The sequence below is a fragment of the Bacillus sp. 103mf genome, from assembly GCF_900116295.1.
GTDB lineage: Bacteria > Bacillota > Bacilli > Bacillales > Bacillaceae_G > Bacillus_A > Bacillus_A bruguierae.
In genome coordinates this window covers 173,015-230,685 of sequence record NZ_FPAF01000005.1, presented here as the reverse complement: position 1 = coordinate 230,685, position 57,671 = coordinate 173,015, and the positions used below count along the sequence as shown (strand labels likewise).

The following is a 57,671-nucleotide window of genomic DNA, read 5'->3' as shown; positions in this document are numbered from 1 at the left end:
AGGCACTCCTTTTTAGATATCGGTTTTATCACATAGATAATTATAATATAGGGATCACCATACATCTTCATCAAGTTAAGATAAATATATATCCATATTACTATAACGAAAAAACGCTATTCTTTTTGTAGAAATATACAGAAAGGATGGCGTTTTTTACACTTGGGGGTCATGGGTATTCTTAAGTTGATGGGCATGCATGTATGGTGACCCCTTTAAAATCTCTTTCATGGACTCAGCGATCTTAATTAACTCTTCTTTAGATATTCGGGAACTAAACAGTGTAATTAAAGTACCACCCATTAACATCTTTTATTCTTTTAGTAGATGTTAATGGGTGGAACACAGCTATCTTATCTTTTATTTTTACATTTATTCTATAATCCTCTAATTCAGCGAAATCTTCTTTTGCTTTTTTCCATTATTGCAAGTTTCAATTATGTTCTTGTTTCGTCAAAATAATGTATCTGTATTGTGTCCATATGTTGATGAAAACTCCCGGCACGGTTCTCCTTCTATCCCTAATAAGAATCACCAACTTCTGGTGATTTTTATTTAAATGGTACCTTACCATACAATTTTCTTGTTCTGTTCGTATCAAGACTATATTTTTAATTATTCTACTGTTTGAAATGGCTTTGTTTGAGTTACTTTCATTATTTTCATACGAGCAATTTGATTTTTCACATGATTATCAGTCTTAAGATCGGTTACCAATCGTACCACCAATTGGCGTAATTGTATTTAAATATGCTAGTTCTTCTTCTGTTAAAGTGATTTCAAGAGCTGCTACATTTTGTTCCAAATATTTCACTCGCTTTGTACCCGGAATTGGTACGATTCCTTCACCTTGCACAACACCCCAAACAAGTGCTAATTGTGCAGGCGCGCATTCTTTCTTTAGCGTAAGCTGCTTAATGCCTTCAACAATTTTCATATTAGAAGCAAATGCTTCTTCTGAAAAACGCGGATTATAGTATCTCCAATCATCAGGTGTTAATTGATCACGACTTGTTAAATTCCCCGTTAAAAAGCCACGACCAAGTGGACTATACGTAACAAATCCAACGCCTAATTCACGATAAGCCTGTAAAATATCTTTCTCTGGATCGCAAGACCAAAGGGAATATTCTGTTTGAACAGCTGAAATTGGATGAATTGCATGAGCTGTTTTTAATTGTTTACCCGTTATGAACAGATGATATTGCTCGTTATATGGATATTAGCAAAGCAACTATGTACAAATATTTCTCATCAAAAGATGAGATTATCCCATACATCGTCAAGATTTATGCCGAATATATTACTAGTATTGACCAAACCATTTTCGAAGAAACAGTCCCGTTCGGGGAGCAATTTCAAAAAACATTTGAGCAGTCATTACTCATTGCCTTTTATATATCTGATACCTTTATATTAGATTTAAAACATAATGCTCCTGTGCTATATGAGCAAACCATACAAGCTCAAAACGAACGAAATAATAAATTAAAAAAATTCTATGAAGAACATATAAAAAAAGAAGTGTTCAACGCTATAAACCCTGCACTCATCCTTATCCAAGATAATGTACTACTGCGGAAGCTCTTTGAACCTACAATTTTAATTCAAAACAATATGATTTTATATCAAGCACTTTTTGATTATTATATTCTTAAAAGCAACAAGTCATTCATCATAAATATAAGGACGAGACAGATGATTCGAAAATGGAATCCACAATACAGTATATTGTTCAAAAAGTATCGAATTATATATAAACAGGATACCAACTAACACTTTTTTCACATCCATTTCTTTCAACATTTAAAGACCTTATAGGAGTACTATCAAGCTAATACAACAAAATATCCCCTAAAATGAAAAATGAGCTATTCTTTCTATAGAATCATAAGAAAGGATAGCGTTTTTGTATGTCAGTTTCTATATCTGATGAATTACAATTATTTATAACAATTCAGCTCATTTTTTAGTTTTGGGTAACAATAAATTTCTATAAAAGATTATTTCAATATACCATAAAATGATCTTTTATTTACCTTAACTATTTGCTAAATATTTCTCTAAATTTTAGTTTGCGAGGATCTACATTATTTTCTATCTGTAATCTTGAGTCGAATCCTTTTGCAATCCTTTTCCAATCTACCATTTTAAAATTCTGATTTACTATTTTCCTGTGATCTATATTCTCTCCATCCTGTGCTAGAAAAATGCCGTTTGAATATTTTTCTCCTAATCCAAAACCCATTACATCAATACCGTCTGTATCACTCGTTCCATCAGTATTTTTACCATCAACAATAGCAAAATTACCAATATACTCATTGTTGCCTTTACGGTCATACACTACATAAGTATTATTCCCCTGACTAGAAGCAATTAAATATCCTGTCCCATTTTTCCCATAATATATCGTCAAACCCTCAATATCTGCTGTTAAATGGTTTCCATCAGCACTATCTACTTTTGCAATCGGTTGGTTTCCTCCGTCTGGTTCCGCATTGAATTTCCAAATTGCCACATCTTCTTCACCGATATATATTGTTCCATACTCATCATCTACTACAATTCCTTCTGATTGAGAACTTAGCTTTAATTCACGTACTTTCTTTCCTTCTATTTTTCCTTTTCCATTGTCAAATAACTCATATTGTTCAAAAGTTCCATCCTTCCCTACAACTAATGCATAAAAAATACCCGTTTTTTGACTATGATAGAGACTAAACCCATATACTTCTTTCATGCTAGATTGAATGGGCGATCCCGTAATATTTTCTAATTCTCCTGTTTTAGGGTTTATCGCAAAAATATCGATTGTATTTGTAGAACGATTTGAAGCTGCCGCAATATCAATTTTTTTACCTCCAATGGGAAATCCATATCGTACATCAACATTATTTAGTTTCCCAAAGTTATATGAATATAGTTGTTTTCCTTTTAAATTGTAGACAGATATCCCCTCCTCCTTATTCGTTCCAATAATTTTACTTTTTTCAGAATCATGAGGATGAACCCAAATTGCTGGATCATCAGCTGCATCACCCGCACTAGCAACTGCATCTGTTTCCTCTTTTGCTTCCACTTTTACAAGTTTTGAATGTTTTTGTTTCTCTTGTACACTTGGATTTAGAAATTTTCCCACCAAATCTGGTGTAGAATTTACTGTTGAAAATAATACACTCGTCATTAAAGCAACTGTTGATATTTCCTTTAACATTTGTAGTTCCCCCTTGAAAAAAATAATTTTCTTCATCCTGTTAACTAGAACAGATACACTTTTCTTGTATTATCTTATCTACTAATCTTTAATTATTTATGTATTTATTGTAAATTTTTGGAGAAAAATTACAGGTTCTATCGTAAGCAGAATGTTACGTGTATTGTTAAAATTATCTATCAGAAATAAAGTTGCACTATCCATAAAAAGTCTAACTGTTTTTGAAAATGATAAAGTGAAGTGCCTCAATCTACAAAGAATTTTCAACTTAGCTTGATGGTGATGTGGGGTCATCTTATCAAAAAAGAAGATTGTACGTTTAGACAAAATTTGAACACATTCTAACCGGTTATTATTTTATTACTTTTTTATGGACTTTTCCTTATAAAAGACTCGAAATATTCAGTTTTTTTGATTTAAGTTCCAAACATCATTAAAAATCTATACATATTAATTATCTTTGTTGAGAAATAAATTCATCACTTACTAATAAAAGGAAATTAATTGTACAATGGACTTGTACGTATTCTATTATAGGAGTGATGAAATAGGACATAGTATTTTGAAAGGTGAGTGCAAACAAGGAGGAAATCTGTATGCCCAAAACCATTGGCCTTATTTGTGGAAGTTTACGAGAAAATTCTTATAATCGAATCATTGCCCAATCATTGACAGATATGAGTAATGCCGCTCAATTTCGCTGGATCGAAATAAACGATCTTCCCTTGTTTAACGAAGATTTAGAAATTGGCGGTGCTCTAGAAACAATAACATCTTTTAAATCCGCTATTCAGGGCGTTGACGGTATCATTATCGTAAGTCCAGAGTACAATTCTGGAATTCCAGGCGCACTAAAAAATGCACTGGACTGGGCATCAAGACCTCGGGAGTCCTCCGTTCTTAGTGGAAAACCGGTTGGCTTAATCGGATCAACTCCTGGGGGATTAGGGACTGTCTTTGCTCAGATGCAAATCAGACAAATACTAGAAGCCATGCAAGCTCATGTTCTTCCATTTCAAAAAGTACTGATTTCGCAAGTACATGAAAAGATTGACTCCGATCAAAAAGTGCTTACTGACGAAAAAACAAAACAATATCTTCAGCGTTATTTACAACAATTTATTCATTGGATCGATCATACTCCTGTTCTAGATTAACTAAAGAATACCGCATTAAGTACTTTTTTATGATGATTTTTTATTGTTAAAAATACTATTGACACTTTATAGATAAACCAATGTCAACAATCCATTTAATCATAAACGAATTGTAACGAATAAAGGAGTTTAACGTAAATCTCCCGCTATATGAACTTTCTTCTATTACATGAATTAAAGGAGGATTATAAAATGTCTGATCTCTATTCTCGTCTTTCCAAAAATGATGCCGCCGTTCTTCTAGTGGATCATCAAACTGGTCTTATTTCCGGCCTAGTGCGTGACTATGGTGTTGATGAATTCAAGAACAATGTTTTGGCTCTTGCTAATACCGCTAAGTTTTTTGACTTACCAGTTATTTTAACAACAAGCTTTGAAGACGGACCTAACGGACCACTAATGCAAGAATTGCTTGAGCTCTTTCCTGGTGCACCAAAAATAGCTCGGTCTGGACAAATTAACGCATGGGACAATGAAGAATTTGTTAAAGCCATTGAAGCAACAGGTAAAAAACAACTAATTATCGCAGGAGTTGTTACTGATGTTTGTGTTGCATTCCCAGCACTATCTGCTGTAAACGCGGGGTATGAGGTGTTCGTTGTAACCGATGCATCAGGAACTTTTAGTAAACAAGTTGCAGATGCTGCCCTTATGCGTATGGCTCATGGAGGGGTCCAATTAATGAACTGGTTTAGCGTTGCAGCAGAATTACAGCGTGACTGGCGAAATGACGTTGAAGGCTTTGGAGCCTTACTTGCTAAATATCTTCCTAGTTATCAAAATATCATCGGAAGCTATAGGGGAGCTCAAAGAGAGCTTAGCAAGTAAAATAACTTAATATAAATTTATCAGACCCGATTTCTGGAAAACACTTTAAAATCAAATCTCCACCATACTTATATATATAGTATGGTGGAGATTTCCTCATTATATAAATTTGTTCTGTTTCAAAAAAATAGGGGTCCTGCCGTATACCCATCAAGCTAATATTTTGATACATCCCCCATAATGAAATTTTACCTTTTTACAGCTATTCATGAGAATTCTGCTCATTTTTTCGTTTTAAGAAACAATTAATTTCTTAAGTTGATAGATGTGTGGCGAGACCTCTTAATTGTCTTTTCCACTACTAAGATATTCATATTGTCTGGAAAATGATTAGACTATTTACTGATTACCAATAACAATTATATAAACAACAAAACTACCTTTCAGGGGAACGGGTCATCCATTGACTCATTCTCTTAATGCTTACTTCATTCCGCTTACCGTTGATAGCTATTTAGCTTTAAAATTTAAAAAGGAATTTGCTTATACATTAGAAGATTAATTATAACAAGTTAGTACCGTCTATTGTATAAGGAACAGCGGTCCATAAAGTTCCACCATTTGTTGTTTTAAAAATTCCTGTATGATTACATGCCCAACCATTTTGTGGATCAAAAAAATGTAGACAAAATATGTCTTTTAAAATAGGGCTATTAGATAGGCCTGTCCAATCTAACCCTTTATTTTTTATTCCATATGTTGTTCCTGTTTGACTATCAATAACCCAACCAAACTCTGAATTAAAAAATGAAACAGCTGTTTTTCCTGTATCTAATATTTTATTTGAAATTGTCCAAGTTTTTCCTTGATCGTATGAGATATTCAAATAGAATATGCTTGTATTATTAAAAATTTTAGTAGGGATAATTAATATATCGCCTTTATAAATCGGTTTATAAGAAATAACAAACCCTTGGTTGGTATTTGGAGGATATAGAATGTTGTCTATGGGAATCCAAGTTTTTCCTCCATCTTGAGTCTTATATACAGTTGGATTTTTATAAGATTTTTGAATAGATATAAAACCATTTAAAGAATCAATAAATGTTAGACCTGTAATAAAATCAACAATGGTTAAATCTTTCTTTATCATCCAACCTTGACCTCTATTTTTAGTGTAGTAGAGATTATTCTCAAACGTATTGATGCCAGATTGTCTAGATAGAATAATCCATATGTTATTTGCATCTACAGCATGTAAGGTAACTTTAACGTTCGCAGTTTTTTCCCAATCATTAATAACTGGCACTTTAATTTCATACCATGTATTCCCTTTATCAGTTGTATAAAACACAGTTGGAATTAGTTGATCATTTGTGTTTGTTAATCCGTAAACCCAAGAACTGTTGCTATCTACTACGCATATAGATAAAACAATTGTGTTAAGAGGATTCACAACAGTCCAATTCGCTCCTGAGTTTTTGGTATATAAAATAGCTTGTCTATTATTAGAAGAATATTGAACACCAGCCCATCCAAATTGATTCGTTTTCATTTGAATAGAATTAAAATTAATATTATTCACTATATCACCTCATGTTAATATTATGCAAAAACAAATAATATGTGAGGATTGGTGACATGCCATCGCACCTATTTTACTTTGGTGCTCTCTTTTTTTCAGCTAGTGGGATAGATAGCGCATGTGTCAACAGTACCAGGCCCGATACTAGCGTAACTGCACTTAGGAGCAAAGCGATTTGTTTTGTAACAAAAACGAACGTTTAAGCTAGTCTTTTATGATCAAAGAGGCTGTGGGAAATCGGACCTATCAGAAAATAATCAATACTCCATGAAAAATGAAGTAGAAAACCTAGAAGCACTACGAATACAATTAGGGTTTGAGAAAATGAACTTATTTGGTGAATCATGGCGTTCGATGCTTGCTTTACTTTATACAACTACATATCCAGAAAGAGTCAATAAAATACTTTTAACAGCTGCGATAGGAGTCACAAATAACTTTTGGAAAACAAGCAATACCTAAGATAAAAAGAACGAATTACCCCAAGCAAAATGCACAAAATTTTCGCTCTGGGGTATTAAAATCTTAACTCGATAGCAATGCAAGGTGCCCCCTCTGATAACGTTATTTTTATTATTTATTGATTTTACTTTTTTGATTCTTTATAAGCTAAAATCGAAGTTGTCTATTTATCCTTCACTTTTAACAGGTATTAGGCTGTACGCATCACTAAATGATTAAATTAAGAGGGATGAACTAAACTCCCCTTCTAGGCATAAGTTAACAGAGAAGACCTTGAGAGGAGAAGAAAAATGAAACAACAACAATACGTAATAAGAACAGAAAAGATACCTGTTCAATTCCCTCCTCAACATCAGCCATTTCATCCAGGGTTTGAATACTTAATGGTACCAAGACCTATTTCAGAAAGCAGCACCTATAAAGCAGCAGGCAAATTGCAGGGAAAAGTAGCAATTATTTCAGGTGGAGATAGTGGGATTGGAAGAGCAGTTGCATATGCATTTGCTAAGGAAGGGGCAAATATTGTTATTGCATATTTAAATGAGCATATGGATGCATTAGAAACGAAACAGCGTGTTGAGCAACTAGGACAACGTTGCCTTGTCATTGCTGGAGATTTAGGTCAAGAAAAAACAAGCCATCAAGTGGTCCAGCAAACTTTATATGCGTTTGGTAAAGTAGATATTATTGTAAATAACTGTGCGGAATCTTTCCCGAAAGAACGAATAACGGAAATTACCGGTGAGCAACTTCTACGAATTTTTCAATCCAATGTTTTTTCTTTTTTTTATTTAACGAAGGCCGCTTTACCTTATTTAAAACAAGGGGGTTCGATTATAAATACGGGATCAGCATCCGCATATGAAGGACAGCAGGGAAATCTTGATTACGCTACATCAAAGGGAGCCATTATTACATTTACCCGCTCATTAGCCCTCGACTTAATTAATGATGGAATTCGTGTAAATGGTGTTTCGCCAGGGCCAATTTGGACACCAATCATACCTTCCAGTTTTCCTGCTGAACAAATGATGAGTTTTGGGTATGGGACACCAATGAAGCGAGCCGGTCAGCCATATGAACTTGCCCCAGCGTATGTGTACTTAGCCAGTGATGATTCGAGTTATGTCACTGGTCAAATAATCCATGTCAATGGAGGGATGAGAACAAGCAGTTAAAGACACAAAAAAAGGATGATAAAAGCCGTTTCCTAATTGAACAAACCCTCCACCCTCTTAAATACCTCAAAGGGAAATTTCACCTTACGTGGCACACTTCTGTGTAGTTTACCAAAGAGGGTCTCCCTTTTCAATGAGACTACGCTTTCGAACTGTAATTATTCCAACTCTTCTGCTTGACATTAAGATCTTTCATCATTCTTTATAGCTTACATATCTCCTTAATAATGTAATATCTTCTCTACTCCTACATTCTTAGTCAATAAATCATTAATTGATGGTGCTACAAATACAGTCTCGTCAACATCTAAATCATTAAAGTCAACTATATATAATCCAAACTCATTTTTCCCATTAAAATATATTAACGTTCTACCACCTTCATCATCACCAATTGCAAGAGAGTTCGGAATATACTTTTGAATAAAATAAGCTTCATTCAATTCTACACAACCCGAAGCTCCCCAAATACGAATATACATTTCATTACCTATATTAATTTCTATGTCTGAACCTAAACGGATTATATCTATATATTCCATAGGTATATCTATTGTTGAAAATTCTTGAAGTGCTTTCATTTCTTCTTCTGTAGATGGAGCTCTACTAGCATCAATCCTATACATGCTACTCATATTAGCTAATACATTCATTAAAAATCAAATTCCCCCTTTTGCTTCAATTATCTTACTAGCCTCGCGATCTCACTTACCTGAACCACTATTCCCTTTTAGCACCGTAAGTGAAACCTTAAGCTCCTTGATCTCATCATTTATTTTTCATCGTAATAATAATTTAACCACATATCCCCATATCCCTTTTTCTCTATTGGAGCTAATTCTTCAGGACCCATTTTCTTCTTGCTGGAACCTTGTCTTGATTTTGTGTATCAACAACCCTATTTGCAATTTCATCAATTAAGGTGCCTTGTATTTCATTTCCTATTATCCTCTTGTAACCGGCTAAAATCTACATGATGCTTACGGTTTCTTTTACAGCTATTCATAAGCTCATGTCATTTGCCATACTTAGCTGTTTTCCATGCTCGGTCATTTTGTTAGTATTCATAAAAAGCACGTCACTCCCTCTTATTAATATAAGAGAATAGTAACGTGCTTTTAACTTTAAAAATAGCCTAAAAGCTTAAGTTGATGGATGTGTGGTGCTACCCCATCTAGATGTGTAAACAGAATTTGCTGCAGCGTTCCTGCAATTAGGCCTGTGCCTCTCAATCAGTTGAATAGAATTACAGCTTTTACTCGCGTCAGCGGCTGATTCGAACAGAACGCTCTATCCGCATATCCTTTCATGTATTTCTTCTCGCTCACAGTTGTGCTTCTTCCTTCTGCTCAATGCTCAACCGCAGCAGAGAAACGAGCTGATTACAACGTGTTACTAAGATTTTTCCATTTGACAATTATGGTCATCATTTCGGAGCGGGTTATTTTCGCGCTAGGGTGAAACCGCCCATTTTTGTCCATTTCCTTAAGGGGTTTATTCTATACTTTTTAATGATTCGATCATATTTATTTTGGTAACTTTTCTCTTAAGTAGTAAATTAGATACAATGGTAAGTAAGAACGCAAGAATAATAGAAACTAACATGATAAAAATATTTAATTTATCTGGTATTTGTTGATGGGTACTAGACAGAGCCTTTACAACAATTGTATAAACATAGCCACTTATCGGTAAAGCTACAATTACCGCAAATGTGGTTAGTATAATGTTTTCAAAAAATATTAATCTGTTTATTTTATTTTTTTGATAGCCTAATACCTTAAGTGTTGCAAGCTCACGATTCCTTTCATAAATGTTTATGGAAGATATCGTATATATGGCGCCAAAGGAGAGTATGACGGCACAAGTGATAAACAGGATGAATACAAAACTGTTTTGTTTCAAAATATATTGAGCTGATTTCTTTAGATCATTCTTATCTGCAATTGTATTTACATGATGATCTTGTTCAAAGAAGTTACGAACGTTTGTAAGATCTGTAGAGTTATTAGCTTCAACTAAAAGTGAGTTTGGGATGTAGTCTATGCCAAAGTTCTTTAAATAAGCTGGTGTGCTATAAAACGACGGATTCGAATACTGTGTAGATATATTTAAAACCTTCATATCTACAGATTTATTTTTAAGCTCTGGTGCTGTGAACTTTATTTTGATTATATACCCTTCTGAAATATGATATTTGTCAGCATAAGATTTTGGTACCAGCACACCATTATTTTCTAAAGATATCTTATTGTTATGTTCGTCAAAGAAATGTATGAGATTGTTTTCTTTTTCAGTAATAACTAAAGTGGCATTTTCTTTTTCATCATCTTTTATGAATTCAACAGGAAAAGTGGATAAAAAATAACTATTTTTAATACCGGAGGGTAGTTTTATCGTATCAGAAGATGTCCCCATCGTATAATCGACTCTTAAATCATAGGTATAAACATCTTCAATTTGGTTAGCTACTTTTAGCAAGGCTGCTTGAGTGCCGAAAGCAGTTATCAATAAAACAGTGCTTACAACAACACCAATTGAGCTCGCCAAAGCTTTTTGTTTATTTAAAAATATATTTCTCAAAATAAGTTTATAGCTGTAGGAAATACGACTCCATAGACCCGGAACTCTTTCTATAAATAGCTTTTTCATCTTCTTTGGCGGTTTAGGACGCATAGCCTGAGCCGCACGTTCTTTTAATATGGTTCTACCACTTAAATAACATGATAGGAGTCCGAAAGCACTAGAGAAAATAATGGGAGGAATGATGGAATAAAGAGAAAGTGGGTATTTAATGTTAGGAAGAGAGTAGGCCCTTGCACTAGACTCAGTTATTAATGGAACAAATACGACAGCAGCAATAACACATCCTATAATTGAGCCTATTATGGCTACCAGCACAGGATACCCCATATAATGAAGCATGATATTTCTGTTTTTTATACCTAAAGCCTTCATAATTCCTACTTGATTTCTTTGAGAATCTATAATTCTCGACATTGTAAGAAATAATATAGTGGCTTCAATCAAAAAAAGAACTAAAGGTATAACTTTACTCATTAAATCATTATTATATATCGTTTGACTTATTTTAGAATAATTGAAAGTCCGTTCTTTACTTACTTGATCCAAATAAGTTAGTTGTTTGGATTGTATTTCAATTGATTTACCTAATTTGTCAATGTCGTACCCTTCTTTAGCATCAATAATGATTTCATTATAGTAAAAGCCGTCTACAATTTCAGGTATTGTCTCTTCAGCAATATAAGCTACTCCATAGGTTTTATGATCTTGTATTTCGTTCTTTTTTGTATATTCAACATTCTCACCCAATCCGCTAATTGTAAACTCAAAATTTCTTTCATTCGTACTTATACTGATTTGATCACCGACACGATAATGATGTTCTTTTGCATAACGAGAATCTAATAAGATTTCATCTTTCTTTGACGGGATACTCCCCTCAATCATAGTAGGTGTATTTATTCCATTCTTTACAGGGATCGAATGAATTTTTAAGGAAGTTTTGTAATTTTCAAAGGCTTGCTTGGCATCAAAGGTATAACGTCCTTCTATTTTATTTATGCCTTCAATTCCGCTTAAACTAGCTACATCATATTTGGAAAGTTGACTGTAATACACATTTAAGTCACTTAAATTATGTTCTTTAAAGTAAGCCTTAGTATACGCACTCAAATTATTGCTATAAGTTACTAGACCCGCATAGAAAAAAGAACCTACTGCGATAACCAAAACTAAGGTTATAAATTGCCCTATAGATTGTTTAATATCCCTTAATAATTTTAAAAATAATTTCATGTTTACCACTCAATCCCTTCAACACTTTGTTTTTCATCATTAATCGTAACGCCTTCTATCATTCCGCTTTTAACCTTAATAATTTTATCAGCCATAGGAGCAATTGCAGAATTATGTGTGACCAAAACGACACATTTTTTCGTTTCCTTGTTCAAATCTTGAAGAAGTTTTAATACGGACTTACCTGTAACATAATCCAATGCTCCGGTTGGTTCATCACAAAGTAAAAGTAAAGGATTTTTTGCAACAGCTCTAGCTATAGCAACTCTTTGTTGTTCTCCCCCAGAGAGTTGGGAAGGGAAGTTCTTGATACGATTCTTTAATCCGACTTTATGTAAAATATCTTTAGCATCCAGATGGTTTTTACATACTTCAGTGGCAAACTCAACATTTTCTAGAGCGTTTAAATTGGGAATTAAGTTATAGAATTGAAATACAAAGCCAACTTTCTCACCACGATATTCTGTTAACTTTTTTTCGCTGAATCTTGTTATTTCTTGATCACCAACAAACACTTGACCTGAGGTAGCCGTATCCATTCCGCCAAGTATATTCAAAATCGTACTTTTACCGGCACCGCTTGCACCCAAGATAACGACGAATTCTCCCTCAAATATGGAAAAATCAACACCATCAAGGGCCTTGATTGACACTTCTCCTATTTTGTATTCTTTCGTTACTTTTTTGAATTCGATTAACTTTTTCACGTATTACATCTCCTCGTATAGTATTTTTGTAAACGTAAAACAATTCCAAAACAAATAACTTTTTCCATATATTTTAGAGTTATTATTTGTTTGCTTCATTTTTTTCGGTATTCTGCATCTAGACAGTAAAGCCTTCAAGGCTTCATCAAGTTTACGTCTGGCATGCGCCTAACTTTGAATGTGAGAATGTTGTTTTCATAGATAAATCCATTCGACAAAATTATCCAAACCCCTTTTACAATAGCCGCTAGTCCATCAATTGATTTACGTAAATCTGTTGCCCATTGTGCAAGATATACTTTTTCAATCACGATCTCTGATATCATTGTTGCTTTACCACCTGCATCACTTGTAGGAGCACTTACGGAGTAAAAATTACCTTTTTCTATACTAAGTAACTATTCTGGAAATACTGGATGGAAATGAGTAATGTTACCTCCTTCATCAAGGTAACTGATAAGCTGTAGTCCTATCAACTGTTCTGTTGACAATAGTTCCATTCTTCATTATTTCTTTACCCAGCTTAATGATCTCATGATTTAAAATTTCCTTAAGTTATGAACTATGTTACAAATAGGCTCAGTACCAGCATTGCTGTAACCAGGGGCAAAGTAACAAACGTTTTCATTTTGTATTAATTTTCTCAATCTGGATATTGTTATTATTCTGGTTTTAATGTTAATAGTTTACAGTTAATATAATATGATACAAATATGATGGTTATCATCTTATTGTTTCTCCTTGTGTGAAAAATAGAATTGAATTCTTTGGTCTATTTTGGACTATAGAGCATGTATGTTAAAGTATAAAAACTATTAATTCTTGTACCTCGTAAGAGTTCTTCCCTAATGCATACCAAGCAATCTATAACATCATTATAAACATGAGGAGATTTTCTGTAGGCATTACAAATTTATTAATAGGAGGAGACATATGTTTAAAAAAGTGTTATTTTCTGTTTTCTCACTTGCAATATCTGGATCTATTTTATTTTCTAATCAAACAGTAACATATGCAGATTTTTATCAAGTAAAAAAGGATTTGAATATGTATTCTATACCAGCAATAAGCAGTAAAAAAGAAATAATTCCAGCTGGAAATACCATTTCCCTATACTGCTACGTAAATAGTGAGAATTACATGGGAAGTAAGGTTTGGGCCTATGCTGATGATCATGGTTATGGTGGTCATCAAGATTATGGTTATATTCCTGATTATTTTCTTAGAATAGGTTCATCAAGTCCACTCATCGGGTATTGCAATTTTTAACGTATTTCCGAAAGAAGTCCCCATCTTCAAGTGCGTGACAGGCAAGAGCCCAGTGATAAGGTGGGGATGAATTTCGGTTAGGTATAGCCTAACTGATTTGTAAGAACTTCCAATTGTTCGTATGGTGTATACGTTCTATATCTGATACCTTCACTTGTTTATAAGATTTAGCCGGATTTTGTATATATTGTCCATGTATATCTTGTACGTATACCATTTTCCCTGTAAACCCTGCCACAAATCCTACTTGTCCAAATACTTTCACTTTATCACCTAAATAGATTCCATCTACATATGGTGTGTTTTTCTTGTTCCGTTTTACATTTGTATTCTTTGTTTCCCTCCCTTTTCTTGCGGTTGCTTCATGCAGGGAACGTTTTTTCTTTCTAAATTGCTTGATGCAAAATTCACCGCTTTGATCATATTCTTGTATGTGTGTTGGATTGGTAATCGCAATTGCGTCATTTACATGTGTTTTGGATAAATCTAACCCTCTTCGTTTTAGCGTGGTGTAACTGCCATACGTAATGTCACAATCTAAATGATTCATGATTTGTAACCGCAATATATTCATAAAAGCAGTCTCTTTATATTGTTTTGGTTTCTTGAAAGTGTGTTTGAGTTTCCCTTGATGAAATTTTTGATGGCATTCATCATGTACTGTGACAAGATTATCTTCCATATCTGAACCACCTTTGCAGCGTTCGATAATATGATGCGTATGCAAAATGCCACCTTTCTTCTTACAAATTTGACACGTATAGTTATCTCTCGCAAATACGTAATATCTTGTATTCCAAAAACCAAAAGCATCTCCTTGTTGATATTCTGTTCCTTGTATATCGGGATTTTTTAGCTTTTGTACATCAAATTTTCCTACTTCGACAATCACTTTTGGAGATGGTAATAATGAACAAAAAGTTTCAATCCAATGAACTTGGTTATCCACTCTGCTTTGAATCGATGGCGGTAACCATCCCTCTTTCTTTTTCCGATTGAGGAAACGTGCTTTGCGATACCTTGTTTTTCGCTGTCTTCTACCTCTGCGTAATGTGGCTCTCAGTGTAAGGTTTTCTTTGACGTCCTGACGTAACTCAATGGTTCCTTTTGCTAACACTTTGTCTTCAGTGGTAATCGCAATGCCGATATGCTTTGCACCACTATCAACACCAATTGTAACGGGTTGTACCGTTTCTCCAGTAGCATATTGTAATTGGATTGTAAACGGAGTATATCCGACAATCATTGCTTTTCCTTGCTTGAGAAGAAGCCTGGCTTTACGGGAACTACAAGGCATAAGCGGTTCTCCTCTTAAATTCTTGACAAATACACGCATGTTTTGTCCCTCCTAAGAGTTTGTTTCCCTTCGCCAATGTTTGTAGGTGTTGGCAACTTCTTGTATAAGAAGGCTTGTGGTTGACCGTTCCTTCCCAATCAGAACTGTTACAGAGCCACCATAGAGCTAAGAACTAGGGAATCATTCTTGGGTATGCAACCTACGAACGAAGTCCACAAAAGACTGAGGCTAGACAACCAGAGCTTTTTTCAAGCCCCCACTTCAAAACGTGTTAGCGTTTAAGTGGTGAGTAGTTGACTATATAGGACTAATTGGTTCTGATGTAACTATATGAGGGAGACGAAAACGATTCAAAGTATGAGGGGCCACTCTGGGATGTAAGTACAAATCAAAAAAGAAAATTGTACGTTATCAAGACCTGAATTATAAAAAATTTCGAAAAACAAAGGATAACACATATTATACATGACTATTATGTGCTATCCTCTCTCATTTTATTAAACTAAAGTACTCATTAGTAGAATAAAAAAGTTTAGTTTCTGTTTGAATCATCAATTTCTGAATTTAATGAACTCTCCCACCAAACGTCTTTTCTTCCGTTTAAGTAACCTTTAATCAGTTTCCTAAATGGATAAGGTTGTAAATTCCTATCATCCAAATCTTTTTCATCACACCAAAAAAACTTAAGATGTGATTCGCTAGACTTTAAATTATTTGGTAATTCATTACCATTAACCTCAAATACTTGATTTATTTCGCAATGTAATTCTCCATTTTTCTCCCATTTGTGTTCAACTAATCCAAGAAATTTATTTACTGTACATCTAATTCCTAATTCTTCTTGAATCTCTCTTATCAATGCATCTTTTGCACTCTCCCCAAATTCAATGTGACCGCCTGGTAAAAAAGTATTTGTATACCCTCTGGCTTGTGCAAGTAATATTTTATTATCTTTTATAAAGATTCCCCTTGCTAAATGATGAAATGGTTTTTGCAAACCTTTTCCCTCCTACCATTTATTTTTTTATACACGCTTGTAATGTGACATGTTTAAATACTAATCTATGTGTCCTACTACTTTCTTAAACCCTTCAACACTATCATAGCCAAATTCTTTAATCGTTACGTTATCTACTATTTACAAAAATCCATCTACATTATTATAACCTTTCGAAAAATCAAATATTTATGCCGATACCGTTTCAAGATTTAATTCAGTAAATTCTTTTCAACCTAAAATAATCTCTTTATAGTAGATAGAGTTTTATTTTTTTAATCTATCTATTACGAAGAGAGCTTTTAGGATTAAATTTGATTTCGCCCACTTTTCTTTTTGTTAGTGTTCGTTTTATTTTTAAGAATATAATCTATCTAATAAATCTGTAAATGACTGACATATTGGGGTAATTAATGTACTTCCAGTTTCTTCGCAATTATAAAAAACAACTTTAGGCGAGTCCGCATTGTCATTATAGTCAAAACATAGTAAATTTCCAAAAGGATCTCTAGCAAAAGGAAATAATTTTTGTGATAAAAATTCAGAAAACATTTTTATATTTAAATCTTCATCGGTAAAACTAATCAAATCATTGAAAACAGCTTCAATTCTTCCATCATCACAATCAAAGGTATTGGGCTCCGGAAACCCTCCATTATTTTTCGTTATACATTGTTTATAATCATCAGGAAGTTTAAATCCAAATAACCTTTCAACTTCAATAATTTCTTGTTCATCTAAAGATTCATCTGAAAAAAGCCACTTTTTTAATCCCATAAAATCTCCTTTCTCCTAAACGTATTTTGGCAATACAACCTTTTAATTTAACGACACAACACGCTTCATCGTTAACAACAAACTATATGAATCCATTTTAATTTTTCCACATATAATTAGTTAATCAACACTAGAGATTTTTAATATCTCCTCTAATTCACCTAACTGTTTTAAGTTTTTTATAGCCAACTCAACAGGAATGTCCTTCATCAACACAAATGGTAACTGTTTTGATCCCTTTAACAAATCAAATAACCCTCTTTTAATGTGAAATACCTCCTGTATCTTCTTTAAATCTACAACTCCTCCGATTGGCGAACGAATTAATATAAGATTGCAAAGCTTTTCTTTGTGCATTTCTTGCTTTTCATTCACACATTCAACATCTATCGCTCCATCATTTATCCACTTTACAAAATTCTCGCTTACCGTGGTAGCAAAAGCCGGATTCATGACCCCAGAATCAACCTGTAATAATTCAGTTGCGTCCTCGTTTGCTTCCATTAATAGAAACTTTCCTCCACCTTTACTTCCTACAGCAATATACCCTTCCGCATATTCACGTACCTCATATGTTGTATTTCTTTCATTAATTATATCAATAACAAATATAATCACACCCTCGTCAGTTACAAATCCATTCGTGTACTGTAGCAACTGTTTATAAGAGTTCGGTATTATTAACCCCATTCGTTCTTCAGTCTTTTCAATCTCAGCTTCATCAACCGCAGGAAATAATTCGAAAAATTCGAAAGTCGATAATTTTTGAAAGTCTATCATTTAAATCCTCCTAATCCATTAAAATATTTATACGCTTATCTACTTTCTATTTTATAGGTCAAGAGTTTAAAAAACTAAAATCTACATATTCCAACAGAACGGCTCATTTTTAAAATTTTAACCAAGAAAATTATTAATAATTATAAACACTTCCCATTAAATTCTAACTCTTTCTTAATATCTTTTGTGTATAAATTGTTCGTGAATAATAAAATTTTTTAAAAATATTGATGGTAAAATGGAACTTTATTTCACATCCGTTATATTATCGTTATTCAATTAGATATACTTATAGGTTTTAATAATCAATAACAAATTTATTTCTGGAAAAAAGCAGGCTATGCTTTATTTATAAATTAGTTTGAATGGAGTAAACCTATGAAAATATTTGACACACATTTACATATTATTGATCCAAAATTTCCATTGTACGAAAATCAAGGATATATGCCAGATCCATTTACGTCTGAAGATTATTTACAAACTGTCAGCAATTTAAATGTAACTGGTGGGGCAATTGTCTCTGGTTCCTTTCAAAAGTTTGATCAAACTTACTTAGTAAATGCATTACAAACATTAGGAAAGAACTTTGTTGGTGTCACACAGCTACCCTATGATACATCAGATGATGAAATCATTAAATTAAATGAGAAAGGTGTTAGGGCACTTCGTTTTAATGTAAATCGAGGTGGTTCAGAGGATATATCATGTTTAAACAATTTTGCTAGAAGAGTATATGAATTAGTAAATTGGCACACAGAACTTTATATCAATTCAAATGCCTTACCAGAGATAACTAATATATTAGAAAAACTACCAAAAGTATCAATTGATCATCTAGGTTTATCAAAAGAAGGTTTCCCTAATTTATTAACTTTAGTAGAGAAAGGTATTCGAGTAAAAGCTACTGGATTTGGAAGGATTGACTTTGATGCTGCTGAAGCAATGAAAGCAATTTATTCGATTAATCCTGATGCGTTAATGTTTGGAACTGACCTACCTTCAACAAGGGCAAAGATACCGTTCCAATATTCAGATATAGAGTTGATTAAAAATAACTTTGAAGAAGAAGCCGTAAAAAAAAATTCTTTATAAAAATGCCTTTGATTGGTATCTAGAATAAGGGCACGAAAGTTGAATAAATAGATTTCATATTTTTATAATCTATTTCTGGTTTTGTTAACATTTCTAAATTTTTTACGATCGGTTGATTCTGAATATGTTTTCCCATCTTAAGACCAATATTAAATGAGTTAAAGAAGTCGTTGCGACATTTTGACTCATCCATACACATAAAGCGAATAAATCTTTTGCTTAGTACTTACTGGTTCGTTGCACAAAACCATTATCTCTAGAAAGAGCTCGTAAGATATTTTGGGATAAAAACTTTTGAATTTCTTGAGCAAATAGTTGTAATTCATCAGATACAGAAATAGACATACAAACACGCCACCCTTTCCTATGATTCTACAGAAAGAATAGCGCATTTTTTCATTTTAGGGAGGATTTTGTTTTATTAGCTTAATAGCATTGGGTTGCCACCAAAATTCCCAAATTTATTTTTCAGAGTAAGTTGGGGGTTTTTGAACCAGAAAGGTATATGTTTAACTATAAAAAATATGACAAAATTTATCCGGTTTTCCTTTTTGCCTACTTGCTAAATTCAGCAAGTAAAATATTTTTAAAAGGGTCAGGACTGTTAGCTTTACCCATGCTGTTCAAATTGACGGCCAACGTATGCTTGCCTCCAAGTGTACCTCCAGCAAAAGTAAGAAACCCTGGAATGCTACCTCCGTGTCCCCATATCGAGACACCGTTTGGAAGCTTAGTTTCAAAGATTCCAAGACCACATTCTCCTAATTCAGCTATTTCTGTAGGAACTGTAGTAAGCATTTGTTTTAGTTGCTGTTCCTTCAGTAATTTGCCACTGAGTAAGTAAGAGAAGAATTTGTTTAAGTCGTCAGCAGTAGAAATCATCTCTCCAGCCGATCTACCCATACTTGGGTTATAATAAGTAACGTCTTTTAGCTCACTTGCTCCGTCTGGTTGGAAATATCCACGTGCATGCTTGGTGCCTGGAATAACGCTTGAATTGCCAGGTAGGAATGTATCCGACAATTCAAGTGGTTCAATAATCCGATTTTCAATCTCTTCCGCATAGCTGTTTCCGGTTACTTTTTCAATAAGGATACCCAGTAATACGTATCCTGTATTTGAATAAGACCAGCCCTTTCCTGGGACAAAGTCTGGGGGAAGAGAAATCCCCATCTTTACTAATTCTTCAGCCGTATACGATTTTTTTGTATCCATAAGATCAAAGTCTTTTGACCTTGAGTATTCAGCGATACCACTTGTATGGTTCAATATCTGTCGGATAGTAATCTGTTTATCATCATATCCATTTCCTTGAATGACACCAGGCAACCATTTTTCGATGGAGTCGTCTAGATTCAAGCGGTTCTCTCCAGCTAATTGAAGTACAACCGTTGCGGTGAACGTCTTCGTCACGCTGCCAATACGAAAGCGAAAATCTGTTTTCATTGGTTTCTTGGTTCTCAGATCCGCTATCCCAGCGGCATAACTCCACGTTTTTCCACCCTTGGAAGTTTTAGCAAGTATCCCCGGAAATCCAAGTTGCAATGTATCCCGCATTGCTTGCTTGACGGAATTACGATCTCGTTGAGTGCTTGTTTGTAACGAACTAGATACATTTTGAGTGGGCTCTGCTTTTACAATTGAGGTTGGCGTTGTGTATAACAGGGAACTTCCAGCTATTAAAAAGGCCAGACTTGCAAATGTAATTTGACTACGTGTTTTCATAAGGCATCCCTCTCTTCTATTCATATTGTATAGGTGGTTGCTTGCTGTTTCATACTAACCACACAGCTATCGTCTCCACCAATGACAAAATGTCATCATTAAGTTTGTAATCATCTTTATAATTGTTGTTTTACAAACGCCATTCTGTCCTAACAAGCGATAAATTCCTCTTTTTTCACATGTAAGTTAACCCCAGAAATTACTTATTTTCCTTGAAATACTCTTGTTAACTGGTTTGTTTTTCATATATACGTCATATCTGTTCCGCCTTTCACGCCTCGTTATATTTTTATCATACACAATGAAACTTTCTTTTTTCTTACCCATTCCTTACAAATTACTTACGTTCAAAATAGCTTCTATAATAGGGTATAAGGAGGATCTGTGCCGGAAAAGAAATATTTTCCAGTAAATATATTAATTAAAAAGAAACATAGAGGTTTTTTCGCTTCTATGTTTCTTTTTTCGTCCTTTAAATATTAAAGATTCTGTTTCAAAGTAACTACCTGTAGAAAAAGAAAATGTTCATTTAAGGGGTATATTAAAACTTTAACTTGATAGCAATGGAATACCGCCAGCAAATCGAAAAAACCCCACGCTAAGATCATGTAGAATCAAAAACGATATCTTTAAAAAAGGGAATTTGCAAGAAAAATAGGTCTCTTTGGATAAAGTGAAACTTCCATCAGTGGAGAGTTTTTTCATCTCCCACTGATGGTTAGTTGAACCAATCGGGGTCTTACTGTCCGTTAATGCGGGATAAATAAAATTTATTTTACGAAAAATAAAAAATATATGTGGAATATGTATTCAAGAAGATTATGAAATCATAATTAAACATCAAGAACTGGAGGGTGTTAATTGAAACTTTCAAAGCATTTATTATTTCTTCTCTTAATAACAATTGTATTTTCTAATCCCACCTGTTTCTCTAAAGCATTCGCCAGTGAACTTGAAAGTGTTACAATAGACAAGGTTACTACTTTCCCCTACGGTATTAAAAACGGTTGGATATCCCTCCCTAAAACAGCTGGAACTCTAACTGTTAGTATTACAGCTAAAAATGCCAAAAGGATTAAATTTTATTTAATTCCGACAGGAACAGCAACTTATAATCAAAGAAAGTTAATTGGGATTTCTGAGGGTAAGAATGGTAAATTTTCATTTAAGTGGAACTTTAAAGAGGATCAAAATATTTTTCATCATTTCGCAGTGGAAGCAATAAATTCAAAAAATCAAGTAGCTACTACAGGTGTATTATTTAGTGTTACTAATGAATAAAAGGAGGGAAATCCCTCTTTTTATTTATCTGCTTTCTTTGTGAAAATAGGAGGTATTGTGCTTAATAAATCAGTTGGTTCTCCCTCATTTGCAGTGGTTTCCATGTATCAACCATGGATAAGCCTTGAAAATTATTATCAAAAATCCCTTGTCCCTCTTTATTCCCACAATTTAATTGTTCAAAATTATAATCACTAGTAATTTCCCTGTTAATAGACCCTTTCTAGTGTCCTCTAAAAATGTTAATATTTTTTCGCACTTAAGTTGCTCGCTTATACATGCTCAATCAATTGTTGTTACCTTGTACATTCAAAAATTAGACATCTAGAAAAAATGAATACTCCCATCTAAAATTATATAAATCCAGATTAATGGTGATGTAGCATTACATCAAAACTCACCCTACTCATTTACTAAATATTATTGGTATATCATCAATACATCTCTTCCAAATCATATGATCATACCCATTACCCCAATAATCCTTCATTAAATAATCAGGTTCTCCAAATTTCCCCTTCCATACCTTCTGTGCATTTGTATATCCGCTATCTAAACAAAATTCTTGAATTCCCCTGCTTAATAAGGTAAGAAACATCGTATTTAAAAGTAATTTTCCTATACCACGCCTTTGATAACCTGGATGTACAAACACAGTTCCTATCTCAGGTAAATCTTTTAATACTTTATTTGTGCAGCTGTTAATTAGTTCACTAGCTGGGCCATATTCAATTGTACCGATAACTTTGTTGCAATTTGTATCTGTAGCTATCAAAAAATATCGATTTTTCCCATTGCTATCAAAGTCACATTTCAAATATTCTTTCTTACTTTCAATTTCATTTTCTATATCATCCAGTAGTTCCGATAAGCCTTCTCTAGCAAACGTATCTTTAATAGTTGTACTAAAAAATTGATTTAGCTCTTCAATGTCTTTCATTCGCGGTCTTCTTATCTCAACATTGCACATCGAAAGTCACTCCTCAGTTCTCCAAAGTTTTTTCATCGTTTGTCCTATAATAGTCGTTGCTTTTTCTTCATTTTCCATATGCGCAAGTGACATACCCGGTTTTATATATTCTAATAATAAAAATCCATAGTCAAATCAAGTAGTGTCACTACCCCTTCTCCTTGAAAATAACGAAGCGCTTCTATTTCGTTGTCCAATTCCTCACGTGGTACACCGAGTTTTAACACAACTCTTATCCATTTTTCTTTTGAGCTATACTTACATAGTTATAAGAAAGATTTTGGAACGTTTGAATGATTTGTAGTGATAGTTTTTCTTCAAGCTCTTGAATCGTACTTGGCAGATTTTCAATCCATTGCTGCCCTCGTTCTCCGTGAACATCTTGTATGGTCGTTTTGAAAGATGAAGGTATGTGTAACATCGTTTACTCAACTTCTAGTTTCACTTTTAGATCAAAATAAGCATCCTGAAGCCATGGATGAATAACTTTTAAATTCTCTCTTCGCTCCCATAAGTATGAAATGTATGCAAAACAAGCGTGTTCTAATGATTGCTCTAACGCTTCTTTTATTTCTACAATATATGGGGGTGTCCCGTTTTGATCCCATTCAATCTTATCTGCAACAAATAACACCATATCTATAGGTGTCGCATTTTTCCTTAATGTTGTATGACAGCTAATTGCATCTAATATTCCCTCATTGTTCACTTTGAAAATATCTTCTGCAATTCTTCTTGATATTTTCTGATGAATAATCATCGGAAATATTCTTTCTTCTTGTAATACTTCAATTTGCATTTTTTCTGCCACTTGAATACGTTCATCATTTGGGATAATGGCACTAATATCATGAAGATAGCCAGCAATCGCTGCTGCTGCTTCATCTAATCCAAATCTCTTGGCAATTCTTTTTGCTTCATTCGCTACCCTAACAGAGTGCTCATATGTGTGAGGTTTATTATATTGTTCTAGCATATGTTGAATATCTAGCTCCCAATCTCCTGTTAAAGAAATAGAGTGTATCATTTGATTCATTCTATAATCCCCCTTAAAAATGCTTATAATTACTTAGTTTTTATTCTAGAAATATAAAAAAATCCCTTCTCATTACGGTACATGAAATTTTTAAATAAAGATTATATAAAGCCATGTACACACTAACAAATGTATTTTTCTTTTTATTTGCTACAAAAAATAGAACTCCTATGTCATTTATTTTTACAATCCGTCCTTTAAACAATAATCAGTAATTGATATTATGTAAAAATAGAGAAATGCTTTATCAAATGTTAGGATGTGTTTTTATTCAATGGTTTTACAGTCTATCGATTATGAAATCTTTCAGTGGATCAACTCGTATGTTTATAAATACCCTTTTCTAGATAAAATGATGATTTTTTTCGCCGAGTATGCCCAGTACATTTTAATTGTTGCATTACTCGTTTTATGGATTACAAATAAAGAAAATAGAGTGACAGTATTTCAAGCTTTATTCGCATGCTCCTTAGCATTTACTATAAATAGAGTAATTGAACTGTTTTTCTATCGCGATCGACCATTCGTCTCGCATCATATTAAACAATTAGTTGATCACACTGCAAATTCTTCTTTCCCGAGTGATCATGCTACAGCTGCTTTCGTAATTACTGTAACAATTTGGCTATGTAGTAGAGGAAATACATTTATGTGGATTATTTTTGGAATGGGTATTGCTTTTTCAAGAATTTGGGTTGGTGTACATTATCCTCTAGATGTATTGGCAGGGATAATCCTTGGAGTATGTACTGCACTACTTGTCCACTATCGAATTATGAAAATGAATCTTATAAACAAAATAACGAGTTATTCCTTATTTCAAAAATAGAAGCTATTAGATTTTCTTTAGTAGTTCCGATAATGTGGTGAAAAAGCTAAATAATAGTTTATTAAATGATATATAATCTAGCGATAAAAATAATGAATTTGCTATATAAGGGGATATCCCATGAGTCAGTGTAACTGACCTATGGCGCATCCCCTTTTTATTATGTAAAATGTTAAGACCGCTCTTAGAATCAGAAACAGTCTAGCATACCAAATTTTAAGGTGATAACGAACTAGTTACTTACTGGTTCGTTGCACACAACCAACATCTCACGCAATATTCCGTAATAATAGATTATGTAAAACTTACCAGAATAAGATATATGTTCATAATAATTAAAACTAAAGGTTTTATCTAAAAATAATGTAATATATAAAATATCATATTATAACAAAGGGTGAATACATATGAGTCTACAAGTTTTTGATGCAGCTAAATATATGATAGAAAATAGTCTTACATCGGGTAAAATTGCTACTGTAGAAGAAATAGAAGAATTACAGTCTAAGTTAATGAATTTGTTACCAGAATGGTTAACAGATCTAATGAGAACAACTCCTCTTTGTGCCAGTAAAATAATTTGGCAAGAATTTTTACCTTCTGAAGATGATGATGGAATGTCTTTAATGTTACTTTTAGATAAAGATGAAATGATAATGGAAACTATTGAAGCTATACCTGGGTATGCTGTATTTGAAAAAGGTTATATTTCTATTGGCTCCTGTCTTATGCATACCGGAAATCCTTATTTTATTTGTATTCATGAAGGAGAAGATCCGCCAGTATATAGATTAGTTCATGATTATGGGGAAGAAACAGACGAAATTATAGAAAATCGAGAATTAGTTGCTGATAAGTTTTCTAATTTATTATTAGCCTCCAAGGTTGTAGAAAAAGATCCATATGAAGATTAAATTTTTCTTTTAGAGGTGCAGCTAATGCCCATCAAGCTAAGATTTTGAAGTACTCCCTTGTCGTTTTGGAGAACAACGAATTTCTTAACTTGATAGGCATGTGCGCGCTATCCCCTATTAGAATTTTTGACCAACCAAGGTTGTATTAATGACAGAACCGTTACAGGTTGCATGGCTTTGGTATGATTCATGCCGTCTCCTTCCAGTATTTCTACATCCCATCCTAAGTGTTCGAGCACTTGTTTATTTTTTTGTATTGTACCAACAATATCAACTGTTACACTTCCAAAGTTTTCTCCATAAATAATAGTGTCTTTTTCACCAGCAAACGCTAGCCTTGGAATAGCTAGTTTGTGTTGAATTTCTCGATCATCAAATTCCTTTAAATTCTCATATAACGTTACAAACTGTTTAGTTTGATTCGTGTTAATTTTCACCTTTATGTTATCCCAATCAATCTTTTCTGGACTTTTAGTCTTATCTTGCTCATTAAAGACAGGAGAAGTTTGATTATTCAATGCCTGTTCGTATGTTCTGTTAGTTACAATTAACATTTCCTTGTATGGCCCATCCATTGGCGGAAAACCACCCATTATTAAGCTTTCTAATCTATTTGTCCTAATTGCTAATTGTAGTCCAACTAAAGCTAACCAAGAATATCCATAATAAGTAAATCCCTTAACGTTCATCTCGTCAGCAATTAATAATAGATCTTTTACTATATTTTCAGATGTTAAATTCTTTGGATTCGGATGTTTCAAACGATGTCCTTCATAATCAAAATATAAAACCTGAAACTTATCTTGCAATCCCTCGACAAAGTGTTTTCCAAATTCAGGGTCTACTCCCCACACCTTTAAATTTTCAGCTTCTTCGCCAAAAACGGATTCTTTAGCTACTGGCAGCATGATTGTTTTAAAATTTGGATTACCAACTAAGCCAACTTTTAATTCTGATTGATCCATAAGTTTTATGAATTTCTCCATTTGTATCACTCCTAAATTGTTTATACTCATATCATATAACATTCATGCAATCTTTCGGATTGGCGCTATTTTTTCTTGATATATTAGAAATTCATTAAAAATATGTTATTGTAGCACTTGAAAGTTTTACTTTAAATAAGGAGTTGAAAATGGAGAGATATACCCCTAAACAAATTGCAAATTCCTTAAATGTTAGTACCACAACCTTGAGAAGATACGAAGAACAAAATCTCATTCCTGATGTACCAAGAACGAAAAATAATCATCGATTCTATACATCTATACACTTTCAAGCATTTACTACCATTAGGACTTTATTAAAAGGGTATGAGACACCCATTGTCTATGAAGTCATGAGAATGACTAAAAACGAAAGCTTTGAACAAGCTCTTTGGTTAGTAAATGAACAACAATTTCATATACAGCTGGAGAAACAAAGGGTGGAAGAAATACTGACAATGATTCAAAATGCTAATTTTACGAAATATAAAAATAGAAAATTAAGAGAATACATGAGTATTGGAGAGGCTGCAGAAATAGCAAGCGTAAATGCTTCGGCTATTCGCTATTGGGAATATGAAGGGTTAGTCCATTCGGAAAGAAATAAAGAAAACGGCTATAGAATGTTTACAATAACAGAACTACGTAAGATACTGGTCATCAGCAGTTTGAGAAAAACCGTTTATTATGTTGAAAATATGAAGAAGCTTTTAAATGAATTAAACACACAAAACTATAATAAAATCGAATGTTCCTTTCAGCTAGCTTTGGAAAATCTAAATGATCAACTATTGCTTCAATTTAAAGGAATCGCAGAGCTGATGAAATATATAAACTTTTACCAACAAATGAACACTTAAAAAAGAGGTAAGCATCGGCTTACCCCTTTAAGTGTACGCCAAGATTCAACTTTGATGGACCTAGTTGTTGCCTTGAAATAAAGTTTGATTAAATTACTACTAATAACCATGATATAGAGACAAATATAAAGAGCATGTTTTGAAAAAAGATTGATCAAAACATGCTCTTATTTAAGATAATCGATTCGCTTCTTGATAAAAAAGTTTAAACCAGATCGAAGGAAAATCAGGATAGATGCCTGGTAATTCTTCGGTCTTTTTTATGAAGGAAACAGGAGAAAAGCGAGGGATGTAATAGGATAATCCATTCCTCTGAATAAATGATTTTGGACTAATTTTTTTCTATATGAACAATATGTGAAAGCGCTCACAAAATTATTATATTATGTTAGAATAATGATGAAATAAATCCAGAAATGTTAGAGGAGGAAGGCAAAATGAAGTTACATGGTATCAAAAAAGCAGGTGTAGCAGCAGCCATTACTACCTTAATAGTTGGAGGATTTGCTATTCCTGCAAGCGCTTGTACATCGGTTTTTGCAGGAAAAAAAGCAACCGCAGATGATTCGGTCATGGTTGCACGAAATGAGGACGTATCTAGTGCGTGGTCGAAACACGTCAAGGTATTCCCTCGTAAAACACATAAATCAGGGGAAAAGCTAAAATTTGAAACTGGACTAACAGTAGATCAACCAAAGGTATCCTATAAGTATATTGCAATACCAGACTGGGATCCTTCAAAAGGGCCTTTTGAAGAAGCAGGGATAAATGAATACGGAGTAGCTATTTCTGCTACAAATAGTGCTTATGCAAATAAAAAAGCAGAAGCATCTGACCCATTTGTGAAAAAAGGTGTTAGCGAATCGATTATTCCAACCTTGATTTTACCACGTGTTAAAACAGCCCGTGAAGGTGCTGAATTACTAGGACAGTACATTGAAAAGTATGGTTCTGCTGAAGCAAATGGCGTTGCGATCGCAGATAAGAATGAAATTTGGTACTTTGAGGTTGGAACAGGACATCAATGGGTAGCAGAAAGAGTACCTGATAATGCTTATTTAATTGTTGCAAATGGATTAAGAATCGATAATGTGAATCTTTCCGACACGAAAAACTTCATGGGCTCTAAAACATTAATTTCTCATGCAGTTGAAAAAGGCTTAATACAAAACAATGACAAAGATAATAATCAAAAATTTGATTTTGCTGGAACTTACGGTGATGTTAGTCAAAAATATAATACACGTAGAGAATGGTGGGGACAAAAGACATTTACTCCATCCATAAACCAAGATGCTGAATTAACACGTTATCCATTATTTATGATTCCGGATCAGAAAATTACGCCAAAACAAGTGATGAAATTCTTGGGCTCTCATTATGAAGGTACTCCATATGATCCTTCTACAAGTACAGGTAAAGATGAGCGTGCTGTTGGTATAGATCGTACAGTGGAATCCCATGTTATTCAACTAAGATCTAATATGCCTGCTGATATTGCCAATGTTATGTGGCTTAGCCTAGCAAACCCGGAATATAGTGTTTATTTACCATTCTATCAAGGAACATATGACACCCCAACTGCTTTTAAACTTGGTAATGACAAATATGATGATCAATCAGCTTACTGGGCTTTCCGTGCACCAGCTGCTTTAGCTGCAACAAACCCAGACACACTTGGAGTAGGATTGAAAAACTATTGGGGTAAATACGAGGATCAGTTATTTGCAAAACAAAGTTCGGTTGAAAAAAAGGCTACAGAGCTTTATAAGGAAGACAAACAAAAAGCAATTAAGTATTTAAATAAATATAGTAATGACACGGCTACAGATGCATTTACAAAAGCAAAACAATTAAGAAATGAATTAATTACGGATATTTCAAAAAAATCAAAAGACGTCTTCAACCCGGATCTATGATCTATAATCTATAAGAAATGAAGAAACTTTTGGGTCAATCCTCACAGCTTTTAAGCTGCGGGGCTGACCCCTTTTTTGATTGATCCATTCAGTCAATTATATAATAAGTTGATTTCCAATATTCACAAATAGGCTATCCCCCATCTTAGAGAGACGCTTAAAATAGGGAGTTTTCATTAAGAATTACACTTCATGCAGTAGCGATTGTTTATAATGTTTTTCCACCCTATGTAAAACAACATCACGCTCTTTGTCCCATACGGAATGCCACTCAAATGTTCCCGGTTCAAAGAATAGCGGAAACCTTGTTCTAAACCAATCTTGCATCGGTAAATGTAGCGCATCTTTTCTATCCACCCATACTAATTCTCCTTCAGGCGGCTCTTCAAGTAGCTTTCCTTCAAAAGATGTTGCCAAATAATTAAACACCATGTATCGTAACTTTGTGTTTGGCTCACAAAACTCGGTAATTCCTTTAAAGATAATGTCTTTTACGATTAAACCTGTTTCTTCACGCACTTCTCGGATTGCTCCGTCTACAATACTTTCTGGAAAATCGACTTTTCCACCAGGAGCAATGTATCCTGGAAAACCTAAACGATCTGGTCGATTTATAAGTAAAACTTTATCTCCATCTTGCACCATACACATTGTTAACATTTTGCATTCAAAATGACTCATCAAATATTTCCTCCCTTATGTAGATTCGTTGCTGAAAAATGTATTTTAAGAAATCCCTTACCAATTTTTTCTTGCTAAATACAACGCAACAAACTGTGGTTTTTCAATTTTCCCACCATGTTTTTCAATTACGCTATGAATACTATAAAACAATTTTTCTTTTACCTCTTGTGAAAGCAAACGATGGGCAGATTGAGTATGTAATAACGCAATATAATCATCACTTGTATATGTATCAGTCCATTGATAGGTTTTTACAACTAAATTTTGAAACAAATTATGCTGTATTGTCAGATTTGTTCGTTCTTCAATTAGCTCTTCTGGCGTTGGTAACTTGTTAGGATGTAAATGCGGTGCATACTTTTCATAGCAATCTTCAATCTCTCGAAAAACATCTGTATCAGGTTGTATGTGATATGTCCAAAAGAAAGCCATTGTCCCATGTTCGCGCAGCAAATTGGCTACTTTCAGATAGCCAATTTCAGGATTAATAAAATGAAACGCTGTTGCTGAGACAGCAAGTGCGTATAATCCGTCCTGCTGATTCCAATTTTCAAAATCTCCTTGATACACATGTATACCATTCTCATTTTGAAATTTAGAAGCTGTAAATTGAGCTAATCGTTCTCCTAGCTCAATACAATCAATCTGCTTATATCCTAATTCAACAAGTCCTTCCGTTGCTTTACCCGTACCACAACCAATTTCCAGAATTCGATCTTCCTTCTCAATATTTGCATACGTAAACAAATCTTGAAAAAGCTCCTTTGGATATGTAGGTCTTATTTTCTCGTATTCTTCGGCAATATCATCAAAAGTATATTTTCTTTCTTCAAAATTTACATCCACTCGTTTCTTCCACCTCTTTCTTAAAAACTTCTACTTCACTTATAATTTCATCCAAAATAATTGAAATATCTTTCTTTTCTTGTTTCGCTTGTACTAGTTTATTTGACTCATACCATTTTCGACCTATCGCAATTCCAATCGGACAATCTTGCTCCCACGTTTGTAGTAATCGGTCTACAGCATGTCCTCTCCGCAATACAAAATCTGTTTTCAGAACAAATTGTACGATTTCAAGTTCTTTGGACGGACCTAAAACCTTTATATTTTTCCCTTGTAAATAAGCATTTCCATCTTTCAAATTGGTTGCTCCGACCACCTTATCTCTTGCTGCATAATAAATATTTCTAATCCCGGACATAACAATAGCACCAAAACATAAAGGGCACGGTTCCATTGTAGAATACAGTTCATATTCCTTGCGCGTTGCGTTTGTTTCTAAATTATTTATTTTTAATATTGCATTAATCTCTGCGTGAGCAATTTTGTTATTACATATTTCATTTGGCACCGCTTCCGTCTCGTACACTGTATTTCTACCTTTTGAAATAATATTCCCACTTCCATCTACAATAACGGCACCAATTGGAAATGAATTGTTACAATACGATAACCATGCTTGATTAAAACATTCTTTCCATGGTTCAGATAATGTTTGCCACATATCAGATTATGTCCTCCTTCATAAAGTGAAACTTTAATCAGTGGGGGTTTTCTTCATCCCCCACTGATTATCAGCCCTCACCAATCGGGCTTTTACGGGCAGTTTATCTCCCACCTAACTTCTTTAGAAAAGCGGAAGCGGCTCGCCCAGAATCGCAGGACGCCCACGCCTCTGACAGAGAGGCGCTTTTTTCCTCGTCCGAGGGGGCGAAACGACCGGAGATTCTAGCCGCTAGAGCTGGACAATGCTTTCGCTGAATTTTGAGGTGGGAGTATTACTGCCCACGAATAGCGGGATAAATTTTTTAGAGAAAAGAAATGACTTGCTTATACAAATCGTCTTTCTCACCTTCAGGTATGCCTTCTATTAATCTTGCTGCCATAATCGGTAAAAACCATGATTCTATGTCTTTCCACGTACCTTTTGATAAAGTTAAATACTCGTTTACGTACGCCTCACAAAATGCATGGCGCAGCTTCATAATACCTTGTTTCACTGATTCTGGTATACTTGCCGGTAGATGGGCATGTTTTAATATAATAACTGTACGTGCTACATCGGCAAATGGATTCCCAAAGCCTGCTGTCATCCAATCGATAACAATCGGTCCCTGCTCTGAGATTAAAATATTATCAGGATGAAAATCCATATGGCACACTGCTTGATCCGTCGGTAATGTTGCGATATAGGTTGCGATCTTTTCTTTTTGCTCAGATGTAAATCGACTACAAAAATTTACATGCGAAATTAAAGTTTCACATATATCCGAAAATGCACTAGATTTCCGGCTATGAATTTGAAAATGCAATTCAGCAAATCTTTTTGCTTCTTTCCCTACATGCAATGGATCTTTTGCTAGTAGCTCAGTTAAAGTTACACCATCAATTTTTTCATAAATAATACCCGTTCTATTTTGATAAGATATCTTACCCCCTACTTTAGGAACTGGTAATCCAAGATTTTGAATTTCTTGACTTGCAAGAAATTCTCTTTCAATAAGTGATTCATGAATACTATCATGAAATAGTTTTACAATTTCTTTGTCGTTCCATAAATAAATCTCTGCCGTATTTCCGGCTCCGATTTTTTCTTTCATTGATTCGTCCTACTTTCATTAATTCGTTATACATCTTCTATTTATTTCCTTTTCAAAGGCTATTTTCCCTTCTTTATTCGACAAAATTCACACAAGAAAAAAGGCGGATCCTTATCCTCGTAAGAAATCCGCCTTTTTCTCATTCTATTACTTTATATATCCTTTATACTATTACACTTTCTTTACCTTTTTCAACATAACTCATATCACCAACAGATTCGATTTTATACTCTCCATCTTTATAGTGAATTTTAGTTACACTTGCATTTTCTAGTCCAAGTTTTATTTTACTATTATCAATCATGTCTACTAATGCTGTGATTGCAATTCCATGAGATACGATTAAAACGTTACCTCCCCCATTTTTGGCAGTCTCTTCACTAATTTTATCAAGTTCTCTTTTTATACGGGTAGAAAAGGTTTTCCAATCCTCAGCTTGCTTTGTATCGTCTGCCACTGCAATGAAATTCACAATTTCTTCAATAGATAACTTCATGAATTCCTTTGCTGATTTCACGCCAGCAACAACCCCGATCATTTTTTGCATATTTTCATTCTTATCGCCTTCAAAAATTCCGAAATTTAATTCACGTATGTCTTTCCTTTGTACAAGTTTTAACTTTGATTGCTCACTATATTTTAATACTAAGTTAGCAGTTTCAATGGCGCGACCACTATCACTACTGTAAGCAGCAACAAAATGAATATCTTTTAAGCCATTTCCTAGATTTTTAGCTACTTCAACACCCGTTTCTACTAATGGAGAATCCGCCCAACCTTGCACACGCTCACTAGCATTTAACATGGTTTTACCGTGTCTAGTAATATATAACGTAACTATATTATCTTTGTTTTCATTTAATGCATTACTGCCTTTTTCCATCACGTTCATAAATTTCTCTCCTTCAGAATATAACCGGATTTAGTGAACACAAATAAGTAAAACTAAGCTTCTTCTTTAACCAAGTTCATTATTGCTTGAGAAGTTTCATAATCAATGCCGTCATGCACTCTTCTACGATTATACCATCCTTCAATGTATTGAAATAGTGATAGGTTTGCTACTGTGTATATATTACTTCTCCTTTCAAAGACGATGAGATGATTCGATTATTAACTTACAATAAAGTGAAACTTCGATCCGTGTTTTTTTCATCCCCCTTGGATGGAAAGTCCGCCAAATCTGGCTATTTCTAGTTTAGCCTCTTATAATCTAATTCCTCTTATGACATGCTCGCAACAAGAGATATTAATCGCTTACAATTCAATTCTATATATCACATTGACCTTAAAATGATTATCCTTATCACTAAAAAAACTCCAGATAAACAGCATAAAAAGAGTCCATCATACTAGATGGACTCTTTTTATACTGTTTTTCTCAATGATTTTAAATAACGTGCTGTAATTAAAATCATACCAGCTCTCAAATGCTTATTAAATTATTTACTACTGCTTTTTCTTTCAGGAATAAAAGTAGAAAGGAAAATAGCAACAATTAGTGCAAGACTCAAGTTTTCAGTAGTATCAACCTCTAAACTGTTTTTCCATTGATATATAAAGGATATCAATATTATAAGTATAGCAATTCCACCTGTATATCTTACTACTTTTTGCTTATTTCTCGTTTTGTTTCTTTTCGTATCCATATTTATCCCTCTTTCTTATTTATTAGGTAAAGTATGCTGCATTATTATTCCTTTAATGTAATACTGTCTGTTTAATCCATTGCAAGACAATTAAAGGCATCCTTATTTTTTTGAAATCAAATGACAGCTGAATTTGTTCTTCTAACTCTCCGTGTAAATACAATTTCTTTTGTAAGGCTAACATACATTCTGTAGTTTGTTCTTTTAACCTTTGATACATAAATTCTTTTGAATGCTGGATACTTTCATTTTGGTTTATCATATATTCGATAGCTACTAGCCCTTTTTGTTCGCCTATTCTCGCCTGTAATTCTTGAATATTGATATCCTTTAAATGAACAAAATAATCATGATAAAAATCAATTGAATAAGCACCTGGTGTAGATATACCAGTTACTATATTTGGTTGAAAAACAAATAGAATAGGCACTAAAGTTGTAAATGTTTGATCGTAAAATGCTTCATATAGAATTTGAGCTAACGTATTAATATGAATAAATGGTTTCACTAGACTAATCATTTCTTTTTGTGATGCATGTTTACGCAATGGTTGTTTATAAACATGATATGGCAATACTTCACGTTCATTTGAAAGGATTTTTGAATATTGATTATTGCCTTTACTTTGATTCAAATGATAATTTATATTGTCTATCATATTTGTAGAACGTTTTGTCTCTAGCATCAGAATAACCACCTCCTTGCTGTTTGACTTTCTGTACTTAAAATATACGTGTTCATTTATGTTAATAACAATTAGTAAAATTCCATTAAAATTTTGGCGAATTATCACTGGTTTTAACCTTAATATTTTACTTATTTCAAAATATCAGGAAATACTTAATCTGTATATTTGAAGAAAGTAATACATTTGTATGGAAGAGTTCTGCCGTGGACGAATACATAAGAAATCCCACTTAAAGCTACGTTTAAATGGGAGGGAGTTGGCTTGATATTTTAAGATATTTTGCTGACATTTTATAAGAACGATTATCATAAAAATGGTTTCCTAGTTCAGTAGCGAGTTCACGAACTAAAGGGTATTGTTTTTTTTCTAGGCCCATTTCAATTGCTTTATGCATCTCTTTCTCATATCCATAATAATCACCACGTAATTTGAATATGGCGGCTTTAAAACCATATAACTGAACATGTGCGTAAGGAACATCGTAAATTGCTAAAATTTCAAATGCGTCATCCATAAGTCTATTAACGTTTTCCCAGTCTTTAAGTTCTATGTAAATTTCTATTAAGCTACGTAATGTATACACTTTGTCTGCTTCGTTAGGAAGAAATTCGCTAAATTGTAAGCTCTCTTCATAATATTTAATGGCATTGGTATAGTCTTTTAAGCCTTGATATATTTTCGCATAATTATATGAAATTATAGGCAAATACATAGAATTACTAATAACTTTCGCTCCAAGTTCTGCCTGTTTTAAGGATTCAAATGCTTTATCATATAGCTTATCTAAATTATATTGTAGTGCAAGAATTATCAGAGCATCTATTGCTTGATCTTCTAGATTTAATTTTTTATACAATGTGTAAGCTTTTTGAGAATACAGGCGACAAATACTTGGATCTTTATAAAGACGTTGCTTTATTACACTTAGGTTATAACATACATTAGCGTGATGTAAATGTTCTTCTACACCGAGTAAACTCTCTACTTGAACATAAATTTCATGGGCTGTAATATTGTCTTGTTTGCTACAGTAATAAAGACCACGGGCCATTAAGTAGTATATGAAATCCTCATTATTTTGAGCTTCGACTCGATTGGGAATTAATTGTGAAGCCTGATCCACAATAGGTTCTATATATGTTAAGTTATTACCTCGGGAATGATAGTATATTAAAACACCGTAACCCTTAAGTAGTAGGAGAGTTGAGCTTGTTTCGTGGACATAAAGCTCTAATAATGATAAATCCTTTTCAGATATAATATTTTCTTGTTTATATTTATTACATATTTCAAGAAGCTTAGGTTCTATATCCTCATAATCTGCATCGATAAGAAAATTATAATCAACATCTAGCTTTTCAGCGACCTTTTCTAAAAAAGAAGCTGAAGGTTTAATTTGTCCATTTTCAATTCTACTTAAATAAGTTATAGAACAGATTCCGGATACTAGTTCTCCTTGTGTGAATTTTTTATGTATACGTATTTGTCGAATACGTTCACCAATATTCATATCTTCATCCCTTTCTTTGAATGGTCTGCTTTGATTATTTTAAGGCGATATTATAAAAATAACACCTTTATTACCTATAAAAATATTTATATACAGACAATAAAAAAACATTGTATATCTCCTTATGTATATATCAATCCAACTATGAAGGAAAAAATTGAATACAACGCAACTGTAACTAATTCCTTTAATTTTTAATACTTATTTTGATGTATATGGAATTTATATGCCTGATTTACTGATATCAGTTGTCCTCTCCCTTCTACTTATATTACTATATTATACCAATTATCTGATGCTCACGCCTAACACATAATTCATCTCCTACCTAAAATTGATGTTTTACACCTCCAAATTTGTAGGTAAAAGTTTTCTATCTGAAAACGAAAAATAATTACAGGAACTTAAATGTTGCAGAAACTTTCCTGAATCACCAAATATGTAAAACCATACAGAAAAGATTGTTGGAAATTTCACCCTTACTTACTAAACTAATCCGTTAGTACAATTAAGAAAAACAAAAATCTCTCCATTATTAAGATAAGGTATTTGGTTGGGTTCATCTTTTTTATAAACGATTTAACTTTTAGGTCTTGATCATTTCAAAACGGTACAACTTTCTTTCAAACCAGCATCCATACAATCGTTATCATACAGATACTTACATTGTAAGTATTGAACTAAGTTGTGCCCATATAAACTATACTACCCCCAACCTTGTAACAATAAAAAGAGCGAAATCCTGCATAATCAATATTGGATTTCGCTCGATCTTTTCTATAAATGAGCAAAATATATTCTAAAGCTACAGCTATCGAGATTTTTCCGGCAGCTGTTTTTATCCTGCATTAATGGGCGATGCAAAGAGAAATGAGGAAGATACGTGGAGGATAACTGCCCGTAAAAGCCTGATTGGTTCAACTAACCATCAGTGAGGAATGAAAATAACCCCCTGATGGAAGTTTCACTTTATTAAGAAAACATGTAAGCAATTAATGCTCTATTAAGCTGGATACAGGAACCTCTTGTTCATCATTTGGTTCGCTTAAAGGGAAAATTCTAGCTGTTTCATTATTTTCATCTACATTTTGAATGTAAATTTGAACCCCGTTGTAGGTTACATTAGCCATAACTGGTGAAGCGGCAATCTCTTGTGCACGTTGTTTATTCATCATTATAACCTCCTTTTTCGTCTAACAATTATAATATTGACTTCCATTCTCTCAAATATTCTTGTTATTTCATATTGAGTAAAGTACTCATCACCACAAACTAAAAAGCAAACTCCCTATATGAAGGAGTTTGCTTTTAAAAATCACCGTTGTTTCTGAGACTGTATCCCTTGAATATATGCCACAACCTCAGGATTCACAAGTGAAGATAAATCTCCAAGTTCTTTTCCTAAATACGCAGCTTTTATAACGCGGCGCATCACTTTTGAGTTACGTGTTTTCGGCAGATCTTCGACAGCATGAATATCTTTCGGGCACAATGCTTTCCCAATATGAGAGTTTACTAGACTTAATAACTCTTTTTTCAGTTCTGGTGTAAACACAGTACCCTCACGTAACACAACAAAACAATGACACACTTCGCCTTTCACTTCATCTGGAACTCCAATTGCCCCAGCTTCGATGACATCATGGTGTTTTACAAGAATGGATTCATACTCCGCAGGTCCAATGCGTTTTCCAGCAATATTTAACGTATCATCAGAACGACCTGTGATGATATATTGTTCTCCATCATATAACACCCAGTCACCGTGCACCCATTTGTTTTCAAAACGAGACCAGTATGTATTTACATACCGATCGTCTTCTTCCCAGAAGCTCTTCGTCATACCGACCCATGGCTTTTCTAGACATAATTCTCCGACCTCATTTTGAACTGGTACACCGTTTTCATCTAATACAACAGCGGCCATTCCTGGTAGCGATGCATTAAAACTAATTGGCGCGATTGGTTTAATGAGGACATTTCCAAAAATACCACCAGAAATTTCAGTACCACCAGAGTAGTTACAAATTGGGACCCTTCCTTTGCAAACTGTTTCAAAGAGCCACATCCATGGATCTGGATTCCATGGCTCACCTGTTGAACCGATTACTTCCAAACTATGCAAGGAATGCTTCTTCACCCATGAATCGCCTTTTGCCATTAATGAACGAATTAACGTTGGTGAAATACCAAGGTGCGTTACTTCATAACGATCAACCATTTCCCATAAACGATCTGTTTCTGGATAATCAGGAACACCTTCATATATAACCATTGTCGCACCGTTAAGAAGAGAACCAAATAGTAAAAACGGCCCCATCATCCAGCCCATATCAGTAATCCATAACACACGGTCGCCTTGTTTGACATTCATACCAAAACCAGCATCAAATGCTGCTTTTAACGGAAATCCTGCATGCGTATGCACCGTTCCTTTCGGCTTACCTGTTGTACCAGATGTATAAATAAGCATAAGCGGGTCGTCGCTTTTCATTTCTTCTGCGTGTGTAAATGGTTTGTCTTTTTCAAGAACACTCCATGAAATATCATAATCCTGCGGTGTAAACTCATTCCCCGCATGACGAACAATTACGACTTTTTCAACACTTGGACAATGCTCACATGCTTTATCTACTTCTTCTTTTAAAGAAACTGTTTTACCGCGGCGCGCAAATCCATCTGCGGTAATAATCATTTTAGAGCCTGCTGCTTGTACACGCGTCATCACTGCATCTGAAGCAAATCCTGAGAAAATAGGAGAAATGATTGCGCCAATTTTCATAACAGCTAACATGGCAACTACTGTTTCTGGAATCATTGGCATGTAAATGGTTACACGATCTCCTTTTTCAATTCCTAAATGTTTTAAACCATTCGCAACGCGGCTTACCCAATTGTCTAGTTCCTCATATGTAAATGATTTTGATGTACCGTTTTCACCTTCCCAAATGAGCGCCTGCTTTGTTTTCGTATCATCTTCTGCAATCCAACGAGATAGTGCAGATTCTACAACATTGCAAGTTCCATCGACATACCACTTAGCAAATGGCATACCATTTGCTAAGTCTAACACTTCTGTATATGGTCGCATCCATTGATAACCTACAGCACGCTCTGCTGCTTCCCAAAACCACGCTGGATCTTCAATAGACTTTTCATAAAATGTTTCATAATCATCATAACCAAGCGATTGCATCCATTGATATAAGCGTGTGTTTGCTTTATATTCCTCGGCCGGAAACCAAACTGCTTGCTTCACTATTTGTCCCTCCTTCTGTTTTGAAAAGGAAAGCCCTTTAACAGGGCGCTCTCACTAATATATAAATCTATTTTGATGTTTCAACATATAAGTCACTGCTATGCAGAACAAAAGTGACCTGCACTTGTTTTCTCTCTTTGTTTTCGCACCGCACGTGGCAGAAAGAGGCCCTGACCGCTACTATACATAGCCAGTCCCTCTCAACCATTAAAAAAAATGCTTTTCTTCCTTTTTTCATAAAGTGACTGAGTAGTTACTTCATTTTTATACTGGATAAACTGGATGTTTACGATCTGTAAATACTTGATATTTACTCATATACATATCAAAACGTTGCTTTAATTCAGTGCGTAATTGGTTTGGATGAACAATACCATCAATAACCATTTCTGATGCAAGACGATAAATATCAATATCTTGCTTATACTCTTCACGTTTTTGCGCGATAAAGCCCTGGCGCTCTTCTTCTGGTAGCGCTGCAATTTTATTTGCATACACTGCGTTTACCGCTGCTTCTGGTCCCATTACCGCAATTGAAGCTGTCGGAAGAGCAAGGCAGCAATCAGGTTCAAATGCTGGGCCTGCCATCGCATATAAACCAGCACCGTATGCTTTTCTTACAACGATAGAAATTTTCGGCACAGTTGCTTCGCTCATAGCGGAAATCATTTTCGCACCGTGACGAATAATACCAGCTCGCTCTACCTTCGTACCAATCATAAAGCCTGGTACATCAGCTAAGAATAAAAGCGGAATGTGGTAAGCATCGCATAGTGTAATAAATTTCGCTGCTTTATCAGCAGAGTCATGGAATAATACGCCGCCTTTCATACGAGGCTGATTCGCAATAATTCCAATTGGCATACCATTAATACGTGCAAATCCAGTAATAAGTTCTTGTGCAAATAACTTTTTCACTTCAAAGAAAGAGTCTTCATCAATTACACGTTTAATTAAATCGTGCATATTAAAAGGTGCATTTTGGTTTTCTGGGATAATTTGTTCTAATGTTTTTTCGAATTCTTTCGGTTCTTGAGGTTCTGTCATTGGAGCTTTTTCTAAATAGTTGCTTGGAAAGTAAGAAATATATTGACGTGCTTTTGAAATGGCATCTTCTTCTGTTTTGCAAAGTACATCTCCACATCCAGATACAGAGCAGTGCATACGTGCTCCGCCCATCTCTTCTAATGTCACTTTTTCACCGATGACCATTTCAGCCATACGAGGCGAACCAAGATACATAGATGCATTTCCTTCGACCATCATCACAACGTCACAGAAAGCAGGAATGTATGCACCGCCTGCAGCAGATGGACCAAATAGTAAACAAATTTGCGGCACCTTTCCTGATAATTTCACTTGGTTATAAAAAATGCGCCCTGCCCCGCGTCTGCCTGGAAACATTTCAACTTGATCTGTAATACGTGCGCCAGCGGAATCGACAAGATAAAAAAGTGGTACACGTAATTTTTCAGCTGTTTCTTGAATACGTAAAATTTTTTCTACTGTACGAGACCCCCATGATCCTGCTTTTACAGTAGAATCATTTGCCATTACACAAACAGTGCGTCCATTTACTTTACCAGTTGCAGTAACAACTCCATCCGCAGGCAGTCCTTCTTGTTCACAGTTTGCAAATAATGCATCTTCTACGTACTCACCGTTATCAAACAAAAGCGCAAGACGCTCACGAACAAATAGTTTTCCTTTTGCTGTATTTTGCTCATGATATTTCGGTGCACCGCCTTGCTTTATCGTTTCTACACGCTCTTCTAATGTACGAGATTGTTGTTTTTGATCTAGCATATTCATTCCCCCTTATAAATCGGCTTCCGTTTTTCGCGAAATGCTTGTAATCCTTCTAAGCGGTCTTTCGTATGAATAACACCTTCGTACGCTTGCTTTTCCATTTGTAAACCTGTCTGCAAGTCTACTTGCATCCCATTTGTAATTGCTTCTTTCGCACGGCGAACTGCAATTGGACCGTTCGCTGCAATTTGCTTGGCAATTTCAATTGCTTTTTCTTCTAATTCTTCAGCAGAAGTAACATATTCAACAAGTCCGTATTCCTTTGCTTCTACAGCCGAAATACGTCTTGCTGTATAAATTAATTCTTTTGCGCGTCCCATTCCAATTAAACGCGGGAGACGCTGCGTCCCGCCAGCTCCTGGAATAATTGCAAGCGAAGTTTCTGTTAAACCAAGACTTGCTGTTTCCGAAGCGATTCGAATATCACAAGCAAGACTTAATTCTGTACCGCCGCCAAGCGCAATTCCATTGATAACTGCAAGAACAGGTTGTGATAATTCTTCTACCATATCCATAGTAGAGCGAATCATTCCAACTGCATCACGCACTTGTTCTTCGTTCATATTGGCACGTTCTTTTAAATCTGCCCCTGCACAAAATGCTTTTACCCCTGCCCCTGTAATCATTACGACACGGACATCGTTTTCTTCGTTAATACGACTTAGTGTTTCTTGTAGTTCTTCTAAAAGAGCAAGTGATAAAGCATTTGCTTGCCCTTCACGATTTAATGTCACTTTCACGATATGAGGTGTTACGTAATCAACTGAAATATTTTGCAGCTGTAACATGGGATCACCTACTCACTGTTTTATGTTGCAAAGCGCGGTACACATGACTCGGAATCTGCGTACCTAGCTTGCTTTGGATAAATTTTGTTGCTTGTAATAGCTTTTCTTCATTTACATTTGTTTGTACACCCAGTTTATGAAGCATGTGAACTAAATCATTTGTTGCAACGTTCCCAGACGCACCTGGTGCATACGGGCATCCGCCAAGACCACCGCATGAACTATCAAAAGTTGTAACACCGCATTCCAATGACTTTACTACATTAGCAAGTGCCATGCCGTACGTGTTATGGAAATGCATCGCAAACTTAGAAGAATCATATTTTGGGAGTAAGTGCTCTAATACACGCTCTACTTGCGCTGGATTTGCCACCCCGATCGTATCCCCAAGTGATACTTCATAAATGCCATATGAAAACAATTTGTTACAAAGTTCATCAACCGTATGAACGTTCACTTCGCCCTCATATGGGCAACCAAATACAGTTGATACGTAACCACGTACCTTTTTCCCAGAAAATAATGATTGTTTCGTTATCTCTTCAATAACAGAAAGTGCTTCATCAATTGATTTATTAATATTTTTCTTATTATGAGTTTCACTAGCAGATAAAAAGACGTTCACCTCATCTATATCTTGCAACAGCGCCCGTTCCAAACCATTTTGATTTGGAACGAGAGCTGCATATGTAACGTGCGGTTTCCGCTCAAGCGCAGCAAACACATTTTGTGCATCGGCCAAAGCAGGAATCCATTTAGGGTGAACGAAAGATGAAACTTCAATATAGGAAAGACCTGCGTCTGCCAGCATATGAATCCATTTCACTTTATCTTTTGTACCAACAATTTTCTTTTCATTTTGCAAACCATCACGCGGCCCGACTTCTTTAATAGAAGCAAAAGAAGGTAATTTCAATCGATTGCACCCCGTTTCTCACTATTCGATTTCTACTAATACATCTCCCTCATTAACAAAATCGCCTTCCTGCACAAGAATTTTCATAACAGTGCCAGCTTCTTCTACAGCGATTGGAATTTCCATTTTCATAGATTCTAAAATGACGACATCCTGATCTTCCTCTACTGTATCTCCTACACCCACTACAATTTTCCAAACGTTTCCTGCCATCGATGCATATACTTTTGTCATCATTTATTTCCCCCTTTAAATTTCGTAACCTTTATTTTTTCACAAGCTGCTTCGTTACAAAGCTTGTTGTGTAAATGCCACTCTGGAATACTTCATCTTCTAAGACTTGCAGAAGCATCGGCGTATTTGTTTTAATACCCTCTACTTTTAGTTCTTCTAATGCTGCTTGTAGCTTTTGGATTGCTTCTCCTCGCGTTTCCCCATGTGCAATTACTTTTGCAATCATCGGATCATAAAACGGAGTAATTGCTACACCATCTTCTAAGAAATGATCAATGCGCACTGCTGTTGGAAGAGACAGAGATGTAATTTTCCCTGGTGATGGGAAAAACGTTTTTGGATCTTCAGCATAAATGCGCGCTTCAATGGCATGACCACTACGCTTTACTTCATCCTGTGTAAACGAAAGGGTTTCGCCTGATGCAATTCGCAATTGCTGCTCAACTAAATCAAGACCAGTAATTTCTTCTGTTACCGGATGTTCTACTTGTAATCTCGTATTCATTTCTAAGAAATAGAAATTTTTCTCATCATCAACAAGAAATTCAATCGTTCCTGCATTTGTATAACCGAGCGCTTTCGCAGCTTTCACTGCAACCTCTCCCATTTCTATGCGCGCTGCTTCATCTAAAAATGGAGATGGCGCTTCTTCAATTACTTTTTGATTACGGCGCTGCACCGAACATTCACGTTCCCACAAATACACCGTATTCCCTTGTTTATCAGCAAGCACTTGAATCTCAATATGATGCGCATTTGTAATCAATCGTTCCATATACATTTCTCCGTTGCCGAAAAAATTCTTTGCACGCGTTTGATTACTTTCAAACGCTTGAGTGAGCGCTTGTTCAGTTTCTATCACTTGCATACCAATGCCCCCGCCACCAGCGGATGCCTTTAACATAAGTGGATAACCAATTTGGTCTGCAATTTCTTTTGCTTCTTCAACAGTTGGAATGCTAGATGAAATACCAGGTACAATAGGAACTTCAGCCGCTAACATTGCTTTGCGAGACTCAATTTTGCTTCCCATCTTTGCAATCACATCTTTGGAAGGACCGATAAAGACAATTCCTTCTTCTTCACAACGCAATGCAAATGTTGTATTTTCTGACAACAATCCGTAACCTGGATGAATTGCCTCTACTTTTGTTTCTTTTGCAATTTCAATGATCTTTTCAAGGTTTAAATAGCTTTCTTGAACACGCGGACCGCCGACAAGATGTGCTTCACTTGCCATTTTCACATGAAGGGCAGATTCATCAGCTTCTGAATAAATTGCCACTGTTTGAATTCCTAGTTTTTCACACGTCTTTATAATACGAACAGCAATTTCACCGCGGTTAGCAATTAATATTTTTCGAAACATAGTGAACCCTCCTCTTAGCGACATCCTAAATGTCTTGAAATAACGAGACGTTGAATTTCAGAAGTACCCTCACCAATTTCTAATAGCTTTGCATCACGAATATGACGCTCTACTTCATACTCACGCATATATCCGTAACCACCATGAATTTGCACAGCTTGGTTAGATACACGGCTTGCTGTTTCAGATGCAAAAAGTTTTGCCATCGCTGCTTCTTTTCCGAATGGTTTATCATTGTCTTTTAACCAAGCAGCTTTATGTACCATATTGCGTGCTAATTCAACTTCTGTTGCCATATCTGCTAATTTAAATTGAATTGCTTGGAAGTTTGATAGGGAACGACCAAATTGTTTACGCTCCTTCGCATATTGCAGTGCACGCTCAAATGCAGATTGAGCAATCCCTACTGCTAATGAAGCAATGGAAATGCGCCCACCATCTAACGTATATAAAAATTGCTTAAATCCTTTATTTATATCTCCAAGAATATTTTCCTTCGGTACACGAACGTCATCTAAAACAATTTCACATGTATTAGAAGCACGAACGCCCATTTTGTCGTACGGACTAGAAATTGTTAATCCTTCGCTATTTGTCGGTACGATAAAAGCAGAGATACGTTTTTTACCGCTTTCCTCAACACCATTGATAGCGGTTACAATAATCGTATTTGCATACTCGGCATTTGTAATCCAGCACTTCTCACCGCTAATTACATATTCATCACCGTCTAATACGGCTTTCGTTTGTGTGCCGCCAGCATCAGATCCAGCATTTGGCTCCGTTAATCCAAATGCACCAAGTGTCTTACCAGATGCCATTGGAACTAAATATTTTTGTTTTTGTTCTTCTGTACCAAAATAATAAATAGGAGAAGCACCTAATGAAATTGTCGCCGCATAACTTAACCCTGTACCACCACAAGCGCGGCCAATTTCTTCAACTGCTAGTGCATACGATAACGTATCGCCGCCAGAACCACCGTATTCTTCAGGGAATGGGATTCCTAACAAACCAAGTTCGCCCATCTTTTGAAACGTTTCATATGGGAATTCTGCCGTTTTATCATAATACACAGCCTTCGGAGCGATTTCCTTTTCAGCAAAGTCGCGCACCATTTCTTTAATCATTTGTTTTTCTCTAGTAAGAGTAAATTCCATTTGTCACACCCCTTATCGAATTCGTTATTTCGACAGCGCGTGCGTATATAGTACAAACATTACTCTAAAGAAGAATGAATAATAGTAAGATAATTGCTACAATTCTGTCACAATTTAATTGTAAAACAGAATCTGTACTAATGCACAAAAAAATTCCTACATTGTTCTACAACAACATAGGAATAAAAAAGTCGAATTATGCAGTTTTTTGTTTAATAATCTCGTCCTTTTCCAGAATCTGTGATTTCCACTAACATTTCTGGATACGGTTCAAAATATGTTTGTCTCAGTAAATATGTTTCTTCAAATCGGATGGCCCACGATTTTAAAATGGTAAGTAAACTACTTAATGGTATTTTCCTTTCAGCATACTTACTGAGCAAAGAAAGAAAATGATCTTTTTCTTCTTTCTTCAATTTATTTTTAAAATATCCAAAAATATGCTGACATACGTTGATATTTGATGTATACCGCGGTGTACGATTTAACAATTCATACAATATTTCCTCATACATTGCAAACACTTCATCAATCGGTCGCTTTTCCTTATTCGCAATGACGCGCCCTAATTCTTTTTGCTTTGTTTGATTATATGCCATGAATAAATACTTATGATCAGATTGAAATTCAACTAATGCTTTCATGTTTTTATTTTTCTTTAACGTTTTAAAATGTGCAATTGTAAATAGCTGCGTCAAAAAATGTTCGCGAATGATAAAATTCGACAGTCTTCCTTCTTCCTCAATCGCTAAATGTGCAAATCCTGCTAAGACTGCACTACCAAATAACCCGGCGCCCTTGCCTTTTGTGGGTGCCTTTCCTAATCCAGCATATATTTTCACATCACGCGTTCCGCAGCTTGGTGACCTATTTTTCAAAATGAAACCATCCACATCCGGTAAAGAAGATAAAAATACATTTGAAAATTGCTGCATTTTCTCCGTTAAATCAGCACCTGTTGATGGCTGCACTAATTTTTGCATCCCATCTTGCTCGACAATACGAATCGTTTCTCTTGGAATGCCAAGTCCAATCTCCACTTCTGGGCAAACTGGAATGAATTCTACATACGGCTGTAAATTACGTACTGTTGCATCAGAAAGCTTATCACCGTTATAACGACATGCTTCAAATTCTAAACATTTACTTACGACAACTGTTGGTTTTACAAATTGCCTCATACAATTACCTCCGATGTGTTAGCCCGTATAAAATGAATTGAACGGTAGACTCGATTTCAGCCTCATCATCCCACTTTTCTTCTGGTAGTAACAAAAAACGAGTTAAAATTAAGCCAATAACAGCTGATATGGTAAATCGTAATACTCCTGGTGTTGGAATTTCAATAATTTGTCCTTGCTCCTGAAAATGATTCACAATTTTTTCAAAACGAGAGTAAATTTCCTTTGCGAATAGTTGTTGAATTTCATCTTTCAATTCAGGTTGAAACGGTACTTCTTGAATTAAAATTTTCAGCATCGGAAAATGCTTTCTCGCAAATTCAAAGCGATTCCGAATAACCGTACGTAAAAAGTTTTCATATGAATCATACGTATTGTCAAATATTTCTTTCACAAAAGTTTGCACAAAAAATGGTGCAGCAAATTTTGTTAACGTTGGCATCACAACCGCAAACAACAAATCTTTTTTCGTTTTATAGTAGCGGAAAATCGTTCCTTCTGCTACACCGGCACGCTTCGCAATTTCACTCGTTGAAGTTGCTGAATATCCTTTTTCACTAAACATGTCTACTGCTGCTTCTAAAATACGCATTTGCCGTTCGTTGCGCTTATCTGTCCCTGTAGCGGCAATTAATTCTTCTAACCAATCCTCTTTCATGATAGGCTCCTTTTTTCTTCCATTATATTCTTCTATGCTTCTTCAAAGCAAACACGTTACCGAATGTAAACACAATCGCAAATAATAATAAAACACCAAGATCACCAGCAATTTCGCTAAATCCTTGATTTCGAATCATAACTTGCCGCATCGCATCTGCACCGTATGTTAATGGAAATAACTTTCCTAATAGCTGTAACCACTTATTCATAGACTCAATCGGAAATAAACCTGAAAAGAAAATTTGCGGTACGATAACCAATGGGATAAACTGAATCATTTGAAACTCATTGTTTGCATACGCTGATAAAAATGTTCCAAGCGTTAATGCTGTTAATGAAAGCATACATGTAATAAGTAACGTCAGCCACGGTGAACCTGCAACATATAAATCAAGAACATACACAGAAAAACTAACAATGAGGACGGATTGGAAAAACGCAAAAATACCGAATCCAATAATATAACCCACAACAATCTCCCAGCGCCGAATTGGGGTCGATAATAATCGTTCCAAGGTACCGCTTAAACGCTCCCTGACAAATGAAACTCCTGATAAAATAAAGACAAAGAAGAATGTAAAGAAACCAATTAATACCGGACCTAATCCATCAAACATCGTAAAATCAGTTGAGCCGTGTAAATAAGAAACATCTGGTTTCATCACTGCCGATTCTGGTTTTTCCATACTCTTTTGCAAAACTTGCATAACCGCACGATTTTTCGATGAATCACTGCCTTCTAACGTTACTTTCATCGTTCCATGATCTACAGTAACCATCGCATCAATTGCTTGATCTTCTAATTTCCTATGCGCCTTGTCTTTATCGTACTCATAAATAGAAGCATCTTGTTTTTTCATTGCGTCTACAATTGGTGCTGGTACATCAACTAAAGCAATATGAGGCTTGTAGTCTTTTTGTGTAAATACAAGTGAAAGAAGCCAAAGAAGTAGCATCGGTGCTCCGAACATAAGCGCAAGCGACCGTTTATCTCGGAAAAATTGACGAATAATACGGATAACAACTCCAAATACTCTCATCGTTCCATCGCTCCTTCCAATAAAAAGACATCTTCAATACGTCCAGATGTTGTTCGTTGTTTTAGTTCTGCTGGAGAACCAGTTGCAATCAACTTCCCTTCACGAATTAAGCCAAGACGTTCACAAAACTCTGCTTCATCCATAATGTGCGTTGTAACAATAATTGTTGTTCCTTGTTTTTTCAGCTCATAAAACTTATCCCAAATTGATTTTCGTAAAACAGGATCGATACCGACAGTCGGTTCATCCAAAATAAGAAGCTTTGGTTCATGCAAAAATGACATAGCAAGTGATAAACGCTTCTTCATTCCACCTGAAAAATGTTGCACTTGCTTTTTGGCATCCTCAGATAACTGCACAAGCTCAAAAACTTCAGATATACGTTCTCTCTTTTGTTTTCCCTTTAACCCATACATTGTCGCAATAAAATCAGCATTTTCATAAGCGGATAGTTCATCATATAATGCATCAGCTTGCGCCATATATCCAATTTGCTTCATTCCATTCAAATCTGGCATAACCGTTTGCAGTGCAGTTACTTCCCCTGATGTCGCTTCGCTAATACCAGCAATCATTTTAATAAGTGTTGTCTTCCCTGAACCAGACGGACCGACTAAACCAAAAATTTCAGCTTCTCTAACTGAAAATGAAATATCTTGAATCACTTGTTTCTTTCCAAAGTACTTGGAAACATGATTAAGCGTTACAGCCTCGTTTATTAGAGACATAAACTTTCCTCCTCTTCACATTAATGAGTGAGTACTCACTTTTATTTTAAACTGATATTAATATATGTCAAACGTTTCTTTTTGTTGTTCGTTACAAACACCTTTTCTTTAATGCTTGTTCTCTTCAACAAGAAAACTCAACAAAATAAAAAACGAGATGAATTTTCATTAGAATCCAAGAAATACAGAATAAAAAACCGCTTTAAAATAAAAAAATTCCTCAACATAAATGCTGAAGAATTTTTTATAATAGTTTTACATAGCAGCTTCTTTTTTTGTAACTAATATTTTTTTTGATATTGCAAATGTAAAAGGAATTGCAATTACAGATGAAATCAAAGGTGCGATGTCCTTATTGAAGTTCAATATATCAACTAAAACATAAATACTAATTGTCGTAATGCTAAAGTTTATAATATAAGTTAACGGAAACTGGAAAAACTTCTTTAATGTGACTTTAGTTCTATACGTAAAGTATGTATTCATAAAAAAAGAACCAATCATACTTACGATAAAAGCTATACTATGTGCTGTTAAAGTATGAAAATGAAAAGCATGAGTAAATAATAAATAAAGTAGCCAATAGTTTAATGTATTCATACATCCTACCAAAACAAATCTAGTTATTTGTTTGTAATTATTGTTCATTGTCACTCTCCCTACGCGCAAACTGAACCATATTATACCATATAAAGAGATTTCTAACATGCAAAAGTTACAGTCGTACAGATTGCGTGCTTAATACAAGGTTATCGTAATCCAATATGTATCGAGAGTGCACGGGAGAACTTTTTAATTTTAATAAGCCATTGGAATAAATAAGCATAATTCCAATGGCTTTTTTACTTTACTACGTTACATAGCAAACTCATGAAACAATAAGATTAACTACGTTTTTGCCTCTTATTTGATGATTTCTAATTCTAAATTTTCCCAACACTATTTTTTCCCTCTTAAAATAGCTTTTTTTAAAATAAAATAAGTAATAGAAAATAGTAAACAAGTAGCTATTGTACCAAAAGTTGCAATCGAAATTTTACCCGCCATTGTTTCGTTTGGATCTAATGCATTTGGTAAAATTGTACCAAAAACAGCAAGACAAGCCATTAGAATCATAATGTACTTTAATATTTTTATTTTCCGATTCATATTGATTCACTCCTTTATTCCTAAACAGCAATTTCTAAAGATTCTCCTAATGTCCAAAGAGATACCAATCTCTAATTTGTAATTTTTTACAAATAAATATATGAGACTTTTCTAGAATCTAAGCTGAGAAATCATTAATAATTTCTACCACTTCAATTGTTCCGTTAATCAAAAGCTCGGGAAGCTCATTTTTTCCCTAGTAACAATGTGATAAACATACAAGTCGTTCTCTTTCATGTCCTGCCTCCTATTGGTGTTCATTGTATTGCTTATATCATACAATACACCATATTATACCAACGAATAGGGACGATAAGGGAGAATTTTCCGCTTAATGGGGTAGCTTAAGAAGCCCTTCTATAAAAAGCTGCACAACAAAATAAAATAAGTGGATACAAATTTATCTTAGCTTGATAGCGATGTGGCGGGACTCCTATTTGGAGTATCATTTTTTATATACAATAATTGGTGAATAACTGATTGTTATACCTTCAAACTAAAAAATTCCGTTATACATAACGGAATTTTTTTCAGACTATATTTACTGACCTAAATTTTGAATCTTATCTTTTAAGTCTTGAACTTGTTGAATTGTCTGCATAAGGTCTGAGTTCTTGAATTGTTCTACATCCATTTTTCCTTCTTCTACCTTCTTCATAGTTGTATCAATTAATTCATTTAACTTTTCATTATATCCAACAATTTGCTGATGCATATCCTTTGCTACATCAGGAGGTGTCAATTCATTAAAAGCTGGAATATCCTTTTGAATTTCTCTGAGTCTAGTTTCTAATTCTTTGCGGGCGGCACCATCGTTGATTGCTTTTTCTACTAATCCCGGCGCTTCATTTGCAAACGTACTCACTTCATTAACATAGTCTATTGCCTTTTGAGCATAGTTAATTGAATTCTTACCTTCTTCAATCATAGAGCAGCCTGTTAAACCAATTACCAGCATACACATGAATAACAAAGCTTTTTTTATCGACATCTCTTCATCTCCCCTAAATTCGTACAAATCCACCTATTTATTGTTAACATTTAGAAAGTAAACGTCAAGTAACTCCAAAAAGTATAAATGACAATTTTAAAATCATCTTACAATTATCTCGTTCTATTATATTTTTTCTAGGTGTGTATTTCTTATGCTTTCATTATCACATCGAAATAGTATATGAACTATCTAATAACCTTACATCAATATGACAGTTTTGTAAGGTTTTATAAGTAAAAATATAAAAAGAGTTTATATATATCACATGCCCAGAAATAAAGTTTAATTGTAACTACTCAGCCAGATATTTGATTTAGAAGTTTAGTAAGGAGTATAATGCCAGAGAAAATACACTTACCTATCATTGCTGCCATGAAGATAAAAATGGACCTACACCTCGCTGCCTTTCTTTGTTTTCAAATTTTGCGCGTGGTAGAAAAAGGCCCTGACCGCTACTATACATAGCCAGTCCCTCCCTGGCCACTTAAAAAAATGCTTTTCTATCGGTTTTTCATAGAGTGACCGAGTAGTTACAAGAGTTTAATGATTCTCTACGTATGTTATTCAAGAATCGCACCTTATTGTTAACGAAGTGACAATTACTATCGAGTATTTCTTAATGATATTTATTGTATTTTATCTTTGGAATGTGCAATATTATTAATTCCCATTCAAATGATAGATTAGTTGCACAACGCCAGAGGAGAACGTTCTTGTATTAACCATTTTTAAATTCAACCTCTGTTTTATATCAATAAACAACGGTTTTCCTTCTCCTAAAATAACAGGGTGGACAGATAATCTAAATTCATCAACAAGCCCTAAATTGATAAAAGTTGTAATAAGACTTGCTCCGCCATAAAGCCAGATGTCTTTACCAGGCTTATTCTTTAATTTATTTACTTCTTCAAAAATATTATCGTTTATGAACATTGCTTTACTATCAGTTCCTTTTTGTGTTCTGGAAAACACATATTTTTCTTTGCTATGAACTAGTTCCCAAATTTCTTTTTCAGTATCAGTATCTTCAATTCCCGGAGTAAATTGTCCCCATAAATCGTAGCTTTTTCTTCCATATAAAATAGTATCAATTTGATTTAAGAAGTGAATAAATCCTATCTCAGAGTCCATGATGCACCAATCAACTTCCCCATTTTCCCCTTCAATAAAACCATCTAAAGTAACTGCTAAATCTAAAATGATTCTTCTTGCTCTTACGTTATTAGACATAATTCTTCCTCCCGCCAAGTTTTTTATATTTTCATTATTTACAACATTTATTTCTGAATAAAGTTACAGATGTTATTAAGCTCAATTAACCTGCCCTTTAACGAAACAACTTATTGTCACTCAAAATCAGCTGTTCTTTTCCTTTTCCCTATAAAAAACACCTCGAACGGAGAAGACCACTTGCTATCGATTGGAGAATTCTCAAAGATATGTGGAGTATCTACACAAACACTTCGATATTTAATTGTAGTAATTATCATTTCAGGACAAACTAGTGTTGGATAGACAAAAATAAAAGGATAAAACGACATAACAGTTCAAATCAGTGATGCGGCAACAGACAGCCCAAGTAGTAACAGTGCTGCTTTTTTTCATAGTTTATTTATTTGTTAATAAAATATGAAATTCATTTCCCTTAAGAGAAATCATGAGAAAGGAATGATCAATTGATGAAGGCAGGCAATCAAAAGGTCGACACAATGCCGGGGATGAAGCTCTTTGATGGAGAAAAGCTTCTCGTAATTATTAGCATGCTTGGCTTTGTGCTTGCAGTTGGTGTTGCGGTATATATTGAACTATACGGGGCAATCACTTTTCCAAAAGGCGACTTGGAGCAAGCGTTTTCTTTCAATGCCGCAATCGCATTGTTTATTTTGTCCATAGCAGCCATTTTACCGATAACAGGGCTGAGTTCCCGCAAACGGACAGCTATTCGTTGGACTTTCACACTGACAACTCTATATGCCTATGCGGTCGAAACGATCCAGCATTTTCGCGGGATTAATCCACGGTTTACGCGTGCCAACTCTGCTATCGATTCGATTGCCGGTGCTTTGTTCGGGCTTGATTCGTTATTGATCATCATCGTGACTGTACTGCTTGCCATCCCGTTTTATCGCAAAGGACAGATGAATGAACGTCCGCTTTTAGTATTGGGCATCCGCTATGCACTTTTCTCAACTATTATTGCCTTTGCCTCAGGAATATGGATGATCGCGCTGCAAGGCCGATATACGGGCGAGGCAGGAAACTTAATTGTCCTTCATGGGCTCAGCTTTCATGCTTTGCAGGCACTAACGTTGCTAGGATGGGTATCGGAGCGGACATATACATGTAGTAGGCATGCCCTGCGGCGAATTCATTTTGGAGGTTTCGCCTGGACGCTTTCCATCGTGCTGATTGGTTTACAAACCGCCCTCGGACGTTCCGTTTTTGAACTGACATTGCTGCCGGCTCTTTCCGGCACCATGCTGCTCATCTGGCTTGCCATATTCGTTTCCGCTGTATTTAAAATGCTGAGACTGAAGCCGATGTCTGCCAATCCATCATCGCATAGAAATTAAAATAACATTTTCCTGGAGAGGAGAATTGTAACGATGTATGAAAAGCTGTTTTCCCTTGCCAGCATAGCTATACTGCTCTGGCTTCTTTTGATATTGTTACCGACGTGGCAAGTCACAAAGTTTCTCGCGGGCATAGCCATTTTTCCTATGTATCTCGCTGCACTTTATGCTGTTGGAATCATCATGGTTATCGTAGGCTCAGGCTTTGGATTCGTTCAAGATTTCGGGTCGGCGGAAGGTGTCATCCGGCTGTTGTCCAAACCGGACTTTGCCTTACTCGTCTGGCTTCATTTACTCTGTTTCGATCAAGCGATTGGCCATTACGTTTATAGGGATAACATGGAACATCGGTATGTATCCATACCGTTGCAATCTATAATCTTATTCCTTATCCTGATGTTTGGCCCGCTTGGGTTGTTATGTTATCTTGTGCTACGGCAGGTAAGGAAACGAAACAAGATAACTTTATAAAACTAAGTAAGCTATCGAAAGTATAATGTTCTTTTTGAGCTTTTTATAAGTAGAGATATTATAAGAAGATATTTTTAACAAATATATCTAAAACATCAAAAGAGATAGTCCCTAAAAAATTCACATAATGTAAGGAGGAATAAAAATGGACTCTAAACAGAAAGACTATAATGTTGAATATCAATGTCCTAAAGGAGTTGTATATTACAAAAAAGTACAAGCGAGTGATGTTAAAGAAGCAAAACAACAAATATTAGCTCAACAACCTGACATGAAAATTAGGGATGTTAACCTTATTGATTCTGAATAAACGAAAATAGCTAGAGCTGAAATATATAACTACTACGAGCTCTAGCTATTTTTTGCTTCATTCACATAGCTAATGTTAGCGGAAGTTAATCATACTATTTTTCAACTTGCTTTATAAACGCAGATACGTTCCCTAGACAACAAGATCCTTGAGGATTATTTACTTCGCATCTTTAATATGCATTGATATCTCTTGTACAGCTTGGCTCTTACCAGTTTGCTTTATTTCTTCACGAATACGTGCTCGTGCCCAATTAAAGCAGTAACAAGCAGGCACATCTTCTTCTATATCTTTTTGAAAAAGAGGAACTTTAAGATCGTTTTTGATAAATACTTGCTGTTCTTCATTAAAGTACACTACACTACATTCTTGCTCTGCACAAAAATAATATGTTTTATCATTTTGATGTAAATATAGTTGTTTCATCCCAGAAGAATCACGCAAATAAAAATAGACTCTGTTTACACAAAGTCTATTATGGATAATTATTTTTTTGGAAAATCATCTTGAAAATACCTCTCTATTAACATGAAATAATAATATACATACGCTCTTTATCTTACTAATCCATACTCTCCTCTTTTAGAGGATTTCATTCTTATCTTACTTCGTTACAGGCGGCAATGCTGAATATTCCTGATCCTTTGCAGTCAATGTTTCTTGTTTTTTTAACATAAATAACTTATCGCCAACTCCGTAGCATTTCCCTTCATCAGTTAACCAAATAAAACGAAGAGCTACTTTTGCAGTTTCTCCTTCAAAATCTGGCAAATCCACTACATGATCCAAATGTAATATAGGATCTTGATATGGATGCTCGTTTTGATAAGGTTGTTTCCATGTATATGTATTCCCCTTGTCATCCTTCAATTTTCCTAAAATAAATACTGGCCATGGGTTCTTTCTACTAAAAGAAACATTCATTTTATATTTTCTAGAGAGTGGACTTACTTCTATTGTTTCGTTTGCAAAAGCTTGATCAATATCAATATCATTTGTTTGGGTTTGCTTTTTGTAAAATTCTCCTTTTTTCGATTGATTCCAAAATACCTCTTTAAATAAACTACGATGAGTTTCTCTTGGTAAGACAACGATATAGCGCTCTTTCTTTGTTTTTTTCGAAATATCCGTGATACTAAGTCCAGGATCTGGTGCTTCTTCATCCATACTGATTTGTCTGTCGTTTTGATTTTCTCCAAATAAATTTTTAGCTTTTGGAGTAGGTTCTTCTGCATTCACTAATGAAATCGCTGATATAGAAATAACAGCAGTAAGCCCCAATAGCGACCAACGATACGATTTTTTTTGAAATTGTTTAATCATCACAATTCTCCTTTTTAGTGCTAGCTTGTTCCTTGTTAAATTTGCTAAGCTAGGAATCTGATAACGATTTGAATAGTTTTCTAATAGATTGATAATTGTATGCCCGTAAGCAATTCTCTGTTCACAATCGATATATGTAAGCGCAAGTGCATCACATGCAATCTCTTGATCTTCACGCATACGGTAATATGCATACCAAAGAATTGGATTAAACCAGTGTAAAATAAGTACGCTATTCATCAAACAATTCATGCCAACGTCTTTTCGCTTCACATGTGCTAATTCATGGTAGAAAATAAAACGTAGTTGATCATCATCTAGCGTTCTCATATGATTTTCAGATAGCAAGATTCTCGGTTTTATAAACCCAAGAACTGTTGGACTTGAGATGTTACCAGATACAACTATAGGAATATTTCGTTTAATGGACATTGTACGTTTACAATGCTCCAAAAGATTGATAATTCTTTTCTCAGTAATAAGTGGTTGTTTTTTTATATACGTATAGACACGCTTGTTTAATACAATCATAAAAATTCCAAAACAAACAATACCAAACAACCACACATATAGTACAATTTTGTAAACTGAACTGTAATTTTTATGGTGCGATTTTGATTGGGTAAATGATCCTTTTCCCCTTTCAATAGTGACCGCTTCACTGGAAACATTTGTCTTTTCATAATTCACAGTAGAAACATTGACAGTAGGAGGAACTTCACGATTAGGTAAGAAGATGTTATATATACTGTACGAGCTTTCAGGTGCAGACGGTAAAAGTAACCGAAAAATAACAATAATCCATACTATATACTGCCATCTCGGCGTTAGCTTGCTTTTAAGCACAAGTTTAATACATAAAATGATTCCAACTAAAATACTAGCCATTAAGGAAGATTCAAGTATCCAATTGAAAACTTGCGTAAGTTGACTATTTAAAATTTC

Annotated in this window: 56 protein-coding genes and 4 pseudogenes (2 of these 60 running past the window's edge); 15 read left to right on the top strand and 45 right to left on the bottom strand. The window is 34.7% G+C overall.

What is annotated here, in order from left to right; translation table 11 throughout:
* Nucleotides 1-700: 700 nt before the first annotated feature.
* Nucleotides 701-1,192 carry an aldo/keto reductase gene (locus BM350_RS14935; RefSeq protein ID WP_280141388.1) on the bottom strand — a complete coding sequence of 164 codons (492 nt, stop codon included), beginning with the start codon at nt 1,190-1,192 and terminating at the stop codon, nt 701-703.
* A gap of 11 nt (nt 1,193-1,203) precedes the next feature.
* Here BM350_RS14935 and BM350_RS14930 point away from each other — a divergent pair, with 11 nt between their 5' ends.
* Nucleotides 1,204-1,776 (top strand): TetR/AcrR family transcriptional regulator, encoded by a 573-nt coding sequence (locus BM350_RS14930; RefSeq protein WP_302847789.1) that lies wholly within the window; start codon nt 1,204-1,206, stop codon nt 1,774-1,776.
* A 268-nt stretch (nt 1,777-2,044) separates the two neighbouring features.
* Here the strand turns inward: BM350_RS14930 and BM350_RS14925 are convergent, their stop codons facing one another.
* A complete protein-coding gene (locus BM350_RS14925; protein ID WP_090911355.1) occupies nt 2,045-3,217 on the bottom strand; it encodes a phytase in 1,173 nt (390 codons plus the stop codon).
* Nucleotides 3,218-3,813: 596 nt separating this feature from the next.
* Between BM350_RS14925 and BM350_RS14920 the strand changes: the two genes are divergently transcribed.
* Nucleotides 3,814-4,374 carry an NADPH-dependent FMN reductase gene (locus BM350_RS14920; protein ID WP_090911357.1) on the top strand — a complete coding sequence of 187 codons (561 nt, stop codon included), beginning with the start codon at nt 3,814-3,816 and terminating at the stop codon, nt 4,372-4,374.
* A gap of 192 nt (nt 4,375-4,566) precedes the next feature.
* Nucleotides 4,567-5,202: an isochorismate family cysteine hydrolase YcaC gene (ycaC, locus tag BM350_RS14915; protein WP_090911358.1), complete on the top strand. Its 636-nt coding sequence runs from the start codon at nt 4,567-4,569 to the stop codon at nt 5,200-5,202.
* 502 nt (nt 5,203-5,704) lie between these two features.
* On the opposite strand, the gene BM350_RS14910 is transcribed toward ycaC, so the two are convergent.
* On the bottom strand, nt 5,705-6,727 hold the full coding sequence (locus tag BM350_RS14910) for a VPS10 domain-containing protein (RefSeq protein ID WP_348272204.1): 1,023 nt from the start codon (nt 6,725-6,727) through the stop codon (nt 5,705-5,707).
* 204 nt (nt 6,728-6,931) lie between these two features.
* Here BM350_RS14910 and BM350_RS14905 point away from each other — a divergent pair.
* Nucleotides 6,932-7,189: pseudogene (locus BM350_RS14905) on the top strand (alpha/beta fold hydrolase); the annotation flags it as partial.
* 290 nt (nt 7,190-7,479) lie between these two features.
* The gene (locus BM350_RS14900; RefSeq protein WP_090911362.1) at nt 7,480-8,367 is read left to right on the top strand and encodes an SDR family oxidoreductase; all 888 of its coding nucleotides are present in this window, start codon (nt 7,480-7,482) and stop codon (nt 8,365-8,367) included.
* A gap of 221 nt (nt 8,368-8,588) precedes the next feature.
* Here BM350_RS14900 and BM350_RS14895 read toward each other — a convergent pair whose 3' ends face one another.
* The 4 genes from BM350_RS14895 to BM350_RS14880 form a co-directional block, all read right to left on the bottom strand.
* The gene (locus BM350_RS14895) at nt 8,589-9,020 is read right to left on the bottom strand and encodes an SMI1/KNR4 family protein (RefSeq protein WP_090911364.1); all 432 of its coding nucleotides are present in this window, start codon (nt 9,018-9,020) and stop codon (nt 8,589-8,591) included.
* 841 nt (nt 9,021-9,861) lie between these two features.
* Entirely contained in the window at nt 9,862-12,186 is a 2,325-nt protein-coding gene (locus BM350_RS14890; RefSeq protein WP_090911366.1) for an ABC transporter permease, read from the bottom strand.
* Nucleotides 12,187-12,188: 2 nt separating this feature from the next.
* Complete coding sequence (locus BM350_RS14885) at nt 12,189-12,893, bottom strand: ABC transporter ATP-binding protein (RefSeq protein ID WP_090911368.1); 705 nt, start codon at nt 12,891-12,893, stop codon at nt 12,189-12,191.
* A gap of 134 nt (nt 12,894-13,027) precedes the next feature.
* A complete protein-coding gene (locus tag BM350_RS14880) occupies nt 13,028-13,219 on the bottom strand; it encodes a hypothetical protein (RefSeq protein WP_090911370.1) in 192 nt (63 codons plus the stop codon).
* A 607-nt stretch (nt 13,220-13,826) separates the two neighbouring features.
* Here BM350_RS14880 and BM350_RS14875 point away from each other — a divergent pair.
* On the top strand, nt 13,827-14,162 hold the full coding sequence (locus tag BM350_RS14875) for a hypothetical protein (protein WP_090911372.1): 336 nt from the start codon (nt 13,827-13,829) through the stop codon (nt 14,160-14,162).
* A gap of 88 nt (nt 14,163-14,250) precedes the next feature.
* On the opposite strand, the gene iscB is transcribed toward BM350_RS14875, so the two are convergent.
* The 4 genes from iscB to BM350_RS14855 form a co-directional block, all read right to left on the bottom strand.
* On the bottom strand, nt 14,251-15,498 hold the full coding sequence (gene iscB / locus BM350_RS14870) for an RNA-guided endonuclease IscB (protein WP_090911373.1): 1,248 nt from the start codon (nt 15,496-15,498) through the stop codon (nt 14,251-14,253).
* Nucleotides 15,499-15,991: 493 nt separating this feature from the next.
* A complete protein-coding gene (locus tag BM350_RS14865; protein ID WP_090911375.1) occupies nt 15,992-16,456 on the bottom strand; it encodes an NUDIX domain-containing protein in 465 nt (154 codons plus the stop codon).
* A gap of 357 nt (nt 16,457-16,813) precedes the next feature.
* On the bottom strand, nt 16,814-17,233 hold the full coding sequence (locus BM350_RS14860) for an SMI1/KNR4 family protein (protein WP_090911377.1): 420 nt from the start codon (nt 17,231-17,233) through the stop codon (nt 16,814-16,816).
* A 120-nt stretch (nt 17,234-17,353) separates the two neighbouring features.
* Nucleotides 17,354-18,013 (bottom strand): SMI1/KNR4 family protein, encoded by a 660-nt coding sequence (locus BM350_RS14855; RefSeq protein WP_090911378.1) that lies wholly within the window; start codon nt 18,011-18,013, stop codon nt 17,354-17,356.
* Between the two features lie 378 nt (nt 18,014-18,391).
* On the opposite strand from BM350_RS14855, the pseudogene BM350_RS14850 reads away from it, so the two are divergent.
* Nucleotides 18,392-19,136: pseudogene (locus BM350_RS14850) on the top strand (amidohydrolase family protein).
* Nucleotides 19,137-19,258: 122 nt separating this feature from the next.
* On the opposite strand, the pseudogene BM350_RS14845 reads toward BM350_RS14850, so the two are convergent.
* Together BM350_RS14845 and BM350_RS14840 are read right to left on the bottom strand one after the other, a co-directional pair.
* Nucleotides 19,259-19,453, bottom strand: a pseudogene (locus BM350_RS14845) (IS4 family transposase); the annotation flags it as partial.
* 210 nt (nt 19,454-19,663) lie between these two features.
* On the bottom strand, nt 19,664-20,833 hold the full coding sequence (locus BM350_RS14840; RefSeq protein ID WP_090911382.1) for a serine hydrolase domain-containing protein: 1,170 nt from the start codon (nt 20,831-20,833) through the stop codon (nt 19,664-19,666).
* A gap of 861 nt (nt 20,834-21,694) precedes the next feature.
* Between BM350_RS14840 and BM350_RS14835 the strand changes: the two genes are divergently transcribed.
* Nucleotides 21,695-22,114, top strand: a complete 420-nt coding sequence (locus tag BM350_RS14835; RefSeq protein ID WP_139207564.1) for a hypothetical protein — start codon at nt 21,695-21,697, stop codon at nt 22,112-22,114.
* A 406-nt stretch (nt 22,115-22,520) separates the two neighbouring features.
* Here BM350_RS14835 and BM350_RS14830 read toward each other — a convergent pair whose 3' ends face one another.
* The 3 genes from BM350_RS14830 to yqeK form a co-directional block, all read right to left on the bottom strand.
* Entirely contained in the window at nt 22,521-23,084 is a 564-nt protein-coding gene (locus BM350_RS14830; protein ID WP_090911384.1) for a GNAT family N-acetyltransferase, read from the bottom strand.
* Between the two features lie 232 nt (nt 23,085-23,316).
* Nucleotides 23,317-23,505 carry a hypothetical protein gene (locus BM350_RS14825; RefSeq protein WP_090911386.1) on the bottom strand — a complete coding sequence of 63 codons (189 nt, stop codon included), beginning with the start codon at nt 23,503-23,505 and terminating at the stop codon, nt 23,317-23,319.
* Between the two features lie 3 nt (nt 23,506-23,508).
* The gene (gene yqeK, locus BM350_RS14820; RefSeq protein WP_090911388.1) at nt 23,509-24,120 is read right to left on the bottom strand and encodes a bis(5'-nucleosyl)-tetraphosphatase (symmetrical) YqeK; all 612 of its coding nucleotides are present in this window, start codon (nt 24,118-24,120) and stop codon (nt 23,509-23,511) included.
* A 274-nt stretch (nt 24,121-24,394) separates the two neighbouring features.
* Here yqeK and BM350_RS14815 point away from each other — a divergent pair, with 274 nt between their 5' ends.
* A complete protein-coding gene (locus BM350_RS14815; RefSeq protein WP_090911390.1) occupies nt 24,395-24,949 on the top strand; it encodes an undecaprenyl-diphosphatase in 555 nt (184 codons plus the stop codon).
* Nucleotides 24,950-25,356: 407 nt separating this feature from the next.
* A complete protein-coding gene (locus tag BM350_RS14810) occupies nt 25,357-25,863 on the top strand; it encodes an SMI1/KNR4 family protein (protein ID WP_090911392.1) in 507 nt (168 codons plus the stop codon).
* A 107-nt stretch (nt 25,864-25,970) separates the two neighbouring features.
* On the opposite strand, the gene BM350_RS14805 is transcribed toward BM350_RS14810, so the two are convergent.
* Nucleotides 25,971-26,849, bottom strand: coding sequence for an alpha/beta fold hydrolase (locus BM350_RS14805; RefSeq protein WP_090911394.1), 879 nt, complete (start codon nt 26,847-26,849; stop codon nt 25,971-25,973).
* 149 nt (nt 26,850-26,998) lie between these two features.
* Here BM350_RS14805 and BM350_RS14800 point away from each other — a divergent pair, with 149 nt between their 5' ends.
* Together BM350_RS14800 and BM350_RS14795 are read left to right on the top strand one after the other, a co-directional pair.
* Complete coding sequence (locus BM350_RS14800) at nt 26,999-27,709, top strand: MerR family transcriptional regulator (RefSeq protein ID WP_090911396.1); 711 nt, start codon at nt 26,999-27,001, stop codon at nt 27,707-27,709.
* Nucleotides 27,710-28,146: 437 nt separating this feature from the next.
* The gene (locus BM350_RS14795; protein WP_170857716.1) at nt 28,147-29,628 is read left to right on the top strand and encodes a C69 family dipeptidase; all 1,482 of its coding nucleotides are present in this window, start codon (nt 28,147-28,149) and stop codon (nt 29,626-29,628) included.
* Between the two features lie 183 nt (nt 29,629-29,811).
* On the opposite strand, the gene BM350_RS14790 is transcribed toward BM350_RS14795, so the two are convergent.
* From BM350_RS14790 to BM350_RS14675, 25 genes and pseudogenes are all read right to left on the bottom strand, one after another.
* A complete protein-coding gene (locus BM350_RS14790) occupies nt 29,812-30,309 on the bottom strand; it encodes an 8-oxo-dGTP diphosphatase (RefSeq protein WP_090911400.1) in 498 nt (165 codons plus the stop codon).
* Between the two features lie 57 nt (nt 30,310-30,366).
* Nucleotides 30,367-31,158, bottom strand: coding sequence for a class I SAM-dependent DNA methyltransferase (locus BM350_RS14785; protein WP_090911402.1), 792 nt, complete (start codon nt 31,156-31,158; stop codon nt 30,367-30,369).
* Nucleotides 31,142-31,819 carry a nucleoside deaminase gene (locus BM350_RS14780; RefSeq protein ID WP_090911404.1) on the bottom strand — a complete coding sequence of 226 codons (678 nt, stop codon included), beginning with the start codon at nt 31,817-31,819 and terminating at the stop codon, nt 31,142-31,144. Before BM350_RS14780 ends, BM350_RS14785 begins: the two co-directional genes overlap by 17 nt.
* A gap of 304 nt (nt 31,820-32,123) precedes the next feature.
* Nucleotides 32,124-32,915 (bottom strand): phosphotransferase family protein, encoded by a 792-nt coding sequence (locus BM350_RS14775; protein WP_090911406.1) that lies wholly within the window; start codon nt 32,913-32,915, stop codon nt 32,124-32,126.
* Between the two features lie 163 nt (nt 32,916-33,078).
* The gene (locus tag BM350_RS14770) at nt 33,079-33,798 is read right to left on the bottom strand and encodes a histidine phosphatase family protein (protein ID WP_244548013.1); all 720 of its coding nucleotides are present in this window, start codon (nt 33,796-33,798) and stop codon (nt 33,079-33,081) included.
* 559 nt (nt 33,799-34,357) lie between these two features.
* Entirely contained in the window at nt 34,358-34,564 is a 207-nt protein-coding gene (locus BM350_RS14765; RefSeq protein ID WP_090911410.1) for a hypothetical protein, read from the bottom strand.
* 52 nt (nt 34,565-34,616) lie between these two features.
* Nucleotides 34,617-35,249 (bottom strand): hypothetical protein, encoded by a 633-nt coding sequence (locus BM350_RS14760; protein ID WP_090911412.1) that lies wholly within the window; start codon nt 35,247-35,249, stop codon nt 34,617-34,619.
* Between the two features lie 244 nt (nt 35,250-35,493).
* The gene (locus BM350_RS14755; protein ID WP_090911414.1) at nt 35,494-36,762 is read right to left on the bottom strand and encodes a helix-turn-helix domain-containing protein; all 1,269 of its coding nucleotides are present in this window, start codon (nt 36,760-36,762) and stop codon (nt 35,494-35,496) included.
* 992 nt (nt 36,763-37,754) lie between these two features.
* Entirely contained in the window at nt 37,755-37,934 is a 180-nt protein-coding gene (locus BM350_RS14750) for a small acid-soluble spore protein H (RefSeq protein ID WP_090911416.1), read from the bottom strand.
* 143 nt (nt 37,935-38,077) lie between these two features.
* Complete coding sequence (locus tag BM350_RS14745; protein WP_090911418.1) at nt 38,078-40,021, bottom strand: AMP-binding protein; 1,944 nt, start codon at nt 40,019-40,021, stop codon at nt 38,078-38,080.
* A 264-nt stretch (nt 40,022-40,285) separates the two neighbouring features.
* Entirely contained in the window at nt 40,286-41,827 is a 1,542-nt protein-coding gene (locus BM350_RS14740; RefSeq protein ID WP_090911420.1) for an acyl-CoA carboxylase subunit beta, read from the bottom strand.
* A 2-nt stretch (nt 41,828-41,829) separates the two neighbouring features.
* Nucleotides 41,830-42,618 carry an enoyl-CoA hydratase gene (locus tag BM350_RS14735; RefSeq protein ID WP_090911422.1) on the bottom strand — a complete coding sequence of 263 codons (789 nt, stop codon included), beginning with the start codon at nt 42,616-42,618 and terminating at the stop codon, nt 41,830-41,832.
* A gap of 4 nt (nt 42,619-42,622) precedes the next feature.
* Entirely contained in the window at nt 42,623-43,534 is a 912-nt protein-coding gene (locus BM350_RS14730) for a hydroxymethylglutaryl-CoA lyase (RefSeq protein ID WP_090911424.1), read from the bottom strand.
* Nucleotides 43,535-43,555: 21 nt separating this feature from the next.
* The gene (locus BM350_RS14725; RefSeq protein ID WP_090911426.1) at nt 43,556-43,771 is read right to left on the bottom strand and encodes an acetyl-CoA carboxylase biotin carboxyl carrier protein subunit; all 216 of its coding nucleotides are present in this window, start codon (nt 43,769-43,771) and stop codon (nt 43,556-43,558) included.
* Nucleotides 43,772-43,799: 28 nt separating this feature from the next.
* The gene (locus BM350_RS14720; protein ID WP_090911428.1) at nt 43,800-45,137 is read right to left on the bottom strand and encodes an acetyl-CoA carboxylase biotin carboxylase subunit; all 1,338 of its coding nucleotides are present in this window, start codon (nt 45,135-45,137) and stop codon (nt 43,800-43,802) included.
* A gap of 14 nt (nt 45,138-45,151) precedes the next feature.
* Nucleotides 45,152-46,297 (bottom strand): acyl-CoA dehydrogenase, encoded by a 1,146-nt coding sequence (locus BM350_RS14715; RefSeq protein WP_090911430.1) that lies wholly within the window; start codon nt 46,295-46,297, stop codon nt 45,152-45,154.
* Nucleotides 46,298-46,509: 212 nt separating this feature from the next.
* Complete coding sequence (locus BM350_RS14710; RefSeq protein WP_090911432.1) at nt 46,510-47,478, bottom strand: YbgA family protein; 969 nt, start codon at nt 47,476-47,478, stop codon at nt 46,510-46,512.
* A 4-nt stretch (nt 47,479-47,482) separates the two neighbouring features.
* On the bottom strand, nt 47,483-48,136 hold the full coding sequence (locus BM350_RS14705) for a TetR/AcrR family transcriptional regulator (protein WP_090911434.1): 654 nt from the start codon (nt 48,134-48,136) through the stop codon (nt 47,483-47,485).
* A 22-nt stretch (nt 48,137-48,158) separates the two neighbouring features.
* The gene (locus BM350_RS14700) at nt 48,159-49,178 is read right to left on the bottom strand and encodes an ABC transporter permease (protein WP_090911436.1); all 1,020 of its coding nucleotides are present in this window, start codon (nt 49,176-49,178) and stop codon (nt 48,159-48,161) included.
* Nucleotides 49,175-49,906, bottom strand: a complete 732-nt coding sequence (locus tag BM350_RS14695) for an ABC transporter ATP-binding protein (RefSeq protein WP_090911438.1) — start codon at nt 49,904-49,906, stop codon at nt 49,175-49,177. Before BM350_RS14695 ends, BM350_RS14700 begins: the two co-directional genes overlap by 4 nt.
* Before the next feature lie 255 nt (nt 49,907-50,161).
* Nucleotides 50,162-50,554 (bottom strand): GtrA family protein, encoded by a 393-nt coding sequence (locus tag BM350_RS14690; RefSeq protein ID WP_090911440.1) that lies wholly within the window; start codon nt 50,552-50,554, stop codon nt 50,162-50,164.
* A 291-nt stretch (nt 50,555-50,845) separates the two neighbouring features.
* Nucleotides 50,846-51,055: a hypothetical protein gene (locus tag BM350_RS14685; protein ID WP_090911442.1), complete on the bottom strand. Its 210-nt coding sequence runs from the start codon at nt 51,053-51,055 to the stop codon at nt 50,846-50,848.
* A gap of 118 nt (nt 51,056-51,173) precedes the next feature.
* Nucleotides 51,174-51,245: pseudogene (locus tag BM350_RS26270) on the bottom strand (DUF2441 domain-containing protein); the annotation flags it as partial.
* Between the two features lie 351 nt (nt 51,246-51,596).
* Nucleotides 51,597-52,046: a DUF6376 family protein gene (locus tag BM350_RS14680; protein WP_090911444.1), complete on the bottom strand. Its 450-nt coding sequence runs from the start codon at nt 52,044-52,046 to the stop codon at nt 51,597-51,599.
* 663 nt (nt 52,047-52,709) lie between these two features.
* The gene (locus BM350_RS14675; protein WP_090911445.1) at nt 52,710-53,279 is read right to left on the bottom strand and encodes a dihydrofolate reductase family protein; all 570 of its coding nucleotides are present in this window, start codon (nt 53,277-53,279) and stop codon (nt 52,710-52,712) included.
* Nucleotides 53,280-53,728: 449 nt separating this feature from the next.
* On the opposite strand from BM350_RS14675, the gene BM350_RS14670 reads away from it, so the two are divergent.
* The 3 genes from BM350_RS14670 (at nt 53,729) to BM350_RS26980 (ending at nt 55,403) form a co-directional block, all read left to right on the top strand.
* Nucleotides 53,729-54,622 (top strand): hypothetical protein, encoded by an 894-nt coding sequence (locus BM350_RS14670; RefSeq protein WP_090911446.1) that lies wholly within the window; start codon nt 53,729-53,731, stop codon nt 54,620-54,622.
* A gap of 33 nt (nt 54,623-54,655) precedes the next feature.
* Nucleotides 54,656-55,093 (top strand): ABA4-like family protein, encoded by a 438-nt coding sequence (locus BM350_RS14665; RefSeq protein WP_090911448.1) that lies wholly within the window; start codon nt 54,656-54,658, stop codon nt 55,091-55,093.
* 145 nt (nt 55,094-55,238) lie between these two features.
* A complete protein-coding gene (locus BM350_RS26980; RefSeq protein ID WP_170857715.1) occupies nt 55,239-55,403 on the top strand; it encodes a hypothetical protein in 165 nt (54 codons plus the stop codon).
* A 159-nt stretch (nt 55,404-55,562) separates the two neighbouring features.
* Here BM350_RS26980 and BM350_RS14660 read toward each other — a convergent pair whose 3' ends face one another.
* Entirely contained in the window at nt 55,563-55,829 is a 267-nt protein-coding gene (locus BM350_RS14660; protein ID WP_139207566.1) for a hypothetical protein, read from the bottom strand.
* Nucleotides 55,830-56,006: 177 nt separating this feature from the next.
* Nucleotides 56,007-57,671: the 3' portion of a M56 family metallopeptidase gene (locus BM350_RS14655; RefSeq protein WP_090911452.1), read on the bottom strand. Its footprint extends 9 nt past the window's final position; 1,665 of the gene's 1,674 nt are visible here — the last part of the coding sequence; the start codon falls outside the window, past its right edge; it ends in the stop codon at nt 56,007-56,009.
* Nucleotide 57,671 carries a 1-nt sliver of a BlaI/MecI/CopY family transcriptional regulator gene (locus BM350_RS14650; protein WP_090911454.1) on the bottom strand. The gene runs 404 nt beyond the window's last position, so just 1 of its 405 coding nucleotides falls inside the window; the start codon falls outside the window, past its right edge — the gene reads right to left on this strand; only part of the stop codon is in view: it crosses the right edge, with 1 base visible at nt 57,671. Before BM350_RS14650 ends, BM350_RS14655 begins: the two co-directional genes overlap by 10 nt.

Coding starts and splice junctions, on each gene's coding strand:
- BM350_RS14925 (WP_090911355.1), bottom strand. CDS start 3,217: ATGTTAAAGGAAATATCAACAGTTGCTTTAATGACGAGTGTATTATTT.
- BM350_RS14920 (WP_090911357.1), top strand. CDS start 3,814: ATGCCCAAAACCATTGGCCTTATTTGTGGAAGTTTACGAGAAAATTCT.
- ycaC (WP_090911358.1), top strand. CDS start 4,567: ATGTCTGATCTCTATTCTCGTCTTTCCAAAAATGATGCCGCCGTTCTT.
- BM350_RS14900 (WP_090911362.1), top strand. CDS start 7,480: ATGAAACAACAACAATACGTAATAAGAACAGAAAAGATACCTGTTCAA.
- BM350_RS14895 (WP_090911364.1), bottom strand. CDS start 9,020: ATGAATGTATTAGCTAATATGAGTAGCATGTATAGGATTGATGCTAGT.
- BM350_RS14890 (WP_090911366.1), bottom strand. CDS start 12,186: ATGAAATTATTTTTAAAATTATTAAGGGATATTAAACAATCTATAGGG.
- BM350_RS14880 (WP_090911370.1), bottom strand. CDS start 13,219: ATGATATCAGAGATCGTGATTGAAAAAGTATATCTTGCACAATGGGCA.
- BM350_RS14875 (WP_090911372.1), top strand. CDS start 13,827: ATGTTTAAAAAAGTGTTATTTTCTGTTTTCTCACTTGCAATATCTGGA.
- iscB (WP_090911373.1), bottom strand. CDS start 15,498: ATGCGTGTATTTGTCAAGAATTTAAGAGGAGAACCGCTTATGCCTTGT.
- BM350_RS14860 (WP_090911377.1), bottom strand. CDS start 17,233: ATGGGATTAAAAAAGTGGCTTTTTTCAGATGAATCTTTAGATGAACAA.
- BM350_RS14855 (WP_090911378.1), bottom strand. CDS start 18,013: ATGATAGACTTTCAAAAATTATCGACTTTCGAATTTTTCGAATTATTT.
- BM350_RS14840 (WP_090911382.1), bottom strand. CDS start 20,833: ATGAAAACACGTAGTCAAATTACATTTGCAAGTCTGGCCTTTTTAATA.
- BM350_RS14830 (WP_090911384.1), bottom strand. CDS start 23,084: ATGTGCAATGTTGAGATAAGAAGACCGCGAATGAAAGACATTGAAGAG.
- BM350_RS14825 (WP_090911386.1), bottom strand. CDS start 23,505: ATGTTACACATACCTTCATCTTTCAAAACGACCATACAAGATGTTCAC.
- yqeK (WP_090911388.1), bottom strand. CDS start 24,120: ATGAATCAAATGATACACTCTATTTCTTTAACAGGAGATTGGGAGCTA.
- BM350_RS14815 (WP_090911390.1), top strand. CDS start 24,395: ATGGTTTTACAGTCTATCGATTATGAAATCTTTCAGTGGATCAACTCG.
- BM350_RS14810 (WP_090911392.1), top strand. CDS start 25,357: ATGAGTCTACAAGTTTTTGATGCAGCTAAATATATGATAGAAAATAGT.
- BM350_RS14805 (WP_090911394.1), bottom strand. CDS start 26,849: ATGGAGAAATTCATAAAACTTATGGATCAATCAGAATTAAAAGTTGGC.
- BM350_RS14800 (WP_090911396.1), top strand. CDS start 26,999: ATGGAGAGATATACCCCTAAACAAATTGCAAATTCCTTAAATGTTAGT.
- BM350_RS14795 (WP_170857716.1), top strand. CDS start 28,147: ATGAAGTTACATGGTATCAAAAAAGCAGGTGTAGCAGCAGCCATTACT.
- BM350_RS14790 (WP_090911400.1), bottom strand. CDS start 30,309: ATGAGTCATTTTGAATGCAAAATGTTAACAATGTGTATGGTGCAAGAT.
- BM350_RS14780 (WP_090911404.1), bottom strand. CDS start 31,819: ATGTGGCAAACATTATCTGAACCATGGAAAGAATGTTTTAATCAAGCA.
- BM350_RS14775 (WP_090911406.1), bottom strand. CDS start 32,915: ATGAAAGAAAAAATCGGAGCCGGAAATACGGCAGAGATTTATTTATGG.
- BM350_RS14770 (WP_244548013.1), bottom strand. CDS start 33,798: ATGGAAAAAGGCAGTAATGCATTAAATGAAAACAAAGATAATATAGTT.
- BM350_RS14765 (WP_090911410.1), bottom strand. CDS start 34,564: ATGGATACGAAAAGAAACAAAACGAGAAATAAGCAAAAAGTAGTAAGA.
- BM350_RS14760 (WP_090911412.1), bottom strand. CDS start 35,249: ATGCTAGAGACAAAACGTTCTACAAATATGATAGACAATATAAATTAT.
- BM350_RS14755 (WP_090911414.1), bottom strand. CDS start 36,762: ATGAATATTGGTGAACGTATTCGACAAATACGTATACATAAAAAATTC.
- BM350_RS14750 (WP_090911416.1), bottom strand. CDS start 37,934: ATGAATAAACAACGTGCACAAGAGATTGCCGCTTCACCAGTTATGGCT.
- BM350_RS14740 (WP_090911420.1), bottom strand. CDS start 41,827: ATGCTAGATCAAAAACAACAATCTCGTACATTAGAAGAGCGTGTAGAA.
- BM350_RS14735 (WP_090911422.1), bottom strand. CDS start 42,618: ATGTTACAGCTGCAAAATATTTCAGTTGATTACGTAACACCTCATATC.
- BM350_RS14725 (WP_090911426.1), bottom strand. CDS start 43,771: ATGATGACAAAAGTATATGCATCGATGGCAGGAAACGTTTGGAAAATT.
- BM350_RS14720 (WP_090911428.1), bottom strand. CDS start 45,137: ATGTTTCGAAAAATATTAATTGCTAACCGCGGTGAAATTGCTGTTCGT.
- BM350_RS14715 (WP_090911430.1), bottom strand. CDS start 46,297: ATGGAATTTACTCTTACTAGAGAAAAACAAATGATTAAAGAAATGGTG.
- BM350_RS14710 (WP_090911432.1), bottom strand. CDS start 47,478: ATGAGGCAATTTGTAAAACCAACAGTTGTCGTAAGTAAATGTTTAGAA.
- BM350_RS14705 (WP_090911434.1), bottom strand. CDS start 48,136: ATGAAAGAGGATTGGTTAGAAGAATTAATTGCCGCTACAGGGACAGAT.
- BM350_RS14700 (WP_090911436.1), bottom strand. CDS start 49,178: ATGAGAGTATTTGGAGTTGTTATCCGTATTATTCGTCAATTTTTCCGA.
- BM350_RS14695 (WP_090911438.1), bottom strand. CDS start 49,906: ATGTCTCTAATAAACGAGGCTGTAACGCTTAATCATGTTTCCAAGTAC.
- BM350_RS14690 (WP_090911440.1), bottom strand. CDS start 50,554: ATGAACAATAATTACAAACAAATAACTAGATTTGTTTTGGTAGGATGT.
- BM350_RS14685 (WP_090911442.1), bottom strand. CDS start 51,055: ATGAATCGGAAAATAAAAATATTAAAGTACATTATGATTCTAATGGCT.
- BM350_RS14680 (WP_090911444.1), bottom strand. CDS start 52,046: ATGTCGATAAAAAAAGCTTTGTTATTCATGTGTATGCTGGTAATTGGT.
- BM350_RS14675 (WP_090911445.1), bottom strand. CDS start 53,279: ATGTCTAATAACGTAAGAGCAAGAAGAATCATTTTAGATTTAGCAGTT.
- BM350_RS14670 (WP_090911446.1), top strand. CDS start 53,729: ATGAAGGCAGGCAATCAAAAGGTCGACACAATGCCGGGGATGAAGCTC.
- BM350_RS14665 (WP_090911448.1), top strand. CDS start 54,656: ATGTATGAAAAGCTGTTTTCCCTTGCCAGCATAGCTATACTGCTCTGG.
- BM350_RS26980 (WP_170857715.1), top strand. CDS start 55,239: ATGGACTCTAAACAGAAAGACTATAATGTTGAATATCAATGTCCTAAA.
- BM350_RS14660 (WP_139207566.1), bottom strand. CDS start 55,829: ATGAAACAACTATATTTACATCAAAATGATAAAACATATTATTTTTGT.